The sequence below is a fragment of the Methylobacterium sp. UNCCL125 genome (genome assembly GCF_900116795.1).
In the GTDB taxonomy this organism is placed as follows: Bacteria; Pseudomonadota; Alphaproteobacteria; order Rhizobiales; family Beijerinckiaceae; genus Methylobacterium; species Methylobacterium fujisawaense.
Window position 1 is genome coordinate 170,791 of the sequence record NZ_FPBW01000009.1, and the last position, 55,581, is coordinate 226,371.

The 55,581-nt window shown below is 68.8% G+C and carries 56 protein-coding genes and 1 tRNA gene (1 of these 57 only partly in view); 38 read left to right on the forward strand and 19 right to left on the reverse strand.

The genetic code is table 11. The annotated features are described in order from the left end of the window. Nucleotides 1-60: 60 nt before the first annotated feature. Nucleotides 61-198, reverse strand: coding sequence for a DUF1236 domain-containing protein (locus BM396_RS33785; RefSeq protein ID WP_335633083.1), 138 nt, complete (start codon nt 196-198; stop codon nt 61-63). On the opposite strand from BM396_RS33785, the gene BM396_RS33790 reads away from it, so the two are divergent. The 4 genes from BM396_RS33790 to BM396_RS11235 all read left to right on the forward strand — a co-directional run bounded on the left by BM396_RS33790 (nt 187) and on the right by BM396_RS11235 (nt 4,065). Continuing rightward, complete coding sequence (locus tag BM396_RS33790) at nt 187-993, forward strand: hypothetical protein (RefSeq protein ID WP_348273017.1); 807 nt, start codon at nt 187-189, stop codon at nt 991-993. The genes BM396_RS33785 and BM396_RS33790 overlap by 12 nt on opposite strands. A 102-nt stretch (nt 994-1,095) precedes the next feature. Continuing rightward, complete coding sequence (locus BM396_RS11225; RefSeq protein ID WP_043380096.1) at nt 1,096-2,460, forward strand: MFS family transporter; 1,365 nt, start codon at nt 1,096-1,098, stop codon at nt 2,458-2,460. Between the two features lie 86 nt (nt 2,461-2,546). Then, nucleotides 2,547-3,728, forward strand: coding sequence for an alpha/beta hydrolase (locus BM396_RS11230; protein WP_043380099.1), 1,182 nt, complete (start codon nt 2,547-2,549; stop codon nt 3,726-3,728). Nucleotides 3,729-3,783: 55 nt separating this feature from the next. Then, on the forward strand, nt 3,784-4,065 hold the full coding sequence (locus BM396_RS11235; RefSeq protein ID WP_020091862.1) for a DUF2312 domain-containing protein: 282 nt from the start codon (nt 3,784-3,786) through the stop codon (nt 4,063-4,065). Nucleotides 4,066-4,106: 41 nt separating this feature from the next. On the opposite strand, the gene BM396_RS11240 is transcribed toward BM396_RS11235, so the two are convergent. Continuing rightward, a complete protein-coding gene (locus tag BM396_RS11240) occupies nt 4,107-5,096 on the reverse strand; it encodes a phosphoribosylaminoimidazolesuccinocarboxamide synthase (RefSeq protein ID WP_043380101.1) in 990 nt (329 codons plus the stop codon). 254 nt (nt 5,097-5,350) lie between these two features. Here BM396_RS11240 and BM396_RS11245 point away from each other — a divergent pair, with 254 nt between their 5' ends. After that, nucleotides 5,351-6,103, forward strand: a complete 753-nt coding sequence (locus tag BM396_RS11245; RefSeq protein ID WP_043347678.1) for a Crp/Fnr family transcriptional regulator — start codon at nt 5,351-5,353, stop codon at nt 6,101-6,103. 183 nt (nt 6,104-6,286) lie between these two features. Here the strand turns inward: BM396_RS11245 and BM396_RS11250 are convergent. From BM396_RS11250 to BM396_RS11260, 3 genes are all read right to left on the reverse strand, one after another. Then, a tRNA-Phe gene (locus BM396_RS11250) sits at nt 6,287-6,362 on the reverse strand. A 105-nt stretch (nt 6,363-6,467) separates the two neighbouring features. Beyond that, nucleotides 6,468-6,650 (reverse strand): DNA gyrase inhibitor YacG, encoded by a 183-nt coding sequence (gene yacG / locus BM396_RS11255; RefSeq protein ID WP_081948579.1) that lies wholly within the window; start codon nt 6,648-6,650, stop codon nt 6,468-6,470. Continuing rightward, on the reverse strand, nt 6,647-7,300 hold the full coding sequence (locus BM396_RS11260) for a Maf-like protein (RefSeq protein ID WP_043380104.1): 654 nt from the start codon (nt 7,298-7,300) through the stop codon (nt 6,647-6,649). Before BM396_RS11260 ends, yacG begins: the two co-directional genes overlap by 4 nt. Nucleotides 7,301-7,666: 366 nt before the next feature. Between BM396_RS11260 and BM396_RS11265 the strand changes: the two genes are divergently transcribed. The 10 genes from BM396_RS11265 to BM396_RS11310 all read left to right on the forward strand — a co-directional run bounded on the left by BM396_RS11265 (nt 7,667) and on the right by BM396_RS11310 (nt 17,102). Then, on the forward strand, nt 7,667-7,876 hold the full coding sequence (locus BM396_RS11265; protein ID WP_043347681.1) for a hypothetical protein: 210 nt from the start codon (nt 7,667-7,669) through the stop codon (nt 7,874-7,876). A gap of 158 nt (nt 7,877-8,034) precedes the next feature. Beyond that, entirely contained in the window at nt 8,035-8,280 is a 246-nt protein-coding gene (locus BM396_RS11270; RefSeq protein WP_043347682.1) for a hypothetical protein, read from the forward strand. A gap of 236 nt (nt 8,281-8,516) precedes the next feature. Next, on the forward strand, nt 8,517-9,725 hold the full coding sequence (gene phaZ, locus BM396_RS11275) for a polyhydroxyalkanoate depolymerase (RefSeq protein ID WP_043380107.1): 1,209 nt from the start codon (nt 8,517-8,519) through the stop codon (nt 9,723-9,725). Between the two features lie 134 nt (nt 9,726-9,859). After that, nucleotides 9,860-12,490 (forward strand): TIGR02302 family protein, encoded by a 2,631-nt coding sequence (locus BM396_RS11280; protein WP_043380109.1) that lies wholly within the window; start codon nt 9,860-9,862, stop codon nt 12,488-12,490. Nucleotides 12,491-12,556: 66 nt separating this feature from the next. Beyond that, on the forward strand, nt 12,557-12,742 hold the full coding sequence (locus tag BM396_RS11285) for a twin transmembrane helix small protein (RefSeq protein ID WP_043380112.1): 186 nt from the start codon (nt 12,557-12,559) through the stop codon (nt 12,740-12,742). A 193-nt stretch (nt 12,743-12,935) separates the two neighbouring features. Beyond that, nucleotides 12,936-13,511 carry an acyloxyacyl hydrolase gene (locus tag BM396_RS11290; RefSeq protein ID WP_244447782.1) on the forward strand — a complete coding sequence of 192 codons (576 nt, stop codon included), beginning with the start codon at nt 12,936-12,938 and terminating at the stop codon, nt 13,509-13,511. A gap of 13 nt (nt 13,512-13,524) precedes the next feature. Continuing rightward, complete coding sequence (locus BM396_RS11295; RefSeq protein WP_043380117.1) at nt 13,525-14,097, forward strand: cob(I)yrinic acid a,c-diamide adenosyltransferase; 573 nt, start codon at nt 13,525-13,527, stop codon at nt 14,095-14,097. Between the two features lie 169 nt (nt 14,098-14,266). Then, nucleotides 14,267-15,016: an electron transfer flavoprotein subunit beta/FixA family protein gene (locus BM396_RS11300; RefSeq protein ID WP_043351331.1), complete on the forward strand. Its 750-nt coding sequence runs from the start codon at nt 14,267-14,269 to the stop codon at nt 15,014-15,016. A 67-nt stretch (nt 15,017-15,083) separates the two neighbouring features. Continuing rightward, nucleotides 15,084-16,037, forward strand: coding sequence for an electron transfer flavoprotein subunit alpha/FixB family protein (locus tag BM396_RS11305; RefSeq protein WP_043351329.1), 954 nt, complete (start codon nt 15,084-15,086; stop codon nt 16,035-16,037). 183 nt (nt 16,038-16,220) lie between these two features. Beyond that, complete coding sequence (locus BM396_RS11310) at nt 16,221-17,102, forward strand: 3-hydroxybutyryl-CoA dehydrogenase (RefSeq protein WP_043351327.1); 882 nt, start codon at nt 16,221-16,223, stop codon at nt 17,100-17,102. A 45-nt stretch (nt 17,103-17,147) separates the two neighbouring features. On the opposite strand, the gene BM396_RS11315 is transcribed toward BM396_RS11310, so the two are convergent. The 4 genes from BM396_RS11315 to upp all read right to left on the reverse strand — a co-directional run bounded on the left by BM396_RS11315 (nt 17,148) and on the right by upp (nt 20,769). Beyond that, nucleotides 17,148-17,453 (reverse strand): hypothetical protein, encoded by a 306-nt coding sequence (locus BM396_RS11315; RefSeq protein ID WP_043380120.1) that lies wholly within the window; start codon nt 17,451-17,453, stop codon nt 17,148-17,150. A gap of 115 nt (nt 17,454-17,568) precedes the next feature. Next, nucleotides 17,569-18,582, reverse strand: coding sequence for an NAD(P)H-quinone oxidoreductase (locus tag BM396_RS11320; RefSeq protein WP_043380122.1), 1,014 nt, complete (start codon nt 18,580-18,582; stop codon nt 17,569-17,571). Nucleotides 18,583-18,714: 132 nt separating this feature from the next. After that, nucleotides 18,715-19,956, reverse strand: a complete 1,242-nt coding sequence (locus BM396_RS11325; protein WP_043351321.1) for an ABC transporter substrate-binding protein — start codon at nt 19,954-19,956, stop codon at nt 18,715-18,717. A gap of 177 nt (nt 19,957-20,133) precedes the next feature. After that, nucleotides 20,134-20,769 carry a uracil phosphoribosyltransferase gene (gene upp, locus BM396_RS11330; protein ID WP_043351319.1) on the reverse strand — a complete coding sequence of 212 codons (636 nt, stop codon included), beginning with the start codon at nt 20,767-20,769 and terminating at the stop codon, nt 20,134-20,136. 522 nt (nt 20,770-21,291) lie between these two features. On the opposite strand from upp, the gene BM396_RS11335 reads away from it, so the two are divergent. Then, entirely contained in the window at nt 21,292-22,983 is a 1,692-nt protein-coding gene (locus BM396_RS11335; protein WP_043380125.1) for a methyl-accepting chemotaxis protein, read from the forward strand. 85 nt (nt 22,984-23,068) lie between these two features. Here the strand turns inward: BM396_RS11335 and BM396_RS11340 are convergent, their stop codons facing one another. Both BM396_RS11340 and BM396_RS11345 read right to left on the reverse strand, forming a co-directional pair. Further along, nucleotides 23,069-23,530 carry a DUF2852 domain-containing protein gene (locus BM396_RS11340; RefSeq protein ID WP_043380127.1) on the reverse strand — a complete coding sequence of 154 codons (462 nt, stop codon included), beginning with the start codon at nt 23,528-23,530 and terminating at the stop codon, nt 23,069-23,071. A gap of 57 nt (nt 23,531-23,587) precedes the next feature. After that, entirely contained in the window at nt 23,588-24,262 is a 675-nt protein-coding gene (locus tag BM396_RS11345; RefSeq protein WP_043380129.1) for a TetR/AcrR family transcriptional regulator, read from the reverse strand. 263 nt (nt 24,263-24,525) lie between these two features. Here BM396_RS11345 and BM396_RS11350 point away from each other — a divergent pair, with 263 nt between their 5' ends. From BM396_RS11350 to BM396_RS11360, 3 genes are all read left to right on the forward strand, one after another. Beyond that, a complete protein-coding gene (locus tag BM396_RS11350) occupies nt 24,526-24,840 on the forward strand; it encodes a hypothetical protein (protein WP_043380132.1) in 315 nt (104 codons plus the stop codon). Between the two features lie 122 nt (nt 24,841-24,962). Next, the gene (locus BM396_RS11355; protein WP_043380135.1) at nt 24,963-25,370 is read left to right on the forward strand and encodes a thioredoxin family protein; all 408 of its coding nucleotides are present in this window, start codon (nt 24,963-24,965) and stop codon (nt 25,368-25,370) included. Between the two features lie 148 nt (nt 25,371-25,518). Next, nucleotides 25,519-26,646, forward strand: coding sequence for a glycosyltransferase family 2 protein (locus BM396_RS11360; protein WP_244538860.1), 1,128 nt, complete (start codon nt 25,519-25,521; stop codon nt 26,644-26,646). A 5-nt stretch (nt 26,647-26,651) separates the two neighbouring features. Here BM396_RS11360 and BM396_RS11365 read toward each other — a convergent pair whose 3' ends face one another. After that, entirely contained in the window at nt 26,652-27,602 is a 951-nt protein-coding gene (locus BM396_RS11365; protein WP_043380137.1) for a helix-turn-helix domain-containing protein, read from the reverse strand. Nucleotides 27,603-27,755: 153 nt separating this feature from the next. Beyond that, nucleotides 27,756-28,523 (reverse strand): zinc-ribbon domain-containing protein, encoded by a 768-nt coding sequence (locus BM396_RS11370; RefSeq protein WP_043380140.1) that lies wholly within the window; start codon nt 28,521-28,523, stop codon nt 27,756-27,758. A gap of 182 nt (nt 28,524-28,705) precedes the next feature. On the opposite strand from BM396_RS11370, the gene ftsE reads away from it, so the two are divergent. The 3 genes from ftsE (at nt 28,706) to BM396_RS11385 (ending at nt 31,292) form a co-directional block, all read left to right on the forward strand. Beyond that, nucleotides 28,706-29,398 (forward strand): cell division ATP-binding protein FtsE, encoded by a 693-nt coding sequence (ftsE, locus tag BM396_RS11375; protein WP_043380143.1) that lies wholly within the window; start codon nt 28,706-28,708, stop codon nt 29,396-29,398. Continuing rightward, the gene (locus tag BM396_RS11380; protein WP_043351301.1) at nt 29,395-30,363 is read left to right on the forward strand and encodes a cell division protein FtsX; all 969 of its coding nucleotides are present in this window, start codon (nt 29,395-29,397) and stop codon (nt 30,361-30,363) included. Before ftsE ends, BM396_RS11380 begins: the two co-directional genes overlap by 4 nt. A 152-nt stretch (nt 30,364-30,515) precedes the next feature. Continuing rightward, nucleotides 30,516-31,292 (forward strand): YdcF family protein, encoded by a 777-nt coding sequence (locus BM396_RS11385; protein ID WP_043380146.1) that lies wholly within the window; start codon nt 30,516-30,518, stop codon nt 31,290-31,292. A gap of 106 nt (nt 31,293-31,398) precedes the next feature. Here BM396_RS11385 and BM396_RS11390 read toward each other — a convergent pair whose 3' ends face one another. From BM396_RS11390 to BM396_RS11400, 3 genes are all read right to left on the reverse strand, one after another. Beyond that, complete coding sequence (locus BM396_RS11390; protein WP_170867476.1) at nt 31,399-31,728, reverse strand: hypothetical protein; 330 nt, start codon at nt 31,726-31,728, stop codon at nt 31,399-31,401. Next, the gene (ptsN, locus tag BM396_RS11395) at nt 31,728-32,195 is read right to left on the reverse strand and encodes a PTS IIA-like nitrogen regulatory protein PtsN (protein WP_043351295.1); all 468 of its coding nucleotides are present in this window, start codon (nt 32,193-32,195) and stop codon (nt 31,728-31,730) included. The genes BM396_RS11390 and ptsN overlap by 1 nt, the downstream gene beginning before the upstream one ends. Before the next feature lie 143 nt (nt 32,196-32,338). Next, nucleotides 32,339-32,935: a ribosome hibernation promotion factor gene (locus BM396_RS11400; protein WP_043380150.1), complete on the reverse strand. Its 597-nt coding sequence runs from the start codon at nt 32,933-32,935 to the stop codon at nt 32,339-32,341. A 155-nt stretch (nt 32,936-33,090) separates the two neighbouring features. Between BM396_RS11400 and BM396_RS11405 the strand changes: the two genes are divergently transcribed. From BM396_RS11405 to BM396_RS32745, 3 genes are all read left to right on the forward strand, one after another. Beyond that, the gene (locus tag BM396_RS11405) at nt 33,091-34,659 is read left to right on the forward strand and encodes a glucan biosynthesis protein D (protein WP_043380153.1); all 1,569 of its coding nucleotides are present in this window, start codon (nt 33,091-33,093) and stop codon (nt 34,657-34,659) included. 56 nt (nt 34,660-34,715) lie between these two features. Then, nucleotides 34,716-36,875 (forward strand): glucans biosynthesis glucosyltransferase MdoH, encoded by a 2,160-nt coding sequence (mdoH, locus tag BM396_RS11410; RefSeq protein ID WP_081948581.1) that lies wholly within the window; start codon nt 34,716-34,718, stop codon nt 36,873-36,875. A 158-nt stretch (nt 36,876-37,033) separates the two neighbouring features. After that, nucleotides 37,034-37,201, forward strand: a complete 168-nt coding sequence (locus BM396_RS32745; RefSeq protein ID WP_164706379.1) for a hypothetical protein — start codon at nt 37,034-37,036, stop codon at nt 37,199-37,201. A 39-nt stretch (nt 37,202-37,240) separates the two neighbouring features. On the opposite strand, the gene BM396_RS11415 is transcribed toward BM396_RS32745, so the two are convergent. Then, nucleotides 37,241-37,441 (reverse strand): hypothetical protein, encoded by a 201-nt coding sequence (locus BM396_RS11415; RefSeq protein WP_043380155.1) that lies wholly within the window; start codon nt 37,439-37,441, stop codon nt 37,241-37,243. Nucleotides 37,442-37,726: 285 nt separating this feature from the next. Between BM396_RS11415 and BM396_RS11420 the strand changes: the two genes are divergently transcribed. Together BM396_RS11420 and BM396_RS11425 are read left to right on the forward strand one after the other, a co-directional pair. Beyond that, on the forward strand, nt 37,727-40,045 hold the full coding sequence (locus tag BM396_RS11420) for a Tex family protein (protein ID WP_043380158.1): 2,319 nt from the start codon (nt 37,727-37,729) through the stop codon (nt 40,043-40,045). Between the two features lie 197 nt (nt 40,046-40,242). Then, complete coding sequence (locus BM396_RS11425; protein WP_043380160.1) at nt 40,243-41,454, forward strand: ATP-grasp domain-containing protein; 1,212 nt, start codon at nt 40,243-40,245, stop codon at nt 41,452-41,454. Nucleotides 41,455-41,547: 93 nt separating this feature from the next. Here BM396_RS11425 and BM396_RS11430 read toward each other — a convergent pair whose 3' ends face one another. Together BM396_RS11430 and BM396_RS11435 are read right to left on the reverse strand one after the other, a co-directional pair. Beyond that, nucleotides 41,548-42,345, reverse strand: coding sequence for a glycosyltransferase family A protein (locus BM396_RS11430; RefSeq protein ID WP_043380164.1), 798 nt, complete (start codon nt 42,343-42,345; stop codon nt 41,548-41,550). 83 nt (nt 42,346-42,428) lie between these two features. After that, nucleotides 42,429-43,139 carry a glycosyltransferase family 2 protein gene (locus tag BM396_RS11435; RefSeq protein ID WP_236952954.1) on the reverse strand — a complete coding sequence of 237 codons (711 nt, stop codon included), beginning with the start codon at nt 43,137-43,139 and terminating at the stop codon, nt 42,429-42,431. Between the two features lie 220 nt (nt 43,140-43,359). On the opposite strand from BM396_RS11435, the gene BM396_RS11440 reads away from it, so the two are divergent. From BM396_RS11440 to tkt, 11 genes are all read left to right on the forward strand, one after another. Further along, nucleotides 43,360-44,577 carry a flagellin N-terminal helical domain-containing protein gene (locus BM396_RS11440; RefSeq protein ID WP_043353054.1) on the forward strand — a complete coding sequence of 406 codons (1,218 nt, stop codon included), beginning with the start codon at nt 43,360-43,362 and terminating at the stop codon, nt 44,575-44,577. 660 nt (nt 44,578-45,237) lie between these two features. Further along, nucleotides 45,238-45,378 (forward strand): hypothetical protein, encoded by a 141-nt coding sequence (locus BM396_RS32750; RefSeq protein ID WP_164706378.1) that lies wholly within the window; start codon nt 45,238-45,240, stop codon nt 45,376-45,378. Nucleotides 45,379-45,776: 398 nt separating this feature from the next. Next, nucleotides 45,777-46,007 (forward strand): hypothetical protein, encoded by a 231-nt coding sequence (locus BM396_RS11450; RefSeq protein WP_043387596.1) that lies wholly within the window; start codon nt 45,777-45,779, stop codon nt 46,005-46,007. 108 nt (nt 46,008-46,115) lie between these two features. Then, nucleotides 46,116-47,012: a LysR substrate-binding domain-containing protein gene (locus BM396_RS11455; RefSeq protein WP_043387594.1), complete on the forward strand. Its 897-nt coding sequence runs from the start codon at nt 46,116-46,118 to the stop codon at nt 47,010-47,012. A gap of 225 nt (nt 47,013-47,237) precedes the next feature. After that, nucleotides 47,238-47,987 carry an SDR family NAD(P)-dependent oxidoreductase gene (locus BM396_RS11460; RefSeq protein WP_043387592.1) on the forward strand — a complete coding sequence of 250 codons (750 nt, stop codon included), beginning with the start codon at nt 47,238-47,240 and terminating at the stop codon, nt 47,985-47,987. A 10-nt stretch (nt 47,988-47,997) separates the two neighbouring features. After that, entirely contained in the window at nt 47,998-48,861 is an 864-nt protein-coding gene (locus BM396_RS11465) for a transketolase (RefSeq protein WP_051976264.1), read from the forward strand. Further along, nucleotides 48,858-49,880, forward strand: a complete 1,023-nt coding sequence (locus BM396_RS11470) for a transketolase family protein (protein WP_043387589.1) — start codon at nt 48,858-48,860, stop codon at nt 49,878-49,880. Before BM396_RS11465 ends, BM396_RS11470 begins: the two co-directional genes overlap by 4 nt. Then, the gene (locus tag BM396_RS11475) at nt 49,871-50,758 is read left to right on the forward strand and encodes an NAD(P)-dependent oxidoreductase (RefSeq protein WP_043353065.1); all 888 of its coding nucleotides are present in this window, start codon (nt 49,871-49,873) and stop codon (nt 50,756-50,758) included. The genes BM396_RS11470 and BM396_RS11475 overlap by 10 nt, the downstream gene beginning before the upstream one ends. A 131-nt stretch (nt 50,759-50,889) precedes the next feature. Next, entirely contained in the window at nt 50,890-51,906 is a 1,017-nt protein-coding gene (locus BM396_RS11480) for a TRAP transporter substrate-binding protein (protein WP_043353067.1), read from the forward strand. Between the two features lie 137 nt (nt 51,907-52,043). Next, the gene (locus BM396_RS11485) at nt 52,044-53,936 is read left to right on the forward strand and encodes a TRAP transporter large permease (RefSeq protein ID WP_043353068.1); all 1,893 of its coding nucleotides are present in this window, start codon (nt 52,044-52,046) and stop codon (nt 53,934-53,936) included. A 157-nt stretch (nt 53,937-54,093) separates the two neighbouring features. Next, nucleotides 54,094-55,581, forward strand: the 5' portion of a protein-coding gene (gene tkt, locus BM396_RS11490) for a transketolase (RefSeq protein WP_051976263.1). It continues 507 nt past the right edge of the window; 1,488 of the gene's 1,995 nt are visible here — the first part of the coding sequence; the start codon lies at nt 54,094-54,096; its stop codon lies beyond the right edge, outside the window.

A 55,581-nucleotide genomic window follows, 5' to 3' on the forward strand; every position in this document is an offset into this window, starting at 1 on the left:
TTGCTTGCGCCGGTGTGTCGGCGGCCGGAAGAGCCGTTTCGACCGACGCGCGGCCAGGCGTTAGGCCGGGATCACGTCCACGATCTCGTAGGTGTCGGGGTCGATGATCACGATGTCGTCGCGCACGAGGATGAACTCGTAGCCCTCGTATTCCGGCACGATCGAGATGATCGCCGGCGGCAGCCGGTGCAGGGTCACCGACCGCGGGATCGCGGTGCCGACCGCGAGACCGAAGGCCACATCCCGGAGCGGCGACACGCCCAGGCGGGTGATCGAGCTGCGGAACTCGGTCCGCTGCCGGGTATCGAGGCGGCCGACCGCACCGCGAACGGCGCCGCCCTCGCGGGCGCCGGCACGTCCGCCCCGCTCGCCAGCCGGACCGCGGCCGCCCCGATCGGGGCCGGCTGCGTCGCGATTGCCGCGCTCGCCGCCGGCACCGGGTTCACGGGCACCGCGCTCACCCCGGTCACCGCGATCACCGCGATCACCGGCATCGGGCTTCGCGGCCGGGCCGGCCCGACCGGACGATCCGTCGCGCTCGGCGGCGCCATCCGGGCGGCCCGGTCCCTCGGCACCACGACCCGCCGGTCCACCCGGCTCGGCGCCGCGCGGACCGCCCTCGGCACCGCCTGGCCCGCGCATCGCGCCGCCGTCCGCGCCGCCGGCACCGCCCCGCATCCCGCCGCCAGCGCCGCCGCCACCGGCCGGACCGGCGCCTGCGCCGGCAGCTCCACCGGGACCGCCGGGTCCGCCGCCGCCGGGGCCGCCCCCGCCGCCTGGGCCGCCCTGCGCGAATGCCGTTGCCGCTCCGGCCACGACGATGGCCGCCGCAACCGTGTCTCTCAGAATGCGCTTCATGGCCTCTCCTCCTGCGGCCGTCGGACCATCCCCGACGCCCATGCCGGCCCGCAACGGGCCTCGGGGCGAACCGTTCCGTCCCGCGGCGTCGTGGCCATGCGGCCGGTGACACCCGCGCGGGCTGTCCTCGGCTAAGTCCGCTCACGGTCTTGCGATCAGGCCCGTCACCTGTAACGTCGCGCCGCACCAAGTAGAGACCGGCCCAGGCCGGCATCGAGATTGATCGACGGAGACGCCATGTCCGCCTCGCGCGACGATACGATCGGTATCGCACCGAGCGCCCACGATGACGCCGCAGACCGCAAGCGCCGCATCTGGGCCATCGTCGGATCGTCCTCGGGCAATCTCGTCGAATGGTACGATTTCTACTGTTACGCGTTCTTCGCCCTCTACTTCGCGCCGGCCTTCTTTCCGAAGGGCGATTCCACCAGCCAGCTCCTCCAGACCGCGGGCATCTTCGCGGTCGGCTTCTTCATGCGACCGGTCGGCGGCTGGCTGTTCGGGCGCATCGCCGATCGTGTCGGACGCCGGACCTCGATGGTCGTCTCGGTGCTGCTGATGTGCTTCGGCTCGCTGCTGATCGGCATCCTGCCGACCTACGAGCATGTCGGTACCCTGGCCCCGGTGCTGCTGCTCCTCGCCCGCATGCTCCAAGGCCTGTCCGTCGGCGGCGAATACGGCACCTCTGCAACCTACATGAGCGAAGTCGCGATCAAGGGCCGGCGCGGCTTCTTCGCCTCCTTCCAGTACGTCACGCTGATCGGTGGCCAGCTTCTGGCCTCGCTGGTCCTGGTCCTGCTCCAGGCGGTGATGACCGGCCCGGAACTGACCGCCTGGGGCTGGCGCATCCCGTTCTTCATCGGCGCCGGGCTGGCGGTCGTCGCACTCTATCTGCGACGCTCCCTGGCCGAGACCAAGGACAGCAGTGACAAGGAGACTGCCGGCACCTTCGCCGAGCTGTCGAAGCACTGGCGGGCGTTCCTGGTCGTCGTGGCCTACACGGCGGGCGGCTCCCTGAGCTTCTACACCTTCACGACGTATATGCAGAAGTATCTCGTCAACACCGCCGGCATGCCGAAGACCTCGGCGTCGCAGACGATGACGGTGGTGCTGTTCGTCTACATGATCATCCAGCCGATCTTCGGCGCGCTGTCCGACAAGATCGGCCGCAAGGCGAACATGCTGCTCTACAGCGGCCTCGGCACACTCATGGTGGTGCCGCTGATGACGGCGCTCGGCACCAACAAGGATCCCTATCTGGCCTTCGCGCTGATCACCCTCGGGCTCGCGGTCGTGTCGTTCTACACGGGCATCAGCGGCATCGTGAAAGCGGAGCTGTTCCCCACCAACGTCCGGGCCCTCGGGGTCGGCCTCTCCTACGCGGTGGCCAACGCCACCTTCGGCGGCACCGCCGAGTTCGTCGCCCTGTGGTTCAAGGACAACGGGATGGAGAGCACGTTCTTCTGGTACGTCACCGTCCTGATGGCGATCGCCTTCGTGGCCTCGCTGATCATGCCGAACCCCAAGGTCCACGGCTATCTCGACGGCGCCGGCACCGTCGAGGAGGCGCTGGGGAAGAAGCCCGGCCTCGCACACGCCTGACCGGTGGGCCGTCCGGCTGGACCGGGCCCGACTTTCACGCTGATATGCCTCCCGCCGGACGCGCCAGACGTCCGCGGGAGGACGCCATGCTTAGGAAGGCCGCAGCCGGGGCACTGACCCTGCTTTGCCTCGCAACCGCTTCGGCATCCGAGGCCACCGAGGGGGGCTCCGGCGACACGCCGTTCAAGCCGAAACAGCCCGCAGGCTATTTCTTCGTCGGCGGCCGCTCCGCGACGGCGGCAGGCAAGACCACGGCCTCCGGGCAGATGTTCGTGGAGTATCGCGCACCGGCGCGGGTGACGCAGCCCTATCCGATCGTCCTGGTGCACGGCACCGCCCAGACCGGGACCAACTTCCTCGGCACGCCGGACGGACGACCTGGCTGGGCTGACCGCTTCGCCGCCAAGGGTTTCACGGTCTACGTCGTGGATCAGGTCGGGCGTGGCCGCTCGGGCGGCGATCCGGAGACCTACGGACCCTATGCCCGCCTGCCCGTCGAGGATCTGGAGACGGTGTTCACCGGGCAGGAACGCGTCCCGCTCTACCCGCAGGCGAAGCTGCACAGCCAGTGGCCGGGGGGCCCGGGGGTGCGCGGCAATGCCGCCTTCGACCAGTTCTACCTGTCCCAGGTGCCCTATATCGCCAGCGCGCTGAAGAGCGAGGAACTGGTCGATCCGGCCCTGATCGCCCTTCTGGAGAAGATCGGCCCCGCGATCCTGCTGACGCATTCGCAGGCCGGCGTCTTCGGCTGGGCGGTTTCCGATCAGCGCCCCGACCTCGTGAAGGCGCATGTCGCCGTCGAGCCCAACGGGCCGACCTTCTTCGACATTCGCTTCAAGGGCGGCGCCGATTGGTACGAGCGCGTCGGGGAGGCGCGGGCCCGGCCCTACGGCATCACCCGGGTGCCGCTGCATTTCGAGCCCCCCGTCAGCAGCCCGGCCGATTTGACGGTCGTTCAGGACGACCGCGCCGCTGCACCCGACAAGATCCGCTGCTGGCTTCAGGCCGAGCCCGCTCGCACGCTGCCGAACCTCGCCCGCGTGCCCGCCGTGCTCGTCACCGCCGAAGCCTCGTTCCGCGCCACCATGGATGATTGCACGGCTGCATTCCTGGCCCAGGCGGGCGCGAAACCGGACCGGCTGGCGCTCGCCGAGCACGGCATCCACGGCAACGGCCACATGATGATGCTGGAATCGAACAGCGATGCGGTGGCGGATGCGATCGTCGGCTGGATCGAGAACCGGGTCCACGCGCCGGGCCGTCCTTAACCGGTCGCTTACCCTGTCCCGGCGAGGGTGCCGCCGTCATCCGACGAGGGAATGCATGACCGACATGACCGACACCGTGGGCGTCGCGGGCGACCGCATCCGCTCGATCATCGAGCGCGTGGAACGGCTGGAGGAGGAGATCAAGGACCTGATGGAGGCCAAGAAGGAGGTCTTCGCCGAGGCCAAGGGCGAGGGTCTCGACGTCAAGGTGCTCAAGGAGATCCTGAAGATCCGCAAGCAGGACAAGGATGAGCGCGACGAGCAGGAGACGCTCCTCGACGTCTACCTGCGCGCCATGGATGCGCCCTCGCCGGCCCCGATCGCGGCCGCGGCCTGATCCTCTCGACGGAGTGCGGCGCCGCGCGCGCCGCCCTCCCCTCAGGACTGCGGGGAGCCCGCGAGATAGGCGGCGATGTTGCGCCGGATGCGCTCCAAGGGCTCCTCGCTCGGATCCGGCAGGATGAAGCGCGCCCCCGTGATCGTCTCGTAGGCGCGGATGTAGACCGCGGCCGTCTCCAGGACGACCTCCGCGGGAATCTCCGGAATCGGGTCCTTGTACGGATCGCAGCGGGCGACGACCCAATTGCGCACGAAATCCTTGTCGAAGCTCTCCGGCGCTGAACCCGCGGCGAAGCGCTCCGGATAGCTCTGCGCGAACCAGTATCGACTGCTGTCGGGCGTATGGATCTCGTCGGCGAGGACGATCCGGCCTTCGGGATCGGTGCCGAACTCGTATTTCGTGTCGGCCAGGATGAGACCGCGCTCGGCCGCCAGCGCCGTGCCGCGGGCGAACAGCGCCAGCGCCGCGTCGGACACGGTGCGCCACTGCTCGGACGTGAGCAGCCCGCGTTCCAGAATCTCGGTCTCGGTCAGCGGTTCATCGTGGCCACCGTCGAACGCCTTGGTGGTCGGCGTGATGATCGCCTCCGGCAGACGCTCGTTCGGCCGCATGCCATCCGGGAAACGGTGACCGTACATATCCCGCTCCCCGGCGCGGTAGCGCGTCAGGACCGACGTGGAGGTGGTGCCGGCGAGGTAGCCCCGAACCACCACCTCCACCGGCAGGATCTCCAGACGCCGGCCCACGACCACGTTCGGGTCAGGATAGGCGATGACGTGGTTCGGGCAGATGTCGGCCGTCCGCTCGAACCAGTAGCGCGCGGTCTGGGTCAGGACCTGGCCCTTGAAGGGGATCGCCGCGAGCGCCCGGTCGAAGGCGCTGATCCGGTCCGAGGTGATGAGGATGCGCCGGCCGTCGGGCAGGTCGTAATTGTCCCGGACCTTGCCGCGATAATGGTTCGGCAGCTCGGGCAGGGTCGCGTCGCGCAGGACCTGGTGCGCGTGCGGGGCGAGATCTGCCGTCTTCATCGGGCTTTCCGTCAGGCTGTGCGGCGACCGCGCCGCCTGATCTCTGTGCGCGGATGGGGCGGAGAATTCCAGTCCCGGGTTTCACCGAGGCCCGGCGCGCAGCCCCAGCCGCCACCCCGACCCCCGCGGCTGGGGGCGAGTGGCCCTGCCGCTCTGGCCGGGCCCGGCTGTCGGCCCTATCCTTGCCGCGGATGGCAGACGGTGAATTGCCGACTGCGAAATGCCGGCCGGTGCCGCCGGACGGCCGAGGCGCAATGTTCGAGACACCGCACCAAGCAAGCCGACAACCTTTCCTGCGCCGGATCGAGACCGTCGCCCTGTTCACGCTCAGCGATGCGGAGCGGGCCGCCCTCGTCGCGCTGCCGATGCAGGTGGCGCAGTTCGAGCCCAATCAGGACATCGTTCGGGAGGGCGACCGCCCGACCCGAAGCTTCACGCTGCTCAGCGGGATCGCTTGCACTTACAAGTCGACGCTGGCCGGCAAGCGGCAGGTGATGACCTACCACGTCCCGGGCGATGTGCCCGATTTCCAGAGCCTGTATCTGGAGGTGCTCGACATCAACATCGCCACGGTCAGCGCCTGCAGGCTCGGCTTCGTTTCGCATGAGGCGGTCCGCGGACTGATGCGTGCGCATCCGCGCCTCACCGAGGTCTTCTGGCGCGCCACACTCATCGACGCCGCTCTGGTCCGCGAGTGGATGCTCAACACCGGTCGCCGCGACGCCTACGCGCGGATGGCCCACCTGTTCTGCGAACTCGTGACCCGCCTCGGCGCGGTCGGGCTTGCGCCGGATCGGACCTGCGAGCTGCCCATGACGCAGCCCGAACTCGCAGACGCCCTCGGCATAACGTCCGTTCACGTCAATCGCACGATCCGGGATCTCAAATCGGCCGGGCTGATCACGCTGCGCGACCGCCGCCTGACCGTCCACGACTGGCCGGGGCTGCAGGCCGCGGCCGGGTTCGATCCGGCCTATCTGCATCTGCGGGATGCGGAGACTCGCTGAACCGGGCGGGAGAGCGCAGGCTTTCGAGCTGACGAGGGCGCGCTGTCGCCCTGCCCGATGTATCGCCGGCCGTCGAAAGCCAAAGCCGAGCCGACGCGGGACCGCAGTCTGGATCTATCGATATGAAGATAACGCGGCGCCGTTTTCGCTAACCGTTGCCGGAGCGGGCGCTCAGCGGGAAGATGGTGCCCAGGGGCGGAATCGAACCACCGACACTGCGATTTTCAGTCGCATGCTCTACCAACTGAGCTACCTGGGCGTCGTCCGCGCCGGTGTCGGCCTCGGACGCCGCGGGGTATAGTCAGTGCTTCGCGGCCTGTCCAGCCTTGCCGTGACGTCGACACGACGGAAATGCCGGAAAAATTCATCGCTCCGGATCGGGCTCGGGCGGAACCTCGTCGGAATCGAGGTCCTCGGGGATCGCGTAGCGCTCGTTAAGCCACCGTCCGAGATCGACGTCGGCACACCGCTGAGAACAGAACGGCTGGAATTCCGCTGTGGACGGTTGCCGACAGATCGGACAGGGCGGCCGGCGCTCGCTTCTCATGCCAGGGCGCCCCAGCCAGCCCGCACGGGATACCCCTCCCCGTCGAGGAGGCTCAGGGTCTCGTAGAGGGGCAGCCCAACCACGGCGCTGTAGGAGCCGACCAGTTTGACGACGAACGCCCCCGCCAGGCCCTGGATCGCGTAGCCGCCGGCTTTCCCGCGCCATTCGCCCGACGCCACGTAGCCCTGGATATCGCGGCCCGAGAGCCGCTTGAATCGGACGCGGGTCTCCACGATCCGCTCCCTGCGCCCGCGGGGCGAGAGGACGCACACCGCCGTGTAGACGCGATGCTGACGTCCGGAGAGCAGGCGCAGGCAATCCGCGGCCTCGTCGGGGATCTCGGCCTTCGGCAGGACCCGACGCCCGACCGCCACAACCGTATCGGCCGACAGAAGCCAAGTGGGCGTGGTGGTGTCCTGGAGGTGCAGCGCCGCCTCGGCCGTCGCGAGCTTCGTCCGGGCGAGGCGGCGTGCCAGTTCGCGGGGCGGCTCGGCCTTGCGGGGCGTCTCGTCGATCTCGGCCGGCAGGAGAGCCGCCGGTTCGATGCCGATCTGCTGCAGCAGCGCGAGGCGGCGCGGCGAAGCGGAGGCGAGCACAAGTCGCGCCGTCGGCCCCTGCGTCGCGCCGATCGCTTCAGGTTTGGCGTCCATGATGTTCCGTTCGCACAATCGACCGGAGCCGTGCGCGCCCTGCGCGGCGGCCCTTCGTCGGCCGGGACAGGCTCGATCCACCCGCCTGATAAGGGATGGGGTCGGGCTTGTGAACTCGGAGGGGCTTCTGCAGATCTCCCAGACCCCGGCCGGCCCGGGTCATGATCCGGGATACCCCCGCCCGCCCGCCGGCAAGAGTAGGCCGACCGGGCGCCGCGGCCGGCACTGTGATCGCGGCGCGGCAAGCCAGACTAGAGGTGCGGCCCGGCGATCTGGCAAGCTTAGAGCAAGACGTCGTCCGCGATCGTAACCGACCGTTAACTACGTGCGGCTGAGAGTGTTGTCCTCCGAAGAGGATCGACATCGATGTTGAACGCTGATCCGCTCCTGCAGCGCCCGACGCTGGTGACCACGGCCCTGCTCGCCCGTGCCCTCGACGGGCTCCGGCCGCAGGTCACGTCGCCGGTCGAGATGTGGCAGCGTCTCACCGAGCGGTACGTCGTCGATCTCGACGCCGTCGCGGCCCTCCTGCCCGCCGACGAACCGGAAACGCACTGGCTGTCGTCCCGCGACTGAGGGCGCGCAGATCAAGTCTTCGGCCGTCCGCCCAACTGGCACACGACGTGCTTGAAGGGTCCGGCAACCGGGAGGAAGCACTCAGGCAACGACAACGCGGCGGCTCGCACGCCAGAGCACCCCGCGGACCTTTCGATCGCTCGAAGCTGAGGTCCGTCATGTCGGAACTGCTCTCTGTTGCCTTGGTCTGTGCCGGTACGCTTCTGGCTCAGGATTGCTCCCGCGACACCGCCCTGGACGTCATCATCGCCCCGGCGCATACGCCGATGGAGTGCCTGATGCACGCCCAGACGATGGCAGCCCAGGCCGGGTTGCCGGGGGGCAGCGACCGGTATCTCAAGATCGCCTGCGAGCATCGCCGGACCGAAGGCGAACCCCGCACGGTCGTCCGGCGCGCGTCCTGACGCGGCCCGGCGCGTCGGCGGTGTCCGTGCCGTCGCGCCCGGCCGCGATTTGGTCTGGTGCATCAAAGCCACGTCACGATTTTTCTTGTTCGCATCCGCCGCTCGGACAGTTGCCGCCTCCGGGAACGGGACCCATCCTGCACGGCCAAGCTGATGCAATTTAAACCCCGGCATCCGCCACCTTTGCCGCCCCGATGGCCCGCGTGCCGGGCAGGGCTCCAGCGAGTGCCTGCCCGATGCTGTACGACGCGTTCGACCTGCAGACCGACATCGCTGCCCAGACCCGGGCATGGGGCCGGCTGCTGAACGACATCTGGTCGCCCTGGATCGGGTTGGGCGAGCCGGTCACCTGGATGTCCGCCGGCGCCCGGATGATGATGCGCGCCGGTCTGACCTTCGCCCGGCCGCCCTACGGCATCGAGACGGTCAACGTCGGGAACCGGAGCGTCCCGGTCTCAGAGGAGCCGGTCGAGGTCACGCCGTTCGGGACGCTGCTGCACTTCAAGAAGGACATTCACACCGAGCAGCCCAAGGTGCTGATGGTCGCGCCGATGTCGGGCCATTTCGCCACGCTGCTCCGCGCCACCGTGCGCACCATGCTGCCCGACCACGACGTCTACATCACCGACTGGCACAATGCCCGCGACGTGCCGCTGTCGGAAGGCCAGTTCGGTTTCGACGACTACGTGGGCCACCTGATCCACTTCCTGCAGACGATGGGTGAAGGCGCCCACATGGTGGCGGTCTGCCAGCCCGCCGTTCAGGCCCTCGTGGCGGCAGCCGCGATGGCGCAGGCGAAGGATCCCGCCGCCCCGCGCAGCATGACCCTGATGGCCGGCCCGGTGGATTGCCGCATCAACCCGACGGGCGTGAACGCACTCGCGACCTCAAAGCCCATCGACTGGTTCGAGAAGAACCTGATCGCGACGGTCCCGACGCGCCACAAGGGCGCCGGCCGCAAGGTGTATCCGGGCTTCATGCAGGTCTCGGCCTTCATGGCGATGAACGCCAAGCGCCATATCCAGGGTCACGCCGATCTCTTCTGGCACATGGCCAACGGCGAGCGCGAGAAAGCCGAGGCGATCGAGACCTTCTACGACGAGTATTTCGCCGTGCTCGATCTCGCGGCCGAATTCTACCTGGAAACGGTCAAGACCGTGTTCCAGGATCACGCCCTGGCTCGGAATGCGGTGAGCTATCGGGGGGAACCGATCGACCTGCGGGCAATCCGCCGCACCGCCCTGATGACCGTCGAGGGCGAGCGCGACGACATCTGCGCGGTCGGCCAGACCATGGCGGCCCATGATCTGTGCTCGGACCTCGCCCCCTACATGCGGACCCATCACCTCCAGGCGGGCGTCGGCCATTACGGGGTCTTCGCCGGGCGGCGCTGGGAGTCGCAGATCTACCCGCAGGTGCGCAACTTCATCCAGGCGCACAACTGACCGCGAGACCGGGGACGCGTCGCGCCGATTTGACCCGCCGACCCGCGCGGCCCACCATGCTACCGTCTTCTGATGGGAGCCCGGTTCGCGTGGTTCCTGGGGCCACTCCTGCGGCGTGAGGCGGAACGGTCGGCGTGATCGGCACCGAGAACAAGACCAGCGCGGACGGCCCGACAACGGTCTCCGCACGGCTCGACCGGCTGGTGGCTCGCGCCCGGGCGGCAGCCCTTTGGGAGCAAGCCTGGCCTGTCCTCTGGCGGGGGATCGGGGTCGGACTGATCTTCCTCATGCTGTCCTGGTCGGGGCTGTGGCTCGATCTCACGCCGATCTGGCGCCAGATCGGTCTGGGCATCCTGGGCCTCCTCCTCGTCGCCGCGCTCGTACCGCTGATCCATATCGCCCGGCCCGATCGGCGCGTCGCCCTGGCACGGCTCGATCGCGAGGCGGCGGCCCGCGATCCGGCCCTGCGTCACGGACCGGCCTCCGCGGCGCAGGACAGCCTCGCCGTGGGTGCCGCCGATCCGGGAAGCCGGACGCTCTGGGAGCTCCATCAACGGCGGGCCGCGCAGGCGGTCTCGGCCCTGCGGGTCGGTTTGCCGAGGCCCGGCATGGTCCGGCACGATCCGTTCGCCCTTCGCGCCGGCCTCGTGGTCGCCGCCATCGCCAGCCTGTTCGTCGCCGGGCCCGAGTGGCGTCAGCGCCTTGGCGCGGCGTTCGACTGGCAGGAGCCTGCGGCGCAAAGCCCCAATTTCCGCGTGGACGGCTGGATCGACCCGCCGCTCTACACGCGGCTTCCGCCCCTCCTGATCGCCATGGACGGAAGCGATCAGCGCCTGCGCGCGCCCGTCAACGCGCAGCTGATCGTGCGGATCGCCGGTCAGGGTAAGGCCGCGTCCGAGACGACGCTGACACCCAATGCCGGCCTAGTCCCCGTCCCGGGCCAGGAGGCGCGGCCCGACCTGCGCGAGGAGCGCTATCGCATCGTTGGCGGCGCCGAACTGACGATCGTGACCCCCGCAGGCCGGCAACGCCTCACCGTGGACGCGATCCCCGACCGGCCGCCGGAGGTGACGGCCGTCGGCGGCCCAGAAGTGAACGGCCGCGGTACCTTCAACCTGACCTACCGCGCGAAGGACGATTACGGGCTCAGTTCGGCGGAGGCCGTGATCGAGCCGCTGAAATCGGCCCGTGCTCTGGTCCCGGTTCCCCACATCAATCTGGCATTGCCCGGGGACGCCAACGGCGAGTCCGACACCAAGACCCTGGTCGACCTCACCGACAGCCCATGGTCCGGAGCGCGGGTCCGCTATCACATCGTCGTCAAGGACGAGGCCGGTCAGGAAGGCCGGACGCCGGATGCCGAGATCGTCCTGCCGGCGCGTCCGTTCCGCGAGCCGCTGGCGCGGGCGCTCGCCGAGGAACGTCGCCGCCTCGTGACGGCACCCGATACGGACCGCCGGTGGGTTCAGGGGGCCCTGGACGCCCTCCTGGTCGCGCCCGACACGTACACGCCGCAGCCTGCCATCTTCCTGGGCCTGCGGACGGCCACCGAGCGGCTGCGCCGCGCCCGGACGGACGCCGATCTCATCGCGGTGGCCGATCTCCTGTGGGAGATGGCCCTGAAGATCGAGGACGGTGACCTTTCGGATGCCGAGAAGCAGCTCCGCCAAGCCCAGGATCGCTTGAAGGAGGCGATGGAGCGCAACGCGCCCGACGACGAAATCAAGCGCCTGACCCAGGATCTGAAGCAGGCGCTCGACAAGTTCCTGTCGGAGATGGCGCAGAAGCAGGGCCGCGAGCCTCGCGAGCAGAGCGATCGCGGGCAGAACAATGCTCAGTCGAAGACCGTCACGCCCGAGGATCTCGATAAGATGATCCAAGACATGGCGGAGGCCATGAAGCGCGGCGACACCGCCGAGGCACAGCGCCTGATGGAACAGCTGCGCAACATCCTGGAGAACCTGCAGACGGCCGAACGCGGAAACCGGTCGGATCAGGCGTCCCGCGAGATGCAGAAGAAGATGCGCGATCTCGACGCCATGTCCCGCGAGCAGCAGGGCCTGCGCGACGAGACCTTCAAGGACGGCGAAGAGCCGCGCGGCGGCCAGCGCCAGCAGAATCGCGGGCAGCCGCAGCAAGGCCAGCGCGGACAGCAGGGCCAGAGACAGCCGGGTCAGCAAGGCCAAGGACAACAGGGCCAAGGACAACAGGGCCAACGACAGCAGGGCCAGGGGCAGCAGGGCCAAGGGCAGCAGGGCCAGAAGGGCGATGTCGGAGAGCGGCAGCAGGCGCTTCGGCAGCGGCTGGAGGATCTCCAGCAGCGCATGAAGGAGAACGGCATGCGCGGCGAGCAAGGCCTCGCCGATGCCGAGGAAGCCATGCGCGAGGCCGAGAACGCCCTGAAGGACGGCGATTCGAGCGGGGCGATCGACGCGCAGGGGCGCGCCCTCGACGGCCTGAAGCGCGGCGCCGACGGCATGGCGCAGCAGATGCAGGACATGGCCGAGGGCCAGGGCGAAGGCCAGCAGGACGGCGGTCAGCAGCCGGGGCAGCAGGGCCAGGCCGGGGCACGGGACGACGATCCCCTCGGACGTCCGACGCGCGGCCGCGATATGAGCGACGGACGTGTTCGGGTGCCGACAGCCGATGAATCAGCGGTCCAGCGCGCCCGGCGCATCATGGAAGAGCTGCGGCGCAAGCTCGGCGACCCGACCCGCCCCCGCGAGGAACTCGATTATTTCGAGCGCCTGCTCCGCCGCAACTGAGCGTCCGCACCCTCACGACGCGCCGAGCCGGATCACGGCTCCGGCCCCACCCGGATCCCCACCCGCATGTCGTCGAATACCCTCGTCCTGATCGCCTGCCTTGCCGTCGCCGCCATCCTGCTCCTGGGCTTGGCCAACATGATGCGGGGCGGCAGCGCCAGTCTCTCGCAGAGGCTGATGCGCCTGCGCGTGCTCCTGCAATTTGTGGCGATCGTGATCATCATGGGCGTCGTCTGGTGGCGTTCGGCCTGAATTCCGCCGGGACGGGTGTGACCGCGCCGCCGCACCGAACACCTTTCGGCCCGGTAACGGATGAATTGGCCGCCGCATATCGCGGGCCTCTGCTACGCTCGGTAGAAGCAAATCGCTGCGCCTAACCGGCCGAGCCCGCATGACTGCCCCTTCCCGCCTCTGTCTGTTCGGCATCCTGACCGGGGCGGCGATCATGCCGGCTTCGGCCGCGGACGCGCCACCGCCGCCGCCTGCCGCCTACCTGGCCCCCGTCCAGCCGCTCAGCATCGTGTCCGAGATCCGGATCGGCGGCGCGGTGCAGGACCCGGGCAGCGCAGAGGGCAAGCTCCCCGGGTTCAGCAAGGCGAACGTCAACGGCGAGATCCTCTTCGCCAAGCCGATCCTCAGCGCCGATCCGTTCTGGCAGGCTTTCGTGCCGCGGCCGACCGTCGGCGGCAGCTACAACACCGGCGGCCGGACCAGCTACGCCTATCTCGGCGCGACCTGGACCCTCGAAGTCTTTCCCGAGACCTTCAACCGCCGCGTCTTCCTCGATGGGTTCTTCGGCGGCGTAGCCCATAACGGCTGGACCGGCCCGAAGGCGGAGACGCCCTACGGCTTCAACACGCTCGGGTGCTCACCCATGTTCCGCGAGGCGGCGGCTCTCGGCTTCCGTATCACGGAACATTGGAGCATCATGGCGACGATCGAGCACATGTCGAATGCCGGGCTCTGCGCGAATAATCGCGGCCTGACGAATTACGGCGGCAAGATCGGCTACACGTTCTGAGGCATCAAACCCTTTGGTCAAGCTCAACCGCATCTACACGAGGACCGGCGACAAGGGCACGACCGCCCTGGCGGACGGACAGCGTCGCTCGAAGGCGGATCTGCGGGTCGAGACCTACGGGACCGTCGACGAGACCAATGCCTGCATCGGACTGGCGCGCCTGCACACGCAGGGGCCGCTCGACCAGATGCTCGGGGCGATCCAGAACGACCTGTTCGACCTCGGGGCCGACCTCGCGACGCCGCCGAGCCCGGAGCCCCTCCCCTACGAGCCGCTGCGGATCGTCGCGAGCCAGGTCGAGCGGCTGGAGCGCGACATCGACGGCCTGAACGAGGCGATCCCACCGCTGAAATCCTTCGTGCTCCCCGGTGGATCGCCGGCCGCGGCGGCCCTGCACCTCGCCCGCACCGTCTGCCGCCGCGCCGAGCGCCTGGCGGTCAGCCTCGCCGCCCGGGAGGACGAGACGGTGTCGCCGGAGGCGCTGCGCTACCTCAACCGCCTCTCCGACTTCCTGTTCGTGGCGAGCCGGGCCGCCAATTCCGACGGCGCCGACGACGTGCTCTGGGTGCCCGGCGCCAATCGTTGAGCCCGGGCCGAGGGGTTTTCGCCGGGCCGCCACGGCGCCGCGTTGACAAGGCGGAAATGTGGCCGTTACGGTCCGCGCGCCTTGCGTGCCCCCGCCACGCTGCGCCTTGCGCGCCGTGGAAGTGGCCTGCACGACGACAAGAATCCTCCGGGGAAGGATCGTGACCGCCATGAAGGTGCTGGTGCCCGTCAAGCGGGTTGTTGACTACAACGTCAAGATACGCGTGAAGGCCGACGGCTCCGGGGTCGAGCTCGCCAACGTGAAGATGTCGATGAATCCCTTCGACGAGATCGCCGTCGAGGAGGCGATCCGGCTCAAGGAGAAGGGTACGGTCACCGAGATCGTGGCGGTGTCGATCGGCCCGCAGCAGGCGCAGGAGACGCTGCGCACCGCGCTGGCCATGGGCGCCGACCGTGCGATCCTGGTCAAGACGGACGTGACCTGCGAGCCGCTGGCGGTGGCGAAGCTTCTGAAGGCCGTCGTCGAGAAGGAGAGCCCGCAGCTTGTCATCCTCGGCAAGCAGGCGATCGACGACGACTCGAACCAGACCGGGCAGATGCTCGGTGCGCTGCTCGGCTGGCCGCAGGGCACCTTCGCGTACAAGATCGAGCCGGGCGAGGGCAGCCTCGACGTGACCCGCGAGGTCGACGGCGGCCTGCAGACCGTCAGCCTCAGGCTGCCGGCCATCGTGACGACGGATCTGCGCCTCAACGAGCCGCGCTATGCATCGCTGCCGAACATCATGAAGGCGAAGAAGAAGCCGCTGGAGGAGCTGACGCCCGACGCGCTCGGCGTCGACGTGACGCCGCGGCTTACGGTGCTGAAGACCGCCGAGCCGCCGGGCCGCTCGGCCGGCGTCAAGGTCGGCTCCGCGGCCGAGCTGGTGCAGAAGCTCAAGGTCGAAGCCGGCGTCATCTGATCCGCAGGCGGGGCTCCCGAGCCACGGTCGAGCCCCGCGCCACAACCCTCAAGGGCACCAGCAGACCATGACGACACTCCTTTTCGTCGAGCACGGCAACGGTCAGATCAAGGACGGGACGCTGAAGGCGCTCTCGGCCGCCAAGGAGATCGGCGCCCCGATCCACGCTCTGGTCCTGGGTTCGGGATCGCAGGCCGTGGCCGCGGCGGCGGCCAAGCTCGACGGAGTCGAGAAGGTCCTGAACGCCGAGGACGGCGTCTACGACCACGATCTCGCCGAGCCGGTCGCGGCGCTGATCGCGTCGATTGCCGAGCCCTACGACACGATCATCGCCTCGGCTTCGACGACCGGCAAGAACGTGCTGCCCCGGGTGGCGGCCCTGCTCGACGTCGCGCAGGTCTCCGACATCATCAAGGTGGTTGCGCCCGACACGTTCGATCGGCCGATCTATGCCGGCAACGCGATCCAGACCGTTCAGGCGCCGGCGGGCAAGAAGGTGATCACCGTGCGGACGGCCGCCTTCAAGGCTGCGGCCGAGGGTGGCGCGGCCGCCCCCGTCGAGGCCGTGTCGGCGGGCGCGCCCGAGGCCGGCGGCTCGACCTTCAAGGGCGAGGAGATCGCCAAGTCGGATCGCCCGGAGCTGGCCTCGGCGCGGATCATCGTGTCCGGCGGGCGCTCGCTCGGCTCGTCCGAGAAGTTCCACGAGCTGATCGAGCCGCTGGCCGACTCGCTCGGAGCCGCCGTCGGCGCCTCTCGGGCCGCCGTCGATGCGGGCTACGCGCCGAACGACTGGCAGGTGGGGCAGACCGGCAAGGTCGTGGCGCCGGACCTCTACGTCGCGGTGGGCATCTCGGGGGCGATCCAGCACCTCGCCGGCATGAAGGACTCGAAGGTCATCGTCGCCATCAACAAGGATGAGGACGCACCGATCTTCCAGGTGGCCGATTACGGGCTCGTGGGCGATCTCTTTCAGGTCGTGCCGGAGCTGCAATCCGAGATCGGCAAAGCCAAGGGTCAATAACGGAACGGAATCTGGCACCCCGCGAGTATTGTCGCCGAAGGCGGATTCGCGGGTTCCTTCCGGATCGAAGATTGGTCTAGAACGCTGCGACGGCGAGACTTCGCGCGGTGCCGTCGCGCTCGTGCCCTCGGTCGAACCGGGCGGCCGTGTATCGGCATCCGCATTGGGGGCACAGGTCGGCACATGCATATGGAGATCAAGCGGGTCGGCATCATCGGCGCAGGCCAGATGGGAAGCGGCATCGCGCAGGTCTGCGCCACCGCCGGCCTCGACGTCCTGCTGAACGATCGCGATCCCGCCCGGCTCGAGAATGGTCTGACGGTCATCGAGGGCAGCCTGGGCCGCCTCGTTTCGAAAGGCACGCTGTCGGAGGAGGACAGCGCTCAGGTTCGGTCGCGGATCGTATCCGCCCGGGACTTCGCCGCCCTTGAGCCGTGCGACCTCGTGATCGAAGCTGCGACCGAGAACGAGGCCACGAAGCGCGAGATCTTCAGCAGCCTGTGCGGATCGCTGCGTCCGGAGACATTCGTAGCGACGAACACGTCGTCGATCTCCATAACCCGTCTGGCGGCGGCGACGGACCGGCCGGAGAAGTTCATCGGTATCCACTTCATGAATCCGGTGCCGGTGATGCAGCTCGTCGAGCTGATCCGGGGCATCGCCACCGAGGATACGACCTACGAATCCGCCAAGGCGTTCATCGCCAAGCTCGGCAAGACTTCGACGATGTCGGAGGATTTTCCGGCCTTCATCGTCAACCGCATCCTGCTGCCGATGATCAACGAGGCGATCTACACGCTCTACGAGGGTGTCGGATCGGTCGAATCGATCGACACGGCCATGAGGCTGGGCGCGAACCATCCGATGGGCCCGCTTCAGCTCGCGGACTTCATCGGTCTCGACACCTGCCTGTCGGTCATGCAGGTGCTCTACGAAGGCTTGGCGGATTCGAAATACCGCCCGTGCCCTCTGCTCGTGAAGTATGTCGAGGCCGGCTGGCTCGGCCGTAAGGCCAAGCGCGGGTTCTACGATTACCGCGGGCCGACGCCGATCCCGACCCGCTGAGCCGTCAGGCCGCGGGACGGTTGGAGAAGCCGTCCCGGGTTGGTGTTATTTCGGCGCGTTGCCGTTGGCCCCCGGTTGCGCGGGCTGCGGATAGGACGGGTTGCCGCCCGCCACGCCCGTGCTGTTGGTCGGCGACGCGGCGCCCGACTGCCCGTTCACCGAACCCGTCACCTCCTTGCGGGACGCGTCCTGGCTCTGGCTGGCGTAATCCTTCGGCGAATTGGCGCCGTTCCATGTGAGGAGACCCACGGTGGCGATCGCCAGCAGAACGAGGCTCCCCACCAGGACCCAGAGCATCGGTTTGCCGCGCTCGCCCTGACGGCTCTCGTTGGGATTCAATCTCTCGACCATCTGCAGAACCTTCCTCGGCGGGACGCCACACGCCGAAACGGGCGCTGTGCGACACGATCTCGTTACCGGCCGCCAACGCGGGGCCGCCGAGGCAGGTTCCTGCCGGATCGCGGTGTCACCGCCCGGTCGTCAGAAGGATCTTGCCGAGATGCGCGCTCGACTCCATGAGTTCGTGCGCCTCCCGCGCCTGCTCCAGCGGGAACGTGGCATGGGTGACGGACCGGATGCGCCCGGCATCGAGCTCGGGCCAGATATCCCGGCGCAGCCCCTCGGCGATCGCTGCCTTGTCGGCCTTCCCGCGCGGCCGGAGCGTCGAGCCGGTAAAGGTCAGGCGGTTGCGCATGATCGGCGTGATGTTCAGGCCATCGACCTTGTAGCCGCCCATCAGGGCAATCATCACGAGCCGGCCGTCCGGAGCCAGCGACTTCAGGTTCCGGGCCAGATAGCTTGCACCGATCATATCGAGGATCACGTCGACGCCACGTCCGTCGGTGAGGCGCTTCACCTCCTCGGCGAAGTCCGCCTCCTTGTAGTTGATCGCGGCATCCGCCCCCAGATCTTCGCAAAACCGGCACTTCTCGGCCGAGCCCGCCGTGGCGAAGACCCGCGCGCCGACATGCTTGGCGATCTGGATCGCCGTGGCACCGATGCCGCTCGATCCGCCATGCACGAGGAAGCTCTCGCCGGGCGCGAGCCGTCCGCGCTGGACGACGTTCGAATAGACCGTGAAGAAGGTCTCCGGCAGGCCGCCGGCATCGACGAGCGAGACCGCCTTCGGACGCGGCAGACAATGGGCCGCCTCGGCCACCGCATACTCCGCATAGCCGCCGCTGATCACCAGGGCGCAGACCTCATCGCCGAGCGACAGACCCGTGACCTCGCTCCCGATCGCGACCACACGACCGGCGACTTCGAGGCCGGGAATCTCGGTGGCGCCGGGCGGCGGCGGATAGACCCCCGCGCGCTGCGCGACATCGGGGCGGTTCACGCCGGCCGCCACCACTTCGATCAGGACCTGTCCGGGTCCCGCATGCGGCATGGGGGCGGTCTCGACGCTGATCACCTCCGGGCCCCCGGAACCCGCGAAGCGGATCTGACGCATGGTCCCGGGCAGGTCGGTGCTGGCCATCAACGATAATCCTTTGCGCGCACGTGATCTCAGCCGCGCTCACGCCGACGCGGTACGGCTCTACTTGCGGCAACGGGCGCGCTTGGCAAGCCGAAGGCGCCGCACGCATCCGTTGCCGGTCCGAACGGCAAGCTAGCGGGCGGCCGCCTTGACCGCCGCCGGCAAGACGATCGCGCCCTGCGCCAGGCTCTTCGGCCAGACCGCGACCTGCTTGCCGTCCTGCCACTGCGCCATCAGTCCGGTGACGAAGCCGGGACCGTATTTGATCGAGTGCGTGAACGGGTCGTCCTTGCCGTAGAACTGCGTCCGCCCCACGGTTCCGACCCAGTCGGTCTTCTCCAGGGCCTCGACGAGCTTGTCGGCCTCGGTCGAGCCGGCGCGCTTCACCGCATCCGCCGCGTAATAGACCTGATCGTAGGCCATGTAGCCTGCGTAGGACGGATCGCTGCCGAAGCGCTTCTTGAACGCGTCGCTGAAGGCGAGCGACTTGTCGGTGATCGCCGCGCCCGGCACCGCGATGCTCTGGAAGATCACGCCCTGCGTGGCGCCGTTGGTGTTCGCCCAGAAGGTCGAGGAGGTCGCCTGCGAGTTCATCCCCGTCATGGCGAGGGGAACCTGCTGGTTCTGCCATTGCACGGTCGGCTGCACGCCGACATGCGAGATGCCGGTGACGATCAGGTCGGGCTTGGCCGCCTCGATCTTGTTGTAGATCGGTGTGAAGTCCCCCGTGTCCGGCGAGAAGCGGATATGGTCGACGACCTTCACACCGATCTCGGGCAGGCACTTCTCGTAACCGACATCGAGGGGACGGGTCCAAGCCGCGTCCTCGCTCATGATCGCGGCCGTCTTCACCTTCATCAGATCGATCAGCATGTCCTTCGTAGAATCGCAGATCGACTGCGCCAGGGCCGCCGAGGTGAGGTAGCCGTGGAAGGTGTACTTGTTGCGCGCGTAGTCCTTGTGGATCGCGAGGCTGATCTCGTTGGAGGCGGCACCGGGCGTGATCATCGGCGTCTTGAGCCGCGCCGCCCAGGGCATCAGTGCCAGCACCACCTCGGAGATGTAGCTGGCGATGACGAGATTAACCTTGTCCTCGGAGACCGCCCGCTGGAAGGCCCGGACCGCGTCGGAGGCGGACGACTTGTCGTCGTAACTGACGATCTGGATCTGGCGCCCGTCGATCCCGCCCTTGGCGTTGATCTCGTCGGCGGCGAGCTGGACGGCCTGCGGGATCGAGGCGCCGACGACCGACTGCGCCTCGGCGATGACCCCGATCCGGATCGGGTCGGCGGCGCGTGCCTGCGTCGACCCCAGCAATCCGGCCACTGCGAGCAGGGCCAGGACACGACTCGAAACGCTGCGTTCCATCGGCATGGGCTTCCTCCTGCGGCCCGTGCGGTTTTTGGCGCCGCATCGGATCCGAGGCAGGATTGTGCTCTATTCAGGCGCGTGAATACAATGTGCAGATACGGAAAGCGGTGACAGATGATCCGTCTGCCGCGCGCACATCTGAAATCGCGATCCGACCGCGACGACGGCTGAGTTTGGATTCTACCGGGTGCCGTACATCCGGTCGCCGGCATCGCCGAGGCCGGGGACGATATAGCCGTGGTCGTTCAGATGGCTGTCGATCGCCGCGGTCCAGACCGGCACGTCGGGATGGGCGGCCTGGAACTTGGCGAGGCCCTCCGGAGCCGCCAGCAGGCAGACGAAGCGCAGATCGGAGGCACCACGCGCCTTGAGCCGGTCGAGGGCCGCGATGGCCGAATTGGCCGTCGCCAACATCGGATCGAGGACCAGAACGGTCCTGTCGGCGAGATCGGACGGCGCCTTGAAATAGTATTCGACCGCCTCCAGCGTCTCGGGATCCCGGTACAGCCCGATATGGGCGACGCGGGCCGACGGAACCAGCGACAGCATACCATCGAGGAAGCCGACCCCGGCCCGCAGGATCGGCGCCAGGACCAGCTTCTTGCCCTGGATCTGGCGTCCCTCCATCGGCTGGAGCGGCGTCTCGATCGTCACCGGTTCCAGCGGCAGGTCGCGCGTCACCTCGTAGGCGAGGAGCATGCCGATTTCGTTCAGGATCTGACGGAAACCCTTGGTCGAGCGGTTCTTGTCACGAAGATGCGTCAGCTTGTGTTGCACAAGCGGGTGATCGACCACGGTGACCCGACCCGTCGGCATTCGCCCCCCCTCCATCAGTAAGGGAGGATCAATGCCGGAGCCCGCGCCGAGGCGCAACTCGACGCTGCGGCCCGGCGACGGCCCATGTGTCGAGGGCGCTCGGAGGCACTGCGGAGCGCGCGGCGCAAAGACAAGTTCGGCGCGGGCGACCGGTCGCCGCGGCGATCGGAACACTCAGGCGAGCCGCGGAATGCCTATCCAACGAGTGCCGGGTTGAAAGCCGCGGATCATGGGGCTTAAAAATCGCGGCCGCCGGCCCTCATAACAGATCTTTTATCATGGCCATTCATTTTTAGATCAATACGCCAGCGGATTATAATCCAATGTATAATAGTAAAATCGCTACATTTACAATACATGCGACGATAGTAAAATAATATCTTGTGCCATATTGCAGGGTTTTGTTTTAGCTTGCACGCCATAGCCGTGACTTGCTCAGATTAATTAAAGCTCTAAATCGGATCACGAGCATCCTTTCTTCCGATGCGACCCTTCGATCCTCCGATCCGATCGGCCCCGTTTATGCGTCTGACCACGTCAATCACAGCAATGCTTGGAATCCTCTTCGGAGGGCTCGCACTGATATCGGCGGCTCAGGGTGGCCTGTCCCTGCATCAGCTCAGCGACATCGGTGAAGCGGCGACGACCCTTGCCGGAAACTGGATCCCCTCGCTGGAGAAAGTGGGCGCCATCGAGATGGCGGCATCCGAGGTGCGCATCAAGCAATACCGCCTCATCATGCTGTCGGACACGCCTCAGCATCGGATGACCAACGCGGCCAACCTCGCGGAGACGCACGCCCAGTTGCTGCGAGCCCGTCGCGCCTACGAGCCCCTGATCAGCACAGCTGAGGAACGGAAGCTCTACGATGCCTTCACGGCCTCATGGAGCCGATTCGAGCAAGCGGATCACGAGGCGCTTCGCCTGCTCGAATCGGGCCAGGAACGGGAGGCCCGCGCCCTCCTGGTGAACCCCGACGTCGTTGGCATGTACGATACCGCCCGTGCGGCCCTCGCGCGTCTGGTGGCCCATGACGAGGAGGCCGCGGCCCGGAACGCCGATACCGCGATGGCCAGGGTCAACACCGCGTCGGTGGCCGCATATGTAGGAATCGCCCTTGCCCTCGTGTCGGCTCTGGGCGCGGCGATCTTCGGCCTGCGTCATGTTTCGCGCCCGATCGCCGCGATGACGGGTGCGATGACCAAATTGGCCGAGGGCGACGCTCGCGCGGTCATCCCGTTCAAGCACCGGCGCGACGAGATCGGCGCCATGGCGGGGGCGGTCCAGGTGTTCAAGGACAATCTGCTCCGCACCCATCAGCTCGAGGCCGAAGCAGAGGCAGCGCGACAGCATGCGGAGGCCCAGCGCAGGCTCGGGATGCGCCAGCTCGCCGATCGCTTCGCGGAGACCGTCGGCGGAATCATCGCGGAGGTCTCGGCCTCGGCCATCGGGCTGCAGACCACGGCCCGGTCCATGACGGCCACTGCGGCGGTGACCGCCGAGCAATCCACGACGGTCGCTGCCGCGGCCGAGCAGGCGGCGAGCAACGTCAGCACCGTCGCGGCGGCCGCCGAGGAACTCGGCACCTCCGTGCAGGAGATCGGCCGGCAGGTCGATGGCTCGGCCAACTTGGCGCGGGGTGCCGTCGACGAGGCGGATCAGACCGGTGCGCTTGTCCAGAAGTTGAGCGAGGCCGTGTCGCGGATCGGCGACATCGTCGGTTTGATCTCGACCATCGCCGGCCAGACCAACCTTCTGGCGTTGAACGCCACGATCGAGGCGGCCCGGGCGGGTGTCGCCGGACGCGGCTTTGCTGTCGTCGCCACGGAGGTCAAGGCGCTGGCCGAGCAGACCGCGCGCGCCACGGAGGAGATTTCGAGTCAGATCACGCGGGTGCAGGCTTCGACGGGGGAGGCCGTATCGGCCATCGGCGCCATCACGGCGCGGATCCGCGAGATCAACGGGGTCGCGACCTCGATCGCCGCCGCCGTGGAGCAGCAGGGCGCCGCCACCCACGAGATCGTTCGCAACGTCGGCCAAGCCGCGGCCGGCACGAGCGAGGTGACCAGCAACATCGTCAGCGTCGCCGATGCAGCCGAAAAGACCGGCGCGGCGGCCGGTCAGGTTCTGGTCGAAGCGTCGCGGCTCTCGGAACGATCCGAGCACCTGAACGCCGAAGTGGCACGGTTCCTGGAAACCGTCCGCGCGGCCTGAACGCTCGCATGGGTGTCGCGCCGGCGCTTGAACCACCGGGACGGCGCGTCCGGGCCCCTGAGCCCGGACGCCCACAGATTCAGGATCAGACGGAGCGATCCCCGCCCTCGGCCCGGCGCTTGGCCATGAAGGCATCGAACTGCTCACGATCCCGGGCGCGCTTCAGCTCCTCCACGAACTCGGAGAAGGCGCGGCTCTCTTCCTCGAGGGCACGCCGCTGCGCCTCCAGACGGTCGAGCTCGGTGCGACGGTACGCGTCGAAGGCGGCATTGCCGCTGCTGTCGCGTCGATTCGCGGCCTCGAACGCCCGGGCGAAGCGCGAGGCGGGGCGTCCTCCCTCGAACTCGGAAGCCGCGCGCCGCGCCGCGTCGCGCATTTCCGCGAAGGCCGGATAACCCGCAAGCTTCCAGGCCACCAACGCGAGGCCGACCGGCCACCAGTAGATGAAACCGACGACGATTGCGCCAATCTCCAGCGACCGGCGCGGGAACGGGCCAGTCCGGCAGAGCTTGCCGGTCGCCCCGGGTGAAGAGGTTTGAGAGGTCACGGCTGTGCTCCGCTGTTCATGTGAACGCGGTTAACATGCGGGTCCCGGAGGTGCCTTTCAAGGTCGTCCGAGACCGCCCTCGCGCTCGGTCTGTCGGGAGGCTCCGTGGACGAGCGCCAGGACCCCGGCCCGCAGCAACTCGTACTTGTCCGGAAATCCCGGTCCGCGCGGCAGATGTCCGGCGGCCGACAGGGTCGCGAGGCCGTGGGCCAAGGCCCAAACCTCCAGGGCGATGAAGCGGGGTGCCACGCCCCCGAATCCGTCCGAGAACGTCGCCTGCAGCGCCTCGACCAAGAGATCGAACGGGCTCGGCCGCGACGCCACCGCATCGCTGGCCGCCGTGTCGAGGTCGGCGCCGCCGGTGGGGAAGCCGCGCGTCTCGAAGATCGCCGCATAGTAGGCCGGCTCTTCCTCGGCGAAGGCGAGGTAGGTCTCACCCATCCGCGTGAACCGCTCCAACGGCGTCCCGCGCGACGTCAGGGCCCGCGCCAGACGGGCGGCGAGTTCCGCGAAACCGCGCCCGGCCAGCTCCTCCAGAAGCGCCTCCCGGCCCCGGAAATGGCGGTACAGCGCGGCCGGGGTGACGCCGACGAGGCGCGCGGCTTCCACCAGGGTGAAGCCGCCGATTCCGCGCTCGGCGATGAACCGGCGCGCGGCCTCCAGGAGGGCCTCCTTCAGATTGCCGTGATGGTAGCTGCGCCGGTCGTCCGGCCCGTCCCGCCAGGGTCGCAAGATCTCATCATCCTTCGCGCGCCTGTTGCACCTCATAGGACCCCAGCGCCGCTGTCGAGTCCAAGGCCCCCAGAGACTGTGTCTCCAGGACCGCCCTTCGGTATGACGGCCGAACGCGACGGTTGTTTCGGGCCGCCCCGCACCACGCTTGACCACCTCCCGAGCATGCAACACTATTACATCGGAAAATCCAGAGGGATCGACGATCCCCCCGGACGGCGGCGAATGCCGGGACATCCAGTGCAGGACGACGAGCATCGCGCATGGCCTATGTGAGCCTCAAGGCGTGGCGCGCCCGCTCGGCGGAGCGTGCCGAGATCGCGACGCGCCTGAAGCAGGACCTGCGGTTGGCCCTGCGCCTCGGGGAGGACGATACCCTGGCGGTGAACGAGATCGCCTGCACCGATCCAGGCTGTCCCGACATGGAGACCATCGTGCTGGTGATGCGCGCCGGCGTGCCCACGCGGGCGTTGCGGATCCGGCGCCCCATCGACGCGGTGGATGCCGACGACATCGCGGCGCTGGCCGAGGAAGACCGGTCGTCCGGAGCGCCGTCGACCGGCGTCTCGACAATGTGATCGTGCGCGGGCGCTTTCGATCTTCGGGCCGCCCAGGATCTCGCGACGCGCCCGGGCGCGCGGCGTAGCATTCCTCAAACACCGCAATCCGGTCCATCAGCAGGCCGGGAGGAAAGCACGCCATGAAGAACCGCCGTCACGTCCTCGCGCTGGCCGGCCTCGCCCTCACCTCCCCCATCCTGCTCGGAATGCCGGCCCCGGCCATGGCGGCCGAGACGCTCCCGTTCTCGGATGCGGCCTTCGAGGCTGCGCAGAAAGCCGGAAAGCCGGTCCTGGTCGCGGTCAGCGCCCCCTGGTGCCCCATCTGCCGCACGCAGAAGCCAATCCTCGCGAAGCTCGCGGCCGAGTCGCGCTTCAAGGACCTCCAGATCTTCGACATCGACTTCGACAGCCAGAAGGATCTGCTGAGGCGCCTGAACGTCCGGATGCAGAGCACGCTGATCGCCTACAAGGGAGCGACCGAGGTCGGACGCTCGGTCGGCGAGACTCAGCCGGAATGGATCGAGGGCCTCGTGGAGAAGACCCTCTGATCGGCCGCGTCCTGCGAGGCCGGCCTGTCCGGTCCCGTTCAGGGAAGCTCCGACATAAGCCCGATGCGGGCCCGCGCGACGGGTCCGGCGGAGAACTTCACCGGTGTCGAGCGCCCTCCTGTCAGACGATCCGTGTCCCGATGCGATCGTGGCCGTACCCGTGCGAAACGAGGAGGAGCGGATCGCCGCCTGCCTGAAGGCGATCGACGCCCAGGAGGGTCTGGAACCCGGCCGCCTCGGGCTGGTGCTGTTCCTGAACAACTGCACGGACGGTACGGAGGCCCTCGTGTCGGCATTGGTGCCGACGCTGTCGATCCGGGTCCGGGTGCTGAGCGAGAACTTTTCCGGCGCCCATGCCGGCTGGGCCCGGCGCAGGGCCATGGATGCCGCCGCCGCCTGGCTGGGTGATGCGGGGAATGCGGGGATCATCCTGTCCACCGACGCCGACAGCCGGGTCCCGCCCAATTGGGTCGCCCGCAATCGCGCGGCGATCCGGGCGGGGGCCGACGCGGTGGCCGGCCGGGTCGAGCTCGATGCCGCTGAGGCGGCGCTGCTGCCGCCCTCGCTTCCTGCCCGCGGGCGCCTGGAGGATCTCTACGACGCCCTCATCACCGAGGCCGAGGCGCGGATCGACCCCGACCCGCACGATCCCTGGCCGTGTCATCGGACAGCGATCGGGGCGACCCTGGCGGTGACCCGGAGCGCCTACCTTGCGGTCGGCGGCATGCCCGAGATCCCCCTCGGGGAGGACGGTGCCTTCATCGCGCGCCTGCTCGAACACGGCTTGCGGGTCCGTCACGCCACCGATGTGTGCGTGACCATCTCGGCGCGACTCGCCGGGCGGGCTCCGGGCGGTGTCGCCGACACGATCCGCTCCCGTTGCGAGGAGCCCGACGCGCTCTGCGACGCCCGGATGGAGACCTTCCCGCGCGCCGTGCGGCGCTACGCCTGGCGCCGGCGGTTCCGTCGGATGCACGATCGCGGACTGCTCGCCCGGAACGAGGCCTGGGCGCGGGCCATCGGGATCGCCCCCGTGGAAGCGCGGCGGATCGCTGCGCTCCCCCTTGGCCAGGCCATCGCCGAGGCTGAGCGGCTCAGCCCGCATCTCGCCTATCGTCCGATCGGTCCGCGGCAGTTGCCCGGCCAGATCCGGATCGCGCGGCTCGGCATCGCCGCACTCCGCCTCGGTTTCGGCCTCCTGGGCTTCGCGCGGCGGATCGCGGGTTCAGCGGCCTCCGGCCGGCCGGTCGCGGATCCGCGGGGCAGCCGGATCTGATATCCTCAGAAACGGCCTTCCAAGACGTCCCGTGGGGCCATGCCGAACCGGCGGCGGAAGGCGCGGCTGAAGGCGGCCGCATCGGTGAAGCCGCAATTGGCCATCACGGATCCGATCCGGGTTCCGCTCGTACGCGACCGCAGCCGCCGGTAGGCGCGGTCGAGACGCGCGTCGCGGATCTTTGCCGCCACGCCCTCGTCGCCCGTGAAGGCCGCGTAGAGCCGGCTGCGCGAGACCCGCAGGGCGGCCGGAAGCGATTCGGGCCCGAAGGCGGGATCGTGCAGCCGGCGCTCGATATGGGCGAGGGCCAGAGACCGGACGGCTTCGCCGGAGAGATCGTTGTCCCCCTGGTCGCCCTGACCGTCGGCGAGCGCGCGCAGAAGATGCAACACGCCCTCCAGCGCGATGCCGGCCTCCGCCTCCGTCATGCCGCCGACCGTCTCCGAGAACGACCGAAGATAGGTCGCGAACAGGCCGCTGAGCGGCGTGGCCCGGAGCTTGCGCCCGACAAAGGCCGGCACGTTGCCCACTTGCGCCAGGAAGGCGGCACGGGGCACCTGTAGGCGGATCTCCTCATAGGCGTCGCGGCTGCCGATCGCGAACGGTTGATCCATGGCATGGACCGTGATGTCGCCGGCGCTCAGCAGGGCGCCGCTGTTACCCTGCTCGACGAAGCCGCCCCCCTGAACGAGAAACGCGATCGCGATGTCGTCGCGCCCGTCCTGGCGCACATGGTGCGCCGTGCGCTCGACCCCGATCGGACCGCTGAGGGTGTGCAGGACCACGCCGTGCGTGGAGACCGCGAGCCTGCGGCCCGCCGTGAACGGCACATCGGGCGCGAGCATCGTCGCGTCCACCCGGGCCAAAGCTGTGCTGCGCCAGTAATCGAAGGCGCGCTTCTGCTCGACCGTGTCGGTCGTCTGGATGACGATGGGAACCGTCTCGCGGACACTCAAAGCGGGTCTGCCCCGGGCGCCAACAACAGCCTGCGCGCCTTCGCGCGTTGGAACCTCAACGAAGCAAATTGCAGATCTGAGGTCGCGGCGCAACCTTAAATAGATGACGCCGATAAGCCGAATGGTCTCGCCGCGGAGCGACGCCGGGAGCGATCAACGCTCGGACGCTGCCACCCGCGCGTCCGGCCGGGCGCCCGACGCATCGGCGAAACGCACCAGGATCGCGCGGCCATCGGACGGTGGTGCCGACAGGCTCGCACGGAATCGGGCGGTCTCGGTTGCGGCGAGGACCGCCCGTGGCGGCGCAACCGAGAAGGTGCGGATCGTCCGGCCACCGGCGTCGCGAATTTCAACGCTCAGCGGCGCGACCGGAGCGTCCTTACGGGCAACGCCGACGAGGTCGCCTTCCACCACCAATTCCGCAGGATGGCCGTCCTCGGCAGGGTTGGTGAAGGCCACCACGTCGCGGATCTCGATGCCTCGGATGTTCACGGGCAGGCCGACGCGTGCGAACAAGGAGGCGGTCTGCGGCGCGGCTTTGACCACGCTCGTCCGGGCGAGGCAGGCGAGCGGCAGTGAAGCGAGGAGCACCAGACCGAAGGCCAGGGACGGCGACAGGCCTGGAATCGCGCGACGGCCTGTCCCGGCGGATTTCGAACGCCGGGCCTTTCGCGGGACGGTGGGAGCTGGGACGTCGGCCGCCGTTCGAACCGAGGCCGTCGCCTCCTCCCACGCGGCGTCGGCGAGCGGATCGGCCTCAGCACGCGCGGCGAGTTCCGCCTCATGGCCGGCGAGAACATCGGCCGGCGTGATGAACCACGTCTCGCGACAGGCGGCACAGCGGACCGAACGGCCCTCCATGCCGACCTTGCTGGCATCGATGCGATATTCGCTCGCGCAGCTCGGGCAGGCGATCAGCATACGCCGCATACTCGCATCGATCGGCCGCAGCCGGGGCGGAAATTAAAAGTGCTTGAGGAAGTGTCGCTGAACAGGGTTAAGCGGCGGTGAAACTCAGGAGGCCTTGAAAACGCCCGCCCGTCCGGCGATTCCCGGGGCATGGACAGACGAGACACGGCACGGCCTTGAACCTACAGGCGAGCATGAAAAGCCTGCTGCCCGGCGCTGAGCGGCCGGTGGTGCAGTTCGAGAATGTCGGCATGCGCTACGGGCTCGGGCCGGAAGTGCTGTCCGACGTGAGCTTCCGCATCGCGCCGCGCTCCTTCCAGTTTCTCACCGGTCCCTCCGGAGCCGGGAAGACGACGCTGCTGCGCCTCATCCTGCTGTCGGTGCGTCCGACCCGCGGCCTCGTCTCGATCTTCGGCGAGGAGGTCAGCGGGATCTCAGCCAAGGCGTTGACCGGACTCCGGCGGCGCATGGGCGTGGTGTTCCAGGATTTCCGGCTCCTCGACCACCTCACCACCTACGAGAACGTGGCCCTGCCCCTGCGCGTCCAGGGCAGGGCCGAGGCCAGTTATCGGGCCGAGGTGGTGGAGCTGCTGCGCTGGGTCGGCCTCGGCGAGCGCATGCACGCCCTTCCCCCGCTGCTCTCGGGCGGCGAGAAGCAGCGCGCCGCGATCGCTCGGGCGCTGATCGCGCGGCCCGACCTGCTGCTCGCCGACGAGCCCACCGGCAACGTCGATCCGGGCCTCGGGCGACGGCTGCTTCGACTCTTCCTCGAACTGAACAAGCTCGGGACCTCGGTCATCATCGCCACCCACGATTTCGGCATCATGGACGCCGTCGACGCCCGCCGGATGGTCCTGGGCGAAGGCCGGCTGCGGATCGAGGAATGAGCACGCAGGCGATCCCGCGGACGAAGCCCGGCGGATCGGCCGTGCCGCCCGACCCGTCGATGCCGGCCAACCTGCGTCGCAACGCGCCGCTGGTCCCCACCGACACCGCGGCCGGCCGCTCGTTGGCGGCCGTCATCGCGATCCTGACCTTCCTGGCGGGGCTCTGCGCTGGGGCCGCCGAGATGGTCGCGACGAATGCCGCCCAATGGCAGGGCGATGTGGCCCGAGAGGTCACCATCCAGGTCCGGCCGGGTCCCGGCCGCGACGTCGATGCCGACGTGTCCCGCGCCGACGGCATCGCCAAGGCCGAACCGGGGATCGCGGAGACGCGGGTCTTCAGCAAGGCCGAGGCCGAGCGCCTCCTCGAGCCGTGGCTCGGGACCGGGCTCGACCTCTCGGACCTCCCGGTCCCGCGGCTCATCGCCCTCAAGCTCGCGAGCGGCCAGGTTGCGGATCTGAAGCGCCTGCGAACTCGGCTCGTCGAGGCTCTGCCGGGTGTTGCCAGCCTGGATGACCACGCCCTCTGGCTGCAGAGGCTCTCGACCGCCGCCAACGCCTTCGTGGGGATCGGGATCGGACTCGTGCTGCTCGTTCTGATCGCCACCGGGCTCGCCGTGACCTTCGCGACCCGCGGCGCCATGGCGAGCAACCGCGAGGTCGTGGAGGTTCTCCACTTCGTCGGTGCCGACGACGACTACATCGCCCGGGCATTTCAGCGGCGCTTCTTCGGCCTGGGCCTGCGGGGTGGCGCGATCGGGGCCGGACTGGCTCTCGTCGCCTTCGTCATCGCCGGCCTCCTGGCCAGGGCCGCCCGGTCTGGACCGGCCGGCCAGGAGGTCGAGGCTCTGTTCGGCGCATTCCATATCGGCGTGCGCGGCTATGCCAGCGTGCTCCTGATCGGTGTGATCGCGTCTCTGGTCACCGGCATCGTCTCGCGCGTGACCGTCCGGCGGTTCTTGGCGTGAGGGCGTGCGACGTCGCGTTCAGGTGGAAATAGGGAGTCTCGATAGCACGTTTACCATCTGGAAACTTTATCATCGCGGTGTTGATACGGCTGACGGCGCCGGCCTCCGGGTTGCCGCAATCGGCTCCGATCTTCCGGAGGATGACCACGCGTATGCTGCGCGCATCGGATCCGCTCATGACCGACCCCGTCGGCTGGGCTTGGCACGTGTGGGATCACCCGCCCCGCGCCGTCGTGCGCCCGCGCCGCCGGCGGCGGATCGCGCTGTGGACCTGCAGCCTCGGCACGGGTTTGGGCGCGCTGGCGCTGTTTGCCGGATTCTTGATCTTCGTCGGCGCGCTGGCGCGACACGAGCGTGCGCCGTCTGATCGGGCCGACGGAATCGTGGCGCTGACCGGCGGCGCGCAGCGGATCGGCGATGCGATCGACCTGCTGGCCGGAGGCTACGGCCGGCGGCTTCTCATCACCGGCGTCAACGAACGGACCAGCCGCGACGAGATCGCCCGCCTGAACCCGACCCAGCGCGCGCTGATCGCCTGCTGTGTCGATCTCGACTACCGGGCGCGCAACACGATCGGGAACGCGATCGAAACCCGGCGCTGGATGCGGGCGCACCGCTTCAGCACTGTCGCGGTCGTCACCTCGAATTATCACATGCCGCGGACGCTGATCGAACTCGATCATGCTCTGCAGGACAGCGACCGCGTCCTGCCGCATCCCGTCGTGACGGAGGCATTCGACGCCGATCGCTGGTGGCACGACCCGCCTGCCGCGCGCCTTCTGGCCTCCGAATATATGAAATTCCTGGTCAGCTGGGTCCGTACGCGCTTCGAGGCGGACCCCGAGCGCTCGCGCGCCGCGATCCTTATCGGGCGGGGCAAGCCGGTGAAGATGGTGGCCGAGCCGCTGATGATGCGCGGCGTGGACTGACCTCGCCCCCGGGTGCGCCGTCCCGTCGGAGCCGACAGTTCGGCCCCAGGCCATCGTGGATCACCGCGCGTGACCGTCCGCCGGATCACGGGCGCTCGGCAGCGGTCTACGGACCCTTGCAGCGTGCCTTGATGGCCGCCGAGAATTCCCGGTCCGATCCCTGAACCTGGGCGAGGCGCTCGCTGCGCTCGGTGCCCGAAAGGCAGCGCCCGTACACGCTCGCCACGCGGCGCATCGTCTCCACGTGACGGCGCCAGATGCGGCAGTTCTTGGCGTCGTCACCGTCGGCCTGCTCGAGCTGGTCGAGGGCTTGACGCTGCATCGATTGCGCCACGAGGACATCGCGGGCGCAGGTCGTCTCCCCCTGCGCCGCGGCGGCGGTCGAGGCGATGGCCGCGAAGGCCAGAGCGGCGGTGTTCCGAAAGATCGGCATCATCAGGCCGCCTGCGGTGCCGTCGAGCGCGTCAGAAGGGCGTAGAGGGCACCGGCATCCCGAGCGGCGCGGATATGCGTGAGCATGCCCGGCTCGCGGAGAATGCGGGCAACCTGCGCGAGCGCCTTCAGGTGATCGGCCCCCGCCCCTTCGGGCGCGAGGAGCAGGAAGGCGATATCCACCGGCTGGCCGTCGAGGGCGTCGAAGTCCACCGGGCGGTCGAATCGGGCGAACAGCCCGAAGAGCCGATCGAGTCCGGGCAGCTTGCCGTGGGGAATCGCCACCCCATCACCGATGCCGGTCGATCCGAGCCGCTCGCGCTGGAGAAGGGTGTCGAAGACGGGCCGCTCGCCGAGCGCCGGCAGGCGCCGCGCCGCCTGCGCGGCGAGATCCTGCAGCACCTGCTTCTTGGCGCGGGCGCGCAGGGCCGGCACGACCGACTCGGGGTCGAGAAATTCCAGAACTGGCATCGAACGACCGTTGCCCCGTCACCCGTTCGCGAGGAAGCGGGCCTCGTCGCAGGGGCGTCGTCGACCGTTCCGGCCGCGCCCCTGCTGGATCAATAGGTGGGGAAACCAGCCGGTTCCGGCTCCGCTTCTCCCGACCTATCGCGTCACTCGGCGGCGCTCGGTGGGTCCACCCAGCCGATCGCTCCGTCGCTGCGCCGATATACGACGTTGACGCGTCCGGTGCCAGCGTGGACGAACACGACCACCGGGGATCCCGTCATGTCCAGGGCCGTCACGGCCTCGCCGATGGTGCGGCGCTGGAGGGTCTTGGTGCTTTCGGCGACGATCGGCGGATGGGCGTCACCCTCGACGGCGTCCTCGTCGTCCTCCTCCGGCGGGGCAGCGAACACCGCATAGGCGGCCTCGATCGCCGCGTCGTCCCCCGGTCCGGTGGCGTGCTGCTTGAGCTTGTGCTTGTAGCGGCGCAGCCGCGTCTCCAGGCGCTCGGCGGTCTGCTCGAAACTCGCCCGGGCATCGTGGGCGAAGCCGTTCGCCTCGATCGTGAGGCCGGACACGAGGTGCAGCACGCAATCCGTCCGGAAGGCGGTGCCGTCACGCCGGAGCGTGACATGGCCGTTGCAGGAATCGTGCATGTGCGAGTCGAGATATTTGGCCTGGATCGCGGACATCCGCTCCTCGACGCGGCCGCGCAGGCTCTCTCCGAGATCCACGCCGTGGCCAGTGACTCGCAACGATCCCATGCTGCCTCCCCCATTTCGATGCAGACGGCCGACTTAGAGAGCCGGCTCGGGTTAAGTCAACGGAGCCACTTGCGGTTCAGGCGGTTGCTTAACCCTGGGTTCAGCCGGCCTGTCCGTATACAGGGAGGCTCCCGAGACGTGAGACGACTGCCTGCATGACGATCGACGCCGTGCCTTCCGCCGCACCGACACGCCGCGCCCTGCTGGTCGGCACGCTGGGTGCCGCCGCGGGACTGCTTCCGGCAGTGGCCCGTTCGGCCGAGCCGGACAAAGCGCCCACGCTGCCCGGCAAGGGCGAGGCCTTCGAGGCGAACACCCTGACCGACTTGGCCCGCGCCCGTGCGGCAGCACCCTATGCGGGGCCGAAGACCGGCGACGTCCCGGCGGTCCTGAAGGCTCTGTCCCGGGAGGCGTACGAAGCGATCCACCCGGCGGAGGGCCGCGCGCTCTGGGCCGACCGAAACGTGGGCTACGTTCTGGAGCCGCTCCTGCGCGGATCGATCTTCGAGACGCCGGTGTCTCTGTTCGTCGTCGAGAACGGGCTGGTTCAGCCCGTCGCGTACGACAAGACGGCGTTCGTCGCCCCCGGGCTCGATCTGCCGGATCTCGAACCCGACGCCGCCTTCTCGGGCTTCCGCCTCCGGGCCAGGTTCGAGGGTGCGGAGGACGTATCGAGCTTCGCGCTGTTCCAGGGCGCGTCGTTTTTCCGGCTCGTCGCGGAGGGCCAGGATTTCGGCATCAACGCCCGCGCGCTGGCCCTGCGGCCGGCCGATTCCCGCGGGGAGGAGTTCCCGCTCTTCCGGGCCCTGTTCGTTGAGACGCCCGCGCCCGGTCAGCCGGTCGTCGTTCATGCCCTCGCCGATTCCGAGTCGGCGACGGCGGCGTTCAAGATCACGCTCACGCCCGGCCGTGACGTCTCCACGGCGGCGATCGAGGGAACGGTCTTCGCCCGGGCCGACCTCGACCATATCGGGCTCGGCGGCATGCAGGGGAGCTACCTGTTCGGACCCCTCGACCGGAACCGCGTCGACGATCTGCGCGCCGCGGCCTTCTCGGTGGAGGGCTTGGCGATCCACAACGGCTACGGCGAGCCGATCTGGCGGCCCGTTCACAATCCGGAGGCCCTCCAGGTCTCGGCCTTCGTGGATCGGGGTCCGAAGGGGTTCGGCCTCATGCAGCGCGCCCGCGCGTACGATGACTTCGAGGATGACCGGCGTCATTGGGAACAGCGCCCATCCCTGTGGCTGGAGCCGCTGGATGACTGGAACGAGGGTGCCGTCACCCTGCTTGAGATCCCAAGCGATTCCGAGCTGAACGAGAATGTCTTCGCCTATTGGCGACCCAAGGCGAAGCTGGCGAAGGGCCTGGAGATGCGCTTCCAGTGCCGTCAGCATTGGTCCAAGGGCTGGCCGGATCCACTGCCTCCGGAGATCGCACGGGTGCGCGACAGCCGCTGCGGCCATGGCAGCACCGGCAGCCGCCGCCTCTTCGCCGTCGACTTCGAGGGCGACACGCTGTTTCAGCCCGGCGATATCGACGTCGATCTCAGCGCGTCGGCCGGGACGATCACACGGCAGGACCGGTTTCGGTATCCCGAGCGCAAGACGTTGCGGATCCTGTTCGAACTCGATCCCGGCAGCGCCCGCGCGAGCGAGCTGCGCCTCGCCCTCCGGCGCGGCCAAGCCCGGGTCAGCGAGTCGTGGTTGTTCCGCTGGACACCGTGATCCCCGATCCGCCTCAACATCAAGGACCGGCCTGCACCGTGCAATTGGACGAGACGATGACCGTGCCGCCCGCGATCGACGCCGCGCGCGTGGCCGAGGCGAGCCCCGATGACGGTGGCGGCATGCCGCGCGAAGCGCCGCTGGCCATGCCCGTCCAAGATCTGTCGCATTGGGACATGGGCCTGGGCCATCGGCCCGCACGGCCCGGCCGTGATCCCTGGCCGGCGCGGATTCTGGTCTTCGGCGGCGCGCTGGCGCTCACCGCCTTCGGCGGCTGGCAGATGGTCGAGACCGTGTCGGTCTCGGGCAATCCGACTGCGCTCCAGCTCGTGCTGGTCGTCCTGTTCTGCCTGACGTTCTCGTGGATCGCGCTCGCCTTCACCAGCGCCGTACTCGGCTTCGGGATGCTGCTGCGGCGGCCGCGTCCGATTTCGGCTCCGACGGCCCTGACCACGCGGACCGCGGTCCTGATGCCCGTCTACAACGAGGCGACAGCCCGCACCTTCGCGGGTGTCGAGGCCATGCGCGAGGCGGTCGAGGCCACCGGACTGGGAGACCATTTCGACTGGTACGTCCTGTCGGATTCGACCCAGCCCGATGCCTGGATCGCCGAGGAGCGCGCCTTCCTCGAATTGCGCGGCCGCCTGGGTCCCGATGCCCGGCTCTACTACCGCCATCGGGCGAAGAATCACCATCGCAAGGCCGGCAATATCGGCGATTTCGTCACGCGGTGGGGTGGCCACTACGAGCACATGCTCGTGCTGGATGCCGACAGCCTGATGAGCGGATCGGCGATCGTGGCGCTGGCCTCCGCCATGGAGGCGGATCCGGATGCCGGTATCATCCAGACCCTGCCGCTGATCATCAACCGCAACACCCTGTTCGCCCGGCTTCAGCAATTCGCGGCCCGGATCTACGGCCCCGTAATCGCAGCCGGGCTTTCCGCGTGGTCGGGGCGGGATGGCAACTACTGGGGGCATAACGCGATCATCCGCACCCGCGCCTTCGCGGAATCCTGCGGCCTGCCGGATCTGCCCGGGAAGCCCCCCTTCGGCGGCCATATCCTGTCGCACGACTTCGTGGAGGCGGCCCTAATCCGCCGATCGGGCTGGGCGGTGTACATGCTCCACCGCCTGCCGGGCTCGTACGAGGAGAGCCCGCCGTCGCTGATCGACGTCGCGGTGCGCGATCGGCGCTGGGCGCAGGGCAACCTCCAGCATGCGCGAGTGATCGGCGCCGCGGGGCTGCATCCCGCGACCCGCCAGCACTTCGCCACCGGCATCGCCGGCTATCTCGCCTCGCCACTCTGGCTGATGCAGCTGGTGGTCGGCATCCTGCTTGTGCTGCAGACCGCCACGGAACGGCCGGACTATTTCGGGGGGGCGGGCTTCTCGCCGGTTTTCCCGCGATTCGATCCGGTCCGCGCGCTCCAGCTGTTCGGCCTGACCATGGCGGTTCTGCTTGCGCCCAAGGTCCTGGGCCTGATCCTGGCCCTCTTGGATGGTCCGGTGCGGCGCGCCTGCGGGGGCGCCGGGCGGCTCATCCTGTCGAGCCTGGTCGAGATCCTGCTCTCCGCGCTGGTGGCGCCGGTGGCGATGGTCATCCAGTCCGGCTCGGTGATCGGTATTCTGCTGGGACGGGACACGGGCTGGAATCCGCAGCGCCGCGACGACGGCTCGATCCCGCTGCGGGACATCGTCCGCCGTCACCGCTGGCACACGGTTTTGGGGCTCGTGGCGGGAATCGCGGCCTTCGCGATCGCGACGTCGCTGTTCCTCTGGATGAGCCCGACGATCCTGGGTCTGGTGCTCGCGATCCCGATTTCCTGGGCGAGCGGACAATTGACCCTGGGCCTGGCGCTCAAGCGCCGGATGCTACTCGCCACGCCCGAAGAGGCATCGCCGCCGGAGATCGCGCTGCGGGCAGCGGCGCTTGCGACCCGCAATGCGGCTCGCGGCTACGACGACACCGATTCCCTCGTGGCGATCCACGCCGATCCCGCCCTTGCCCACGCCCACACCCGGATGCTTCCGAAGGGACAGCGGCGGCCCCGGGGCGCGATCGACGCTGACCAGACGCTGGCAACCGCCAAGATCTGCGAGGCCGAGACGGTGGCGGAGGCGCAGCTGTGGCTCTCCCAGAAGGAGCGGATGGCCCTGCTTCACGACCGGGCCCTCGTGGACCGTCTCGTGCGCCTCGAGACCAGCCAAGCCTGATCGCGGTTCGCGCCGGGATCTCGGGCGGGGCGTTCGGCGATCACGTCTTCGCGCTGTGCGCAGCCGTCGCGGCACCGGTTCAAGGGCGCGGCCGGGTGTCGAGAGAAGGGGTTAACCATTCGGATCCTAGACTCGGCCATCGTCACTCGGATCCGGTCATGACCCTGCTGTTCGTGTTCCTGCTCCTGCCGCTCGCGCTTGCCATCGTTCTGGCCCGCGGCGAGCCGGTCCGCACCATCAGCTGCCTCGGCGCGATGGGGGTGGGCTGCGTGATCGCCTGCTTGAGCGTGGCCAGCCTCCTCCGCCACCGGGCGCGGCCGACCTGAGAGGAATCGCCGTCCGGCCCGAAGCCGGGAATCGCTTCCCTACAGGAAGCCCACCGGTCGCGGACCGCCGGTCAAACTCCGCCCGGCCCGCGCAACCAGCTGGGAAAAGGCGAGCGCCGCCGCCGTCGCCTGCGCGCGGGACGGGAAGCTACGCCGCGATTCGAGCACCGGCTCGTCGGTCTCGTTGACGAGAACCCACGACCAAAGCGACCGGCTGTTCTCACGGATCTCGAATTGCACGGGCGCCTGCCTTTCCGGGACATGCGAAGGGAAAGGCTCGCATCAGCCGGTGACATCCCGATGACGACACGGGATGATCGTCACGGCTTTCGAGCCGCCCGTCCGGTTCAGGGAAGTCTTCCACCGGGTTCGGTGCGTCGCCGGCTGGAAACCATGCCGAAGCGCGTGCGGGATCCGGCTGCAGAAGCGGCGGCATGCGAACGGGCCTGACGGACGCCTTGTTTCCGACGGCTTGGCGTTTCAGGCAGACGGCGCATCCCTGCTGCGCACCCCGCCGGAGTTTCCATGAAAGCCGTCAACGCGCTGATCGCCGATGAACTCGGTGTCGGGGAGGCGCAGGTTGCCGCCGCCGTCGCGCTCCTCGATGGCGGTGCGACCGTGCCGTTTATCGCGCGCTATCGGAAAGAGAATACGGGCGGCCTCGACGACACGCAGTTGCGCCGGCTCGAAGAACGGCTCTCGTATCTGCGCGATCTCAACGAGCGGCGCGCCACGATCGTCGCGAGCATCACCGCGCAGGGCAAGATGTCTCCGCCTCTCGCCGCAGCCCTCGAGGCCGCCGATACGAAGGCGCGCCTGGAAGACCTGTATCTGCCGTTCCGACCCAAGCGGCGCTCGAAGGCCCACGCCGCCCGGGAGGCCGGCCTCGAACCTTTGGCCGAGCTTCTCCTGCGCCGGCCCGATAACGCGCCCGAGACGGTGGCGGCGCGCTACCTGTCGGACGCCCATGGCATCACCGATGTCGACGCCGCGCTGGACGGTGCCCGTGCGATCCTGATCGAGCGCTTCGCCGAGGACGCCGACCTCGTCGGGCGCCTGCGCACGGATTACTGGCGGGGCGGCCAGCTCGTCTCCCAGGTCCGGAAGGGCAAGGCGAACGAGGGCGCGAAATTCTCGGATTACTTCGCCTGGAGCGAGCGGCTGGAGCGGATGCCCTCACACCGCATCCTGGCGATCTTCCGCGGCGAACGGGAGGAGATTCTCGAGGTCGGCTTCACCGCGGAGGGTGAGGATTCCGCGCCCGGGATTCCCGGACCGTTCGAAACCGCGATCTGCCGCCGCTTCGACATCGCCCTGCGGGGCCGCCCCGGCGATTCCTGGCTCGTCGAAACCGTCCGCGCGGCTTGGCGGACGAAGATCCGGGTGGGCATCAAGCAGGATCTGCGCAACCGCCTGTTCGAGCGGGCCGAGGATGAGGCCGTGACGGTCTTCGCGGGAAACCTGAAGGACCTGCTCCTGGCCGCTCCGGCGGGCGGCCGCACCACGATGGGGCTCGATCCCGGCTATCGGAACGGCGTGAAGGTGGCGGTGGCGGATCGCACCGGCCGCGTCGTCGCGGTGGAGACCACCTATCCGCACGAGCCCCAGCGCCGCTGGCGCGAGGCGGTGGCGGCATTGGGGCGCCTGTGCCGTCTCCACAACGTAGAGCTTCTGGCCATCGGCAACGGCACGGCCTCCCGCGAAACCGAACGCCTCGCCGCGGAGATCATCGCGTCGAACCCCGATCTTCCGCTCGCGAAAGTCATGGTCTCCGAGGCCGGCGCCTCGGTCTATTCGGCCTCGGAGATCGCCGCGCGGGAATTGCCCGATCTCGACGTGTCCCATCGCGGCGCCGCGTCGATCGCCCGGCGCCTTCAGGATCCCCTGGCCGAACTGGTCAAGATCGATCCGAAGTCCATCGGCGTCGGGCAGTACCAGCACGACGTGAGCGAGGCGAAGCTGTCGCGCTCGCTCTCCGCGGTGGTGGAGGATGCGGTCAACGCCGTCGGGGTGGACGTCAACACGGCCTCCCCGGCCCTGCTGGCGCAGGTTTCCGGCCTCGGCGGCGCGATGGCGGCGCGGATCGTCGCCCATCGCGACGCCCAGGGCCCGTTCCGGACGCGCACGGCGCTCAAGAAGGTCCCGGGGCTCGGCCCGAAGACCTTCGAGCTCGCCGCCGGCTTCCTCCGCATCCAGGGCGGCGACGACCCGCTCGACGGGTCGGGCGTCCACCCGGAAGCCTATCCGGTGGTCCGCCGCATCCTCCAGGCGACGAAGAGCGACATCCACGTCCTGCTCGGCAATGCCGCCCTCCTCGGCCGCCTGGAGCCGGAGCCGTTCGTCGACGCGCGTTTCGGCCTGCCGACGGTCCGCGACATCATCGCCGAGCTCGAGAAGCCGGGGCGCGATCCGCGGCCGGCCTTCAAGACGGCGCGCTTCCAGGAGGGTGTCGAGACGATCGGGGATCTCAAGCCCGGCATGCAGCTGGAGGGCGTCGTGACCAACGTGGCCGCGTTCGGTGCCTTCGTCGATATCGGCGTTCATCAGGACGGGCTCGTCCACATCTCGGCGATGGCGCGGCGCCGGATCGCGTCGCCGACGGAGATCGTCCGGATCGGCGAGGTCGTCCGGGTGCTGGTCCTCGGGGTCGATGTGCCGCGCAAGCGCATCGCGTTGTCGATGCGGCTCGACGATCCGATCGATCCGGCTCAGCCCGCCCGACGCGGGGGCGAATCGAAGATCGACGCGCCGCGAACCCGGCCGAACGCCACCGCGGAATCCGCGCCGACCGGACCGCTGGCGGAAGCGCTCCGTCGCGCCGCCGCATCGGCGCGGCGCAGCTGACCATCGCGAGACCTGCGGCAACCGCCGGCGCGGAACGGGAAGCGCCTCGGCTGACGTCCCGCATGCGCCCCGTTATGGTTAGCGCTTCGTAAACCTCCCTCCGGTCACAGATCGGGGATCGTGCCGCCCTGTGCGATCCCTGTGGCCGGATACCGGCGGCCGCATCGCAGCGGCGGCTCCCCTTCTCGGAGGCTGTGATGCAAGCGCGTGCTGCGGGGATCGACAATCCTAGCCCGATGATCGGCCCGGCACGCCTCATCAGAGCCGCCTTCGACGCGTCGGACATGGCCGCGCTGGCCCAGGAGATCCTCGCCCGATCGCCCGATGGCGTCATCGACGCCGGGGCGGCGATGGATCTGGCGACGATCCTGTTGCTGATGCACCGCACCGACGAGGCGCTGCAGCTCCAGACCGACATCCTTCAGGGCCAACGGCTCTTCTCGCTGCGTTCGAACCCGGATCAGGCGCGGGTCCGCGTGCTCATCCTCGTCACGGCCGGCGATCTCATGGCCAACACGCCGATCGATTTCCTGCTGAACGACGACGATTACAGCCTCACCTATCTCTTCCTCTGCCCCGGCGAAGACATGCCGCGCGACCTGCCGGAGCACGATGTGCTGATCACGGGCATCGCGTATTCGAGTGGCGCCGAGCCGCTTTTGGAAGCCGTCGCGGCAGCCGCCGAAGGGTGGTCGCGACCGATCGTCAATCACCCGCGCGCGGTTCTGAAGACGTCCCGGCACGGGATCGCGGATGCGCTCCGCGGCGCCGAGGGGATCCTGGCGCCTGCCGTCGCTCTCCTGGACCGTGCGGCGCTGAGCGCCTCGGCGTCCCGCCTTCCCGAGGGCCTGGACTATCCGGTGCTGGTGCGCCCCCTGGATACCCATGCCGGCAACGACCTCCAGAAGGTCGATCGGGCCGAGGATCTGACGCGCTACCTCGACCACGCGACCACGGAGCGGTTCTACGTCACGCAGTTCTGCGACTATCGTGGCCCCGATGGACTATTCCGAAAGCTTCGGGTCGTTCTGATCGACGGTGTCCCGTTCCTGTGTCACCTGGCCATCCGCGACCACTGGATGATTCATTACCTCAACGCCGGAATGCTCGAGGATGCCGAGAAGCGGACGGCGGAGGCCACCGCCATGGCCACGTTCGACGCCGCGTTCGCGCAGCGCCATCGCGCCGCCTTCGCCGAGATCCACCGAAGGATCGGGCTCGATTACCTGATCCTCGATTGCGCGGAGAGCTCGGATGGCCGGCTGCTGATCTTCGAGGCGGATACCGGGATGGTCGTCCACGACATGGATCCCGTGGACCTGTTTCCCTACAAGCTGCCGCAGATGCGCAGGGTGTTCTCCGCATTCCAGCAGGCCGTCCGCGGGCGCGCTCAGACGCGACCCGCCTAGGACGCGCACGGTCGGGCATTCACGCCCTTTCCGAAGCGGGCGGGCCCCGATCCAGGCCTTGCGGGAGTTCGAACGGCGGACAGGGCCGCCCTGTCACCAGGGGATGCGGCCGAAGCGGTCGATCAGCCGCTGATACTCGGCGTCGCTCTCGACTTTCGACGTCCCGCCCTGTCCGACATCCGAGGTTCCGGAGCCGGGATGCACCAGGCGGCACACCAGCGGCAGGATGAAGCCGTGGCGCACGAGGTGCGTGTTGGGGCCGCCGAACCGAAGCACGTTGGCGAGCCACGGGCGGACCTGAACGGCGTTCTCGAGAGTGCCGGGCGCCGTCGCCTCGACGAGGTGGGCGCGGCGCAGGCCGGTCTCGGCGAGGCGGCCGAGCCATTCGTTGTCGTAATGCCATTTCGAGGCGGGGTTGATCGCGCCGACCTGCGCGAAGGTGGACCGACGCATCAGCCAGCCCGACGGCGTCGGGAAGTCGTTGATCCGGACGACCTCGCCGGCCTCGTCCGTCTCGACCTGGGTCGAGGAGACGAAATCGAAGCTGTCCAGGGTCCGGAGCGCGAAACCGAGATAGGGCGGCAGCCAATGGTCGTCGTCCTCCAGGAAGCCGACGAAGTCCCAGCTTTCATCGACGGCCTGGATGGCCGCGTTCAGGGCGGGGATCTGCCCCTTGCGCTCGCCGCGCACGAAGGTGATCTGCGGATGCGCGGCGAGCCGCGCCGGGATCTCGGTCTCGGGGTCGGTCCCGACGAAGAAATGGATCGTCGCCGGCCTGTCGAGTTCCTGGCTGTTCGCGCTCTCGACCGCGTGTTCCAGGAAGTACTGGCCGGATTTGCCGGCCAGAGTCGAAGGTTTCATCCGGGACGGCGTGATGATCGCAATCCGCATTCCCACGCCTCATCGTTTGGAGCGCAGCTCGCGGAAGCGCGGCGCGCAGTTGCGTCGCGGCCGATCGAATTGCCGGCCGTCACTCAGAGCTTGAAGGACTGTTCGCCGATATGTCCGAGTTCCTTGCTCAGATACGGATCGCACCAGATCCGGTAGCCGGCTGCACGGACTCGGTCGCTGAAGTCGAAGTCCTCGCCGATGTTCACCCCGGCCTCCTCATCGACGCGGAACCGGAAATACGGCCGCTTGAGGCTTTCGAAGACGGTCGATTTGATCAGCAGGAAGCCGGTGGGGATTCGAGCCATCTCCAGCAGGCCCTTGGGGGCGTCGGCCGGCTGCTCCGGCAGGATTTCGCCGAGGAAATGGAAGGGCGCCGTGCGCCGGGAATAGGTCGCGCCGATGATGTCGACCTGCCGCACCAGCAGTTTGAGCAGGGCGTCCTTCGGGAAGGTCATGTCGCTGTCGATGAACAGGACGTATTCCGCATTGTGTTTCTGCGCGTATTCCAGGCCCAGGTTTCGCGCGTCGGCGACGATCGATGATTTCCCGACCACGATCGACATCGGCATCTCGCCGAGGGAATGCATCATGGATCCGAGGCTGACGGCGAAATCCGCGTGGACCATGGTCCCGCAGGGGATCGCGATCGCCACATGGGGAAATTTCGTCGGCGCGGAGGGGGCCGGGTCGCCAACATCACCGGACGCTTGAGCGATCACAGTTGAGCTCCGTACTAGGGTGTGCCCCATTTCCCTTCGCCTGCCACGCCGGATCGAGACCGGCCGGGCAGGCACCACAGAATTGGCGAGCGCCGTCGGTTATGGCCGCGGATGGTTAATGGATCTTGAACGGCGCCGTCTTCCATCAATACTTAATGGATTTCGATGGCGATTCATTAAGGATCACTTCGGTCGACTTGAGTGTCGACAATCGGATTAACCCCCACGAAACATCTGGAGCGCGATTACTGGCGTGCCCGAGAAACGGGCGCATCAAATCAGAAAGATACGACCCATGTCTTCCATCACCCTGTCGGCCGCCACGCGTCAGAACCTGCTCTCCCTGCAGGATACCGCCCAGCTGATGGCGACCACGCAGAACCGCCTCGCCACCGGCAAGACGGTCAACTCCGCCCTCGACAACCCGACCAACTTCTTCACCTCCCAGTCCCTCGACGCCCGGTCCTCGAGCCTGAACACCCTGCTCGACGGCATCTCCAACGGCGTCCAGTCGATCCAGGCCGCCAACCAGGGCATCACCTCGATCCAGAAGCTGGTCGATCAGGCCAAGTCCATCGCCAACCAGGCCCTCTCGACCCAGCTCTCCACCACCGGAACCGCCGCCAACGCCTACAGCGCCAGCACCGCCTCTCAGACGGTGCTCCTGACCATCAACGGCACCTCCGTGTCGGCCAACGTCGCCGCCTCGTCGAGCATCAGCGCCACCGTCGCGGCCCTGAACTCGGCGGTCAGCTCGGCGTCGACCTCGTCCAGCGGCTCGTTCGGCGCAGGCGCGATCTTCTCGATCGACAGCACCGGCACGAAGATCGTCCTGAACGCCCAGGCCGACGTGGAGTTTCAGAACTCCGGCAGCCAGACGGCGCTCGGCTTCACCGCGTCGAGCACCACCGCCTCGACCTACGGCACCGCCGCCACCACCGTCGTCTCCAGCGACCTCTCGGTCTCCGGCGTGTCGCAGCGCGCTTCTCTGGCGAGCCAGTACAACAACCTGCTCAACCAGATCACGCAGCTCGCCGGCGATGCCAGCTACAACGGCGTCAACCTCATTGCCGGCAAGGGCAATGACATGAACATCAAGTTCAACGACACCGGCAGCTCGACTCTGAACGTCGCCTCGGTGGATGCCACGGCCAGCGGCCTGGGCCTGTCGTCGATCACCAACTCGAACAGCACGGCCAGCCAGAACGGCCTCGGCAACTTCCTGTTGAACTCGGACGTCAACAAGACCCTGTCGACCCTCACGAGCGCCGGCAACGCGCTGAGCTCCGCGGCGAGCGCGCTCGGCTCGAACCTGTCGGTCGTGCAGAACCGCCAGGACTTCTCCAAGCAGCTGATCAACGTGCTGCAGACCGGCTCGGCCAACCTGACCAACGCCGATCTGAACCAGGAAGCGGCCAATTCCCAGGCGCTGTCGACCCGGCAGTCGATGGGCATCTCCGCCCTGTCCCTGGCCAACTCCGCGCAGCAGGGCGTCCTCCAGCTCCTGCGCTAAGCGGCACGCGGTTCGAAACGACGGCCGGCCAGGGTTCCTGGCCGGCCGTTCTCGTTTGGGCGCGATCGGATGGATTGACCGGACGGACGAGATGCGGATCCGCTCCGTCCGCTCTCGCAACGGCCAACCGCCCATCGAGCCCGGACCCGGCATGTCCGCGGCTTCGGCCGCAATCCACATCGCGATCACGCGATCCCGCACGGTCCCGGTTGCACCTGCCATCGCCATCCGCTCCAGGTGGCGAAGGTCTCCGTCGGCCCGTGCAGGGCACCCTGAACCCGGCGCTCGTACAGCATCGACGCCGACTGACCGATCGGCGTGATCCAAAGCGCGATACGCCCGCAGGCTTGCCAAGCTTGACCATATGCGCCAGCCTCTACGCAGTTCATACGGATCGATCCGAGCCGGAGCGCCGATGCTGGTGAATCACGAGCGCCGCCTTCTCATCCGAGCAGCCGAGACTGTGGGACACCGGATTGCGGTCTGCAGACAGGCGAACGCGTCCTGGCCCGGCGACCACAGCCGGCTCCTCGCGCTCGAAAGCACCGGTCATCTCCGACGGGTCGACCATTGCGGAGACTCGGAGGGTACGGTCGCCGTCTGGCAGATCACCCCAGCCGGACTGGTCCAGCTTCAGATGCTGACGTCGGGAGCTCACTGATGGCGTCCATCAAGATCCGTGCAACCGATGACGGGACCTTCGTGGTCTATCGGAATGGCGCGGTCGTGGCCTCTGGTCTGACCCGCTGGCAGGCCGAGCGCTGCGCCACAGTGCTCGGCTGGATCGCGCAGGGTCATTGAGGACGCAGCCATAGCCCTTCGCCGCCCCCGCCTCTGAACGGATTGTGCCGGCCCGGGCGCCCTCTGCAATCGGCGAAATCTATTCCAAGCGAAATCGACGCCTGATCCGGGCTTTTCGGCTGCGATGTCGTCGATGGCCGCAAACGCGCGCATCGCGTGCGGACGTTGACCGATCGGACATCTCCGTGCGGCCGTTCATCCGGGAGGCTCGGACGCCCATCGCTGGCCATGCTGCACGACGTCTTCAGACGAAACGATCGGCGCGCGACGGGCAAGATCGTCGGGAAGATCAGCGAATCGCGAAGTTCTTCGGGTAACGAATTTTTAATCCTCACGGCAGGATCATCCTGCCATGGCCCGGCACATGATCCAGGCCACGTCGATCGGGCGAGGCTCCGATGATCGTGTTGATTGCGGCGGCGATCGCCGGTGGACTCGCGACGGCGGCGATTCTCGCGCCGGTCAGCGGTCTGGCCGCGCTGATCCTCGTGCCCCTCGCGGCCAGTGCAGCGGCCATTTTCGCGGGCATCTCCATCGCGTGGCGCGGCGCTCACGAGGATACCGATCGTCACGGCGGCCGGGCACGATCCGATGGGATGGCGGTCGCGCCGGTGCGTATCCATCGCTGACGGTCGACTTGATCGTCGCGCCGCTGCGGGGTCGCGCGCCGGGCCGCAGCCTGCCCGCGAGATCGGCACCATTGCCAGGATCGGGGACCAAAGCCCATTCTGCTCGGGATGAGGCCACCCGTCCCCCTCTCCGCAGTCCGGATCTTTGAGGCCGCTGCCCGGCGACGCTCGTTCAAAGCCGCAGCCGGCGAATTGAACCTGTCCCCGAGCGCGGTCAGTCACGCCCTCCGCAAGATGGAAGAAGCCCTGGGCGTCGTTCTGTTCGAGCGCGTCGGGCAGGGCATCGTGCCGACGCCGGCCGGTGAGGCGTTGTGCGATCATGTCGGGCGCGCCTTCGCGGAGCTCAACCGCGGCTTCGACCTCGTGGCGAATCGCGGGCCGCAGCTGCTCAGGCTGCACTGCGCGCCGAGCTTCGCCGCGCAGTGGCTCGCCCCGCGCCTCGCCCGATTCCTCAGTGCCCATCCGGGCTTCGAGGTCCGCCTCGCCGCCGGCATGGATTACGCCCGCTTCATCACCGACGAATTCGACGCCGACATCGTCTACGGACCGCCCCGCGGGGAAGGTCTGGTGCGCATGCCGCTGGGCCCGGAGACGGTGACGCCGCTCTGCGATCCTGCGCGGGCCGCCCGGATCCGCGAGCCGGCCGACCTCCTGGCTCAGACCCTGATCCAAAGCGACAACAAGCAGGTGCGCTGGACGCACTGGTTCGAGCGGAATCAGCTCGCCGCGCAGCCGAACGCGGGAATCCGCTTCGATCGGAGCTTCCTGGCCCTGGCTGCCGCCGCCGACGGGCTCGGTGTCGCCCTGGAATCCACCCGCCTCGCCGAGCGCGAGGTCGCGGCCGGCCGCCTCGTCGCGCCGCTGGCCGGACGGTCTCAGGACATCAGCTACGTCGGTCACCATTTCGTCTGCCCCGCCGATGTGCGCCGGCGCGCCCCGCTGCGGGTCTTCGCGCGGTGGCTGGCCGAGGAACTCGGGATCACGCTGAGTCCCGACCTCGCCTGACGCGGCGACAGGTGACTGGGATTCACCTGCGTGTGCAAATTCCGCGTTTGTCGCGGAGGCAGCGCGTCGGCACTCTCGTCGCAACAAAACAGGCGAGAGGAGACGACGCCGCAGGCCGCTCGATCCAAGGGCTCGGTCCCTGGAATCGCAGCCGCCGGCCGGACGCCCCTTCCGTCACGACAACAGGTCCGATCCCGCGCTGTCGCGGGTCGCCGGGAGGGATCCATGCTGTTGAACGACCGGGTGTGCATCATCACTGGGGCGGCCTCCGCCCGCGGCATCGGCAAAGCCACCGCGCGGCTCTTCGCAAGCCACGGCGCCCGCGTCGCCGTTCTCGACCTCGATGCGGGCCAGGCCGAGGCTGCCGCCCGCGACATCGGCCCGGGCCATATCGGCCTCGCCTGCAACGTCACCGACCGGGCGGCCTGCTCGACGGCAGCGGAGGAGATTATCGGCCGCCTCGGGCGCATCGACGTGCTGGTCAACAATGCCGGCATCACCCAGCCCCTGAAGATCATGGAGATCGGGCCGGAGAACTACGACGCGGTCACCGACGTGAACCTGCGCGGTACGCTCTACATGAGCCAGGCCGTGATCCCGGCGATGCGCGGCCAGGGCTCCGGCGCGATCGTGTGCATGTCGTCGGTCTCGGCCCAGCGGGGCGGCGGCATCTTCGGCGGCCCGCATTACAGCGCCGCCAAGGGCGGTGTGCTGGGCCTCGCCAAGGCCATGGCCCGGGAGCTGGGTCCGGACGGCGTGCGGGTGAACTCGGTAACCCCCGGCCTGATCCAGACCGACATCACCGGCGGCAAGCTCACGCCCGAGCTCAAGGTCGAGATCGCCAAGGGCATCCCGCTGGGGCGCCTCGGCGTGGCGGACGACGTCGCCAATGCCTGCCTGTTCCTCGCCTCCGACCTGTCCACGTACATCACCGGCGCGGTGATCGACGTGAACGGCGGCATGCTGATCCACTGAGGAGGTCGCCATGGCGATCGACGTCCCGACCGAGCGGCCGCGCGCCGGCTCCAACGTGCCGCTGAGCGAGCGCGCCTACCGCATCCGCCGCCACGCCCTGCGCATGGGCGAGGTCCAGGGCCAGGGCTACATCGCCCAGGCGCTCGGCATCGCCGACGTGCTGGCGGTGAGCTACTTCTACGCGCTGACCTACCGGCCCGAGGATCCCGAATGGGAAGGCCGCGACCGCTTCCTGCTGTCGATCGGCCACTACGCCATCGCCCTCTACGCCGCCCTGATCGAGGCGGAGATCCTCCCCGAGGACGAGCTGACGAGCTACGGCGGCGACGACAGCCGCCTGCCGATGTCCGGCATGGCCGCCTACACGCCCGGCATGGAGATCACCGGCGGGTCGCTGGGCCACGGGCTCGGCATCGCGGTCGGCATGGCGCTGGGGCTGAAGCGGAAGAACTCGAACAGCTTCATCTACAACCTGTTCTCCGACGGCGAACTCGACGAGGGCTCGACCTGGGAGGCGGCGATGTCGGCCGGCTCGTTCAAGCTCGACAACCTGATCGGCCTCGTCGACGTGAACGGCATGCAGGCGGACGGCGCCTCGCACGGGGTGCTCGATTTCGAGCCGCTGGCGCCGAAGTTCGAGGCCTTCAACTGGTTCGTGCAGCGGGTCGACGGCAACGACATCGACGCGCTGGTCCGGGCCTTCGACGCCGCGCGCCACCATCCGGGCCCGCAGCCCCGGATCATCATCTGCGACACCCGCATGGCGAAGGGCGTGCCGTTCCTCGAGGCGCGCGAGCGCAACCACTTCCTGCGGGTCGAGCCGGACGAGTGGCAGCGGGCCCTGGCGATCCTGGACGAAGGGAGGGTGCGGTGAGACGCTCCAAATACGAGAAGCCCGCCCCCCGCACCGGCGGCGGCGCCAAGACCTCGGCGATGATCGCCTCGCTCGCCGCCCCCGGACAGCGCACGAAGGCCGCGCCCTTCGGCCACGCCCTGGTCGAGCTCGCCAAGACCCGGCCCGACATCGTCGGCCTCTCGGCGGACCTGTCGAAATACACGGACCTGCACATCTTCGCGCAGGCCCATCCCGAGCGGTTCTACCAGATGGGGATGGCCGAGCAGCTCCTCATGAGCGCCGCCGCGGGCTTGGCTCGTGAGGGGTTCACGCCCTTCGCCACCACCTACGCGGTCTTCGCGGCGCGGCGCGCCTACGACTTCATTTGCCTCGCGATCGCGGAGGAGAATCTCGACGTCAAGATCGCCTGCGCCCTGCCCGGCCTGACCACCGGCTACGGCCCGAGCCACCAGGCGACGGAGGATCTCGCGATCTTCCGCGGGATGCCGAACCTCACGATCATCGACCCCTGCGACGCCCACGAAACCGAGCAGGTCGTCCCCGCCATGGCGGCCCATAAGGGGCCGGTCTACCTGCGGCTCCTGCGCGGGAACGTGCCTCTGGTGCTCGACGAGTACGGCTACCGGTTCGAGTTGGGGAAGGCCAAGACGATCCGCGACGGCCGCGACGTCCTGGTGATTGCGTCGGGCCTGATGACCATGCGCGCCCTGGAGGTCGCCGAGGCCCTGCGCGACGACCGGGTCGACGTTGCGGTACTCCACGTGCCGACGATCAAGCCCCTCGACACGGCGACGGTCCTGCACGAGGCCGGGCGCGGCGGCCGGCTCGTGGTGGTGGCCGAGAACCACAGCGTGATCGGCGGCCTCGGCGAGGCGGTGGCCGGTCTCCTGATGCGCAACGGCGTGATGCCGGGCCGCGGCTTCCGCCAGATCGGCCTGCCGGACGAATTCCTCGATGCCGGCGCCTTGCCGACGCTCCACGACCGCTACGGCATCTCGGCCGCCGCGATGGCGCGGAGCATCCGCGCATGGCTCTGACCCGTATCGCCCTCGTCGGTCTCGGCGCCATGGGCCTGCCGATGGCGACCAATCTGGTCGCGGCAGGTTTCGCGGTCCGCGGCTACGACCTACGGCCCGAGAGCCGCGCAGCCTTCGCGGCGTCCGGAGGGGTTGCGGCCGAAACGCCGGCCGCTGTCGCCCAGGGCGCCGACGCGCTCCTCCTCATGGTGGTGAACGCCGCGCAGGCCGACGACGTGCTGTTCGCCCAGGGCGCCCTCGACGCAATGGAACCGGACGGCATCGTGGCCCTGATGGCCACCTGTCCGCCGAAAGCGGTGGAGCACCTCGCCGAGCGCGTGGCGGCGACCGGCCGCCGCTTCGTCGACGCGCCGGTCTCGGGCGGCGTCGTCGGCGCGCAGGCCGGCACGCTCACGATCATGGCGGCGGCGCCCGCGGAGACGCTGGCCGCGCTGAGGCCGGTGCTGGAGGCCCTGGGCGACCGGATCTTCCATGTCGGCGAGCGGCCCGGACAGGGCGCCACCGTCAAGGCCGTCAATCAGCTCCTGTGCGGCGTGCATATCGCCGCCGCCGCCGAGGCGCTGGCCCTCGCCGGGCGCGTCGGCGTCGACCGCGACGTGGTCCTCGAGATCCTCACGGGCTCCTCCGCCGCGAGCTGGATGCTGCGGGACCGCGGCCCCCGGATGCTGGAGGACGAACCGCGGGTCACGAGCGCGGTCGACATCTTCGTGAAGGACCTCGGCATCGTGCTGGAGGCCGGCCGCGGCGCCGGGGCGGCGCTGCCGCTCGCGGCGCTCGCCCATCAGCTCTTCGTCTCGACCTCCGGGCGCGGCGACGGCGCCGCCGACGACAGCCAGGTGATCCGCGCCTACCGCCTGCTCAACGGCGACGGCGCCTGACGCGCCGCGCAGGGCGCGCGACGACGGCGCCGGGTCCGCACCCGCCGCCCCGGACAGCAATGCGGGTCGCACGCTCCACCGGCGGTCAACGGCGGGGATCGGGCGGCCTGGACCACCCAGGGAGTGAAACCATGCGCGACACCCGTCTCAGTCGCCGCAGCCTGCTCGTGGGCGCGGCCGCACTACCGGCCTTCGGCATCCTCACCCGGCGCGGGCAGGCCGCCGAGTTCACCTACAAGCTCGCCAGCGGCCAGGACCCGACCCATCCGGTCAACATCCGGGCCCAGGAGGCCCTCGACCGGATCCGCGAGGCCACCAACGGCCGCCTGGAGATCAAGCTTTTCCCCGCCAACCAGCTCGGCTCGGACACCGACCTGCTGGCGCAGGTCCGTAACGGCAGCGTCGAGTTCTTCAACCTCGCGACCTCGATCCTCGCCACCTTCGTGCCCGCCGCGAGCCTGCCCAACACCGGCTTCGCTTTCAAGGATTACGACGCCGTCTGGTCGGCGATGGACGGAGGCCTCGGCACCTATGTCCGGTCCGAGATCGCCAAGACGCCGATCCTGACCGTGTCGAAGGTCTGGGATAACGGATTCCGGCAGATCACCTCCTCGACCCGCGAGATCCGGACGCCGGAGGATCTGAAGGGCTTCAAGATCCGCGTCCCGCCCGCGCCGATGCTCACCTCGCTGTTCAAGGCCTTCGACGCCGGCGCGGCGCCGATCAACTTCAACGAGCTGTACTCCTCGCTCCAGACCAAGGTGGTCGAGGGCCAGGAGAACCCGCTCGCCATCACGGCCACGACCCGGCTGTACGAGGTGCAGAAATCCTGCAGCCTGACCGGCCATGTCTGGGACGGCTACTGGATCCTCGGCAACAAGCGGGCGTGGCAGCGCCTGCCCGAGGATCTGCGCACCATCGTCTCGCGGGAACTCGACCGGTCGGCCGACGCCCAGCGGGCCGACGTCGCCAAGCTCAGCGTCTCCCTCCGGGAGAGCCTGGCCGCGAAGGGCATCACCTTCATCGACGTCGACCGCGCGCAATTCCGCGCGGCCCTGGGGCGGACGAGCTTCTACAAGGACTGGAAAACCAAGTACGGCGACGTGGCGTGGTCGCATCTTGAGGACGTGTCGGGCAAACTGACCTGACGCGCTTTCCGCCGGATCGGGTAACGGTATCGGAGAACGAAGGCGCGCCGAGACGCACCACAAGAAACACGCGAAGACGCACTCGGAGACGTTCCCGCCGGCAGCGGCATCGGGAGCGGTTCCGACGGGAGGGCGCCATGCAGATCGATATTGCGGCTGTCGAGACGACGGCAGGGGTAGAGTTGTCCGGTCCGCCCCTGCGCGCCGGAAGCTGGCTGCGCCGGCTCGATGCCGGGCTCGGCTATCTCGTGGAGATCCCCGCGGCGCTGCTCGTCCTGGCCGAGATCGCGGTGCTGCTCGGCGGCGTGGTGAGTCGCTACGTGTTCCGCGAACCCCTCGTCTGGTCGGACGAACTCGCCTCGATCCTGTTCCTGTGGCTCGCCATGCTGGGCGCCGTGGTCGCCTTCCGGCGCGCCGAGCACATGCGCATGACCGCCTTCGTGGCGATGAGCGGCCCGCGCCTGCGCGCCTTCCTGGAGACGGTGGCGCTGGTGGCCGGCCTGATCTTCGTGGCCCTGCTGCTGGAACCGGCCTTCGAGTTCGCCAGCGAGGAGACCTTCGTCCAGACGCCGGCGCTGGAGCTGAACAACGCGTGGCGCGCCGCCGCCCTGCCGATCGGCCTCGGCCTCATGCTCGTGGTCGCGGTGATCCGCCTCCTGGAATCCGCCGATTGGCGGCTGACCGCGGGGGCGCTCGTGCTGGGCGGCGGAGTCGCCGCCGGCCTCTTGGCGCTTCAACCCTGGCTGAGGGACCTCGGCAATCTCAACCTGCTGCTGTTCTTCGTCCTCGGCGTCGGCGCCCTGGTCTTCTCGGGGGTGCCGATCGCCTTCGCGTTCGGCCTCTCGACCTTCGCCTACATCACGCTCACCACCGACGCGCCCTCCATGGTGGTGGTCGGCCGCATGGACGAGGGCATGAGCCACCTGATCCTGCTCGCGGTGCCACTCTTCGTCTTCCTCGGCCTCCTGATCGAGATGACCGGCATGGCCCGCGCCATGGTGGGGTTCCTGGCCTCGCTGCTCGGCCACGTCCGCGGCGGCCTGCACTACGTGCTGGTCGGGGCGATGTACCTCGTCTCGGGCATCTCCGGCTCGAAGGCCGCCGACATGGCGGCGGTGGCGCCCGTGCTGTTCCCGGAGATGAAGGCCCGCGGCGCCAAGGAGGGTGACCTCGTGGCCCTTCTCGCCACCACGGGCGCACAGACCGAGACGATCCCGCCCTCGATCGTGCTGATCACCATAGGCTCGGTCACCGGCGTATCGATCACCGCCCTGTTCACCGGCGGCCTCCTGCCGGGCCTCGTCCTCGCCGTGACTTTGTGCGCGCTGGTCTGGTGGCGCTACCGCCGGGAGGACCTGAGCCACGTCGCCCGGCCGTCCGGGCGGATCATCGGTCGCGCCTTCCTGGTGGCGATCCCGGCCCTGGCGCTGCCCTTCGTGATCCGCTTCGCCGTGGTCGAGGGCATCGCCACCGCCACGGAGGTTTCGACCATCGGGATCGTCTACGCGGCGCTGGCGGGCCTGCTGATCTACCGCCAGTTCGACTGGCGGCGGCTCTACCCGATGCTGGTGACCACCGCGACCCTGTCGGGGGCGATCCTGCTGATCATCGGGGCGGCCACCGGCATGGCCTGGGCGCTGACGCAGTCGGGCTTCTCGCAGACGCTCGCCGAGGTGATGAAGAGTCTGCCCGGCGGAGCCCTCGGCTTCCTGTTCGTCTCGGCCGTCGCCTTCATCATCCTGGGCTCGGTGCTGGAGGGCATCCCGGCCATCGTCCTCTTCGGGCCGCTGCTGTTCCCGATCGCACGGGCGGTGGGCGTCCACGAGGTCCACTACGCCATGGTGGTGATCCTCGCGATGGGCATCGGCCTGTTCGCCCCGCCCTTCGGCGTCGGCTACTACGCGGCCTGCGCGATCAGCCGGATCCACCCCGATGCCGGGATGCGCCCGATCGTCGGCTACATCGTGGCCCTGCTGATCGGCCTCCTCGCCATCATCCTCGTCCCCTGGTTCTCGATCGGCTTCCTCTGAAGGCGCCTGCGCGAACCTGAAGGCTCTGCGCCCCGGCGGATGCCGGATCGGCGCGGGACGGCGGGTCAGAACACTGAGTGAGATCCATCCCGGGCCGCCGCGGTGCCGCCCGGGCGGCCTTCGCGCGCCGAAAATTCGCACCGCCCGAGCCAGACCCATGCCCGACACGCCCGATGCCATGCTCACGGCCCGGATGGCCGACGCAATCCGCTTCCTCGCCCTCGACGCCATCGAGCGGGCTGGGGACGGGCATCCCGGCGCGCCCCTCGGCTGCGCCGAGATCGCCGTGGCGCTGTTCACCCGCCATCTGCGCTGCAACCCCGCCGACCCGGTCTGGCCCGACCGCGACCGCTTCGTCCTCTCGAACGGCCACGGCTCCATGCTGCTCTACGCGGCCCTCCATCTCGCCGGCTATGAAGGCCTGCCGATGGAGCAGATCCGGCGGTTCCGCGAGCTCGGCGCCCACACCCACGGCCATCCGGAAATCGCCCCGGAACTCGGGATCGAGGCGACCACCGGCCCGCTCGGACAGGGCATCGCCAACGCCGTCGGAATGGCGGTGGCCGAGGCCAGGCTCGCGGCGACCTTCGGCTCCGATCTGGTGGATCACCGCACCTACGCCCTGGTGGGCGACGGCTGCCTGCAGGAAGGCATCGCCCACGAGGTGATCTCGCTGGCCGGCCATCTGCGCCTGGGAAAGCTCACCTTCCTGTGGGACGACAACCGCATCACCGACGACGGCGCCACCGACCTGTCCATCTCGGAGGACGTCCGCGCGCGCTTCCGCGCCGCCGACTGGCAGGTGATCGACGCCGATGGGCACGACGTCGAGGCGGTCTCGGCGGCGATCCGGCTCGCCCAGGGCGACCCGCGCCCGACCCTGATCGCCTGCCGCACCGTGATCGGGCGGGGCCTGCCGCGCCTCGAGGGCCAGCGCGGCGCCCATGGCGGGCGCGTGCTCGCCAGCGACTGCGCCGAGGCGCGGGCTGCCCGGGGGTGGGATCACCCGCCCTTCACCGTGCCCGACGATGTCGCCGCGGCGTGGCAGGCCGGCGTTTCCGGCCGCAACCGCGACGGCTACACCACCTGGACGAGGCGCCGGGACGCCCTGCCGGCCGAGGTGCGGGCGGAATTCGACCGAGTTTCCGACGCCCGCCTTCCTGAGGGCTGGCATGCGCCGCTCCGCGGGCTGCGCGACCGCTTCGCCGAGGCCGGGGCGGCGCGGCCCAGCATCGAGGTCTCCGCCGAGATCGTCGCCGCCCTGTCCGACGGCATGCCCGAACTGTTCTCGGGCGCCCCGGATCTGGAGGGGCCGACGAAGCACAAGGGCGCGCTCCACGCCTTCACGGCCCAGGACCGGTCGGGCCGCTACCTGCATTACGGCATCCGCGAGCACGCGATGGGCGCGATGATGAACGGCATCGCGGCCCATCGCGGGCTGGTGCCGGTGGGCGCGACCTATCTGGTCTTCTCCGACTATATGCGGCCGTCCCTGCGCATGGCGGCGCTGATGAACCTGCCGGTCATCACCGTCTACAGCCACGACTCGATCGCCATCGGCCGCAACGGACCGACCCATCAGCCGGTCGAGTACCTCGCGTCCCTGCGGGCCATCCCCAACATGCTGGTGCTGCGCCCGGCCGAC

What these genes read in the sequence shown, in the direction of transcription:
- BM396_RS11290 (WP_244447782.1), top strand. Translation starts at nt 12,936, where the DNA reads ATGCCGGCTTCGGCCGCGGACGCGCCACCGCCGCCGCCTGCCGCCTAC.
- BM396_RS11370 (WP_043380140.1), bottom strand. Translation starts at nt 28,523, where the DNA reads ATGCTGATCGCCTGCCCGAGCTGCGCGAGCGAATATCGCATCGATGCC.
- upp (WP_043351319.1), bottom strand. Translation starts at nt 20,769, where the DNA reads ATGCCGACGGGTCGGGTCACCGTGGTCGATCACCCGCTTGTGCAACAC.
- BM396_RS11270 (WP_043347682.1), top strand. Translation starts at nt 8,035, where the DNA reads ATGTCGGAACTGCTCTCTGTTGCCTTGGTCTGTGCCGGTACGCTTCTG.
- BM396_RS32745 (WP_164706379.1), top strand. Translation starts at nt 37,034, where the DNA reads ATGACCCTGCTGTTCGTGTTCCTGCTCCTGCCGCTCGCGCTTGCCATC.
- BM396_RS32750 (WP_164706378.1), top strand. Translation starts at nt 45,238, where the DNA reads ATGGCGTCCATCAAGATCCGTGCAACCGATGACGGGACCTTCGTGGTC.
- BM396_RS11265 (WP_043347681.1), top strand. Translation starts at nt 7,667, where the DNA reads ATGTTGAACGCTGATCCGCTCCTGCAGCGCCCGACGCTGGTGACCACG.
- BM396_RS11355 (WP_043380135.1), top strand. Translation starts at nt 24,963, where the DNA reads ATGAAGAACCGCCGTCACGTCCTCGCGCTGGCCGGCCTCGCCCTCACC.
- BM396_RS11245 (WP_043347678.1), top strand. Translation starts at nt 5,351, where the DNA reads ATGTTCGAGACACCGCACCAAGCAAGCCGACAACCTTTCCTGCGCCGG.
- BM396_RS11315 (WP_043380120.1), bottom strand. Translation starts at nt 17,453, where the DNA reads ATGGTCGAGAGATTGAATCCCAACGAGAGCCGTCAGGGCGAGCGCGGC.
- BM396_RS11230 (WP_043380099.1), top strand. Translation starts at nt 2,547, where the DNA reads ATGCTTAGGAAGGCCGCAGCCGGGGCACTGACCCTGCTTTGCCTCGCA.
- ftsE (WP_043380143.1), top strand. Translation starts at nt 28,706, where the DNA reads ATGAAAAGCCTGCTGCCCGGCGCTGAGCGGCCGGTGGTGCAGTTCGAG.
- BM396_RS11480 (WP_043353067.1), top strand. Translation starts at nt 50,890, where the DNA reads ATGCGCGACACCCGTCTCAGTCGCCGCAGCCTGCTCGTGGGCGCGGCC.
- BM396_RS11320 (WP_043380122.1), bottom strand. Translation starts at nt 18,582, where the DNA reads ATGGCCAGCACCGACCTGCCCGGGACCATGCGTCAGATCCGCTTCGCG.
- BM396_RS11430 (WP_043380164.1), bottom strand. Translation starts at nt 42,345, where the DNA reads ATGCGGATTGCGATCATCACGCCGTCCCGGATGAAACCTTCGACTCTG.
- BM396_RS11475 (WP_043353065.1), top strand. Translation starts at nt 49,871, where the DNA reads ATGGCTCTGACCCGTATCGCCCTCGTCGGTCTCGGCGCCATGGGCCTG.
- BM396_RS11285 (WP_043380112.1), top strand. Translation starts at nt 12,557, where the DNA reads ATGTCGTCGAATACCCTCGTCCTGATCGCCTGCCTTGCCGTCGCCGCC.
- BM396_RS11450 (WP_043387596.1), top strand. Translation starts at nt 45,777, where the DNA reads ATGATCGTGTTGATTGCGGCGGCGATCGCCGGTGGACTCGCGACGGCG.
- BM396_RS11425 (WP_043380160.1), top strand. Translation starts at nt 40,243, where the DNA reads ATGCAAGCGCGTGCTGCGGGGATCGACAATCCTAGCCCGATGATCGGC.
- BM396_RS11455 (WP_043387594.1), top strand. Translation starts at nt 46,116, where the DNA reads ATGAGGCCACCCGTCCCCCTCTCCGCAGTCCGGATCTTTGAGGCCGCT.
- BM396_RS11305 (WP_043351329.1), top strand. Translation starts at nt 15,084, where the DNA reads ATGACGACACTCCTTTTCGTCGAGCACGGCAACGGTCAGATCAAGGAC.
- BM396_RS11465 (WP_051976264.1), top strand. Translation starts at nt 47,998, where the DNA reads ATGGCGATCGACGTCCCGACCGAGCGGCCGCGCGCCGGCTCCAACGTG.
- BM396_RS11440 (WP_043353054.1), top strand. Translation starts at nt 43,360, where the DNA reads ATGTCTTCCATCACCCTGTCGGCCGCCACGCGTCAGAACCTGCTCTCC.
- BM396_RS11350 (WP_043380132.1), top strand. Translation starts at nt 24,526, where the DNA reads ATGGCCTATGTGAGCCTCAAGGCGTGGCGCGCCCGCTCGGCGGAGCGT.
- BM396_RS11235 (WP_020091862.1), top strand. Translation starts at nt 3,784, where the DNA reads ATGACCGACATGACCGACACCGTGGGCGTCGCGGGCGACCGCATCCGC.
- BM396_RS11460 (WP_043387592.1), top strand. Translation starts at nt 47,238, where the DNA reads ATGCTGTTGAACGACCGGGTGTGCATCATCACTGGGGCGGCCTCCGCC.
- BM396_RS11225 (WP_043380096.1), top strand. Translation starts at nt 1,096, where the DNA reads ATGTCCGCCTCGCGCGACGATACGATCGGTATCGCACCGAGCGCCCAC.
- BM396_RS11405 (WP_043380153.1), top strand. Translation starts at nt 33,091, where the DNA reads ATGACGATCGACGCCGTGCCTTCCGCCGCACCGACACGCCGCGCCCTG.
- BM396_RS11325 (WP_043351321.1), bottom strand. Translation starts at nt 19,956, where the DNA reads ATGCCGATGGAACGCAGCGTTTCGAGTCGTGTCCTGGCCCTGCTCGCA.
- yacG (WP_081948579.1), bottom strand. Translation starts at nt 6,650, where the DNA reads ATGAGAAGCGAGCGCCGGCCGCCCTGTCCGATCTGTCGGCAACCGTCC.
- BM396_RS11240 (WP_043380101.1), bottom strand. Translation starts at nt 5,096, where the DNA reads ATGAAGACGGCAGATCTCGCCCCGCACGCGCACCAGGTCCTGCGCGAC.
- BM396_RS11300 (WP_043351331.1), top strand. Translation starts at nt 14,267, where the DNA reads ATGAAGGTGCTGGTGCCCGTCAAGCGGGTTGTTGACTACAACGTCAAG.
- ptsN (WP_043351295.1), bottom strand. Translation starts at nt 32,195, where the DNA reads ATGCCAGTTCTGGAATTTCTCGACCCCGAGTCGGTCGTGCCGGCCCTG.
- BM396_RS11420 (WP_043380158.1), top strand. Translation starts at nt 37,727, where the DNA reads ATGAAAGCCGTCAACGCGCTGATCGCCGATGAACTCGGTGTCGGGGAG.
- BM396_RS11385 (WP_043380146.1), top strand. Translation starts at nt 30,516, where the DNA reads ATGCTGCGCGCATCGGATCCGCTCATGACCGACCCCGTCGGCTGGGCT.
- BM396_RS11485 (WP_043353068.1), top strand. Translation starts at nt 52,044, where the DNA reads ATGCAGATCGATATTGCGGCTGTCGAGACGACGGCAGGGGTAGAGTTG.
- phaZ (WP_043380107.1), top strand. Translation starts at nt 8,517, where the DNA reads ATGCTGTACGACGCGTTCGACCTGCAGACCGACATCGCTGCCCAGACC.
- BM396_RS11310 (WP_043351327.1), top strand. Translation starts at nt 16,221, where the DNA reads ATGCATATGGAGATCAAGCGGGTCGGCATCATCGGCGCAGGCCAGATG.
- BM396_RS11400 (WP_043380150.1), bottom strand. Translation starts at nt 32,935, where the DNA reads ATGGGATCGTTGCGAGTCACTGGCCACGGCGTGGATCTCGGAGAGAGC.
- BM396_RS11380 (WP_043351301.1), top strand. Translation starts at nt 29,395, where the DNA reads ATGAGCACGCAGGCGATCCCGCGGACGAAGCCCGGCGGATCGGCCGTG.
- BM396_RS11335 (WP_043380125.1), top strand. Translation starts at nt 21,292, where the DNA reads ATGCGTCTGACCACGTCAATCACAGCAATGCTTGGAATCCTCTTCGGA.
- mdoH (WP_081948581.1), top strand. Translation starts at nt 34,716, where the DNA reads ATGACCGTGCCGCCCGCGATCGACGCCGCGCGCGTGGCCGAGGCGAGC.
- BM396_RS11260 (WP_043380104.1), bottom strand. Translation starts at nt 7,300, where the DNA reads ATGGACGCCAAACCTGAAGCGATCGGCGCGACGCAGGGGCCGACGGCG.
- BM396_RS11390 (WP_170867476.1), bottom strand. Translation starts at nt 31,728, where the DNA reads ATGATGCCGATCTTTCGGAACACCGCCGCTCTGGCCTTCGCGGCCATC.